The following is a 55,453-nucleotide window of genomic DNA, read 5'->3' as shown; positions in this document are numbered from 1 at the left end:
GCCCCCGAAGGCGTCGACGGGCCGCCGCTCACGGGCAGCGCACGACCTGTCCGGCGTACGAGAGGTTGCCGCCGAAGCCGAAGAGCAGGACGGGGTCGCCGGTGCTGATCTCGCCGCGTTCGACCAGCTTGGAGAGGGCCAGCGGGATGGAGGCGGCGGAGGTGTTGCCGGACTCCACGACGTCCCGGGCGACGACGGCGTTGACCGCGCCGAGCTTGGCGGCGACCGGTTCGATGATCCGCAGGTTGGCCTGGTGGAGGACGACGGCGGCAAGCTCCTCGGGGCCGATCCCGGCACGCTCGCAGACCTTGCGGGCGATGGGGGGCAGCGTGGTGGTGGCCCACCGGTAGACGCTCTGGCCCTCCTGGGCGAAGCGCGGCGGGGTGCCCTCGATGCGTACGGCGTGGCCGAGCCCGGGGACCGAGCCCCACAGGACGGGGCCGATGCCCGCGACACCGCCGCCGCTCTCCGCGCGGTCGGCGGTGACGACCGCGGCCCCGGCCCCGTCGCCGACCAGGACGCAGGTTCCCCGGTCGGCCCAGTCCGCGACCTGCGACATCTTGTCGGCGCCGATCACCACGGCGCGCTCGGCCGAGCCGGCGCGCACCGCGTGGTCGGCGGTGGCCAGGGCGTGGGTGAACCCGGCGCAGACCACGTTGAGGTCGAGGGTGGCGGGGGAGATCATGCCGAGCCGGGCGGCGACCCGGGCCGCGGTGTTCGGGGAGCGGTCGATGGCGGTGGAGGTGGCGACCACGACCAGGTCGACGGTGGCCGGTTCGACCCCCGCGGAGGCCAGCGCCTTGGCGGCGGCGTGCGCGGCGAGCTCGTCCACCGGCTCGTCGGGCCCCGCGATCCGCCGCGTGCGGATCCCCACCCTGCTGCGGATCCACGCGTCGCTGGTGTCGACCATCTCCTCCAGCTCCTCGTTGGTGAGTACGCGGGCCGGCTGGTAGTGGCCGACGGCGGCGATACGGGTGCCGATCATGGAGCGGGGTCCCCCTCGTGTCCGGATGACGAACGGATCCTCCAGTCTGGTCAGCGACTCACCGGTAGCGGGGCAGGTGATGCCACAGGATTCGGGCACGACCCTTGGAGACATCACCCACCCGCGCCGGACCCGCCCGGCGCCCGTACCCGCGCGGGTGTCAGCCGGTGAACAGCTGTGCGGCCTTCACCCCCAGCTCGTACAGGCCCCAACAGAGCGGCAGCCCCACCCAGAGCCAGGCGAAGGCGGTCAGGGCCCGGCGCCGGGGCTCCGGCGCGGCGGCGTTCTCAGCGGGTGGCGTCGTCATGGGCGGCGGCCTCCTTCGGGGCGGGCTCCGGCGCGGCGGCGGGGCTCGCGTCGGGCGGGGTGACGTGGTGGCGGGGGTGGACCGGGCGGACCAGTTCGTTGGCGATGAAGCCGACGATCAGCAGGCCGGTCATGACGGTCAGGGAGAGCCCGTACAGCTCGGGCCCGCTGTGTCCGGCGGCGGCCTGGCGGTCGGCGATCTGGTTGACGATGAGCGGGCCGAGGACGCCCGCGGTGGACCAGGCGGTGAGCAGGCGGCCGTGGATGGCGCCGACCTGGTAGGTGCCGAAGAGGTCCTTCAGGTAGGCGGGGATGGTGGCGAAGCCGCCGCCGTAGAAGGAGAGCAGCACCAGCGCGCAGAGGATGAACAGGGGCTTGGAGGCGTCCCCGAACTGCGAGATGAGCAGGTACATCAGGGCGCCGACGCCGAGGTAGAGGCGGTAGATGTTCTTCCGGCCGATCAGGTCGGAGGTGCTCGACCAGCCGATCCGCCCGGCCATGTTGGCGGCGGAGAGCAGGGCGACGAATCCGGCGGCGGCCGCGGCCGAGACGGGCGCGGGGGTGTCCGCGAAGAAGTCGGAGATCATCGGCGCGGCCTTCTCCAGGATGCCGATGCCCGCGGTGACGTTCATGCACAGGACGACCCACAGGCACCAGAACTGCGGGGTACGGACGGCCGACCGGGCCGAGACGCCGGGGCCGGTCACCGGGACCCGGACGGCCTCGCCGTCGCGCCCGCCCGCCGCCACCCGCGCGGCCGGGGTGCGGATCAGCGCGACGCCCAGGGCCATGAAGACGGCGTAGCTCAGGCCGTGGACGAGGAAGGCGAGGGCGATGCCCCGGGTGCCGCCGCCGAAGGCGTCGAGCATCGCGGCCGACCAGGGCGAGGCGATGAGGGCACCGCCGCCGAAGCCCATGATGGCGATGCCGGCGGCCATGCCGGGGCGGTCGGGGAACCACTTGATCAGGGTGGAGACGGGCGAGATGTAGCCGATGCCCAGTCCGATGCCGCCGACGAAGCCGTAGCCGAGGACGATCAGCCAGTACTGGGCGGTGGCGGCGCCGAGCGCGGAGATCAGGAAGCCGGACGAGAAGCAGACCAGCGAGACGGTCATGGCCCAGCGGGGCCCGTTGCGTTCGACGAGGGTGCCGCCGAAGGCCGCGGAGAGGCCGAGCATGACGATGGCGAGCTGGAAGGGGAGGGCGCTCTGCGTGCCGCTGAGGCCGAGCGCCGACTCCAGCGGCGGCTTGAAGACGCTCCAGGCGTACGCCTGGCCGATGGAGAGGTGGATCGAGAGCGCGGCCGGCGGGACCAGCCACCGGCTCCAGCCGGGTGGCGCGACCGGGCCGCCGCGGCGGGCGGGGGTGGGGGGAGTCGTCATGATCCGGAACCCTAGGAACCGGTTCCGGCGTTGGGAAGTGTTCGGACAAGGCCGGTCCGAACGGGTGCGTGGCCCGGCCGTCAGGCGTGTCACGCCCCCGGCCGGGTTCGGGCCGGCGGTCCTGGAGAAGAATGACACCGTGGAGGCCGGGCTCCAGGCCCCCGGCCGGGCGCCCGCACGGCCTCCGCGCAGGGCCGACCGGGCCGCCGTACGCACAGAACCAGGACCGCTCCATGGGCCGAGTCACCGAACGCCGCCGTGTCCTCCGTATCCGGGACGGTGCCGTCTCCTCCCGGGCGGACACCCTGGTCTCCGAGGAGCCCCTGGAGATCCGGCTGAACGGCAAGCCGCTGGCGATCACCATGCGCACGCCCGGCGACGACTTCGCGCTCGCCGCCGGGTTCCTGATCAGCGAGGGCGTGCTCGCCGACGCCTCGGAGCTGGCCAACATCGTGTACTGCGCGGGCGCCACCGCCGACGGCTACAACACGTACAACGTGGTGGACGTGCGGCTCGCCGACGGGGTGGCGCTGCCGGACATCTCCCTGGAGCGGAACGTCTACACCTCGTCCTCCTGCGGCCTGTGCGGCAAGGCCAGCCTGGACGCGGTCCGCACCAAAACCCGGCACCCGCTGACCGGCGACGACGGCGTCCGCCTCACTCCCGCCCTGCTCTCCACCCTGCCCGACCGGCTCCGGGAGGCCCAGCAGGTCTTCGACCGCACCGGCGGGCTGCACGCGGCGGCGCTCTTCACCCCGGACGGTGAGCTGGTGGACACCAGGGAGGACGTGGGGCGGCACAACGCGGTCGACAAGGTGGTGGGCCGCGCCCTGCAGCAGGGGCGGCTGCCGCTGCGCGACTCGGTGCTGCTGGTGTCGGGGCGCGCCTCGTTCGAGCTGGTCCAGAAGGCGGTGATGGCAGGCATCCCGATGCTGGCGGCCGTCTCCGCGCCGTCCTCCCTCGCCGTGGAGCTGGCCCGGGAGAGCGGGCTGACCCTGGTGGGGTTCCTCCGCGGGGCCTCGATGAACGTGTACGCGGGCGAGGAGCGGATCGCCCTGCCGGCCGACGCCGGCTGAGCCGCCCGTCTCAGGCGGCGCCGGGCCCGGCCACCGGCACCGGCTCCTTTGCCGCCTCGGGGTCGCGGGCGCGGCGCTTGGCGATGACCGCGCAGACCATGAGCTGCATCTGGTGGAAGAGCATCAGCGGCAGCACCGCCATCGAGGCGTGCGAGGCGAAGAGCACGGTGGCCATCGGCAGGCCCGCGGCGAGGGACTTCTTCGATCCGGCGAACTGGACGGCGATCCGGTCGGCCCGGTCGAAGCCCATCCGCGCCGCCCCGTACCAGGTGAGCGCCAGCATCACGGTGAGCAGGACGGCCTCGACGGCGAGCAGGGCGAGCAGCCGCGGCCAGGTCACCTGCTGCCAGATCCCGGCGACCACGCCCTGGCTGAAGGCGGTGTAGACGACCAGCAGGATCGACCCGCGGTCGACGAAGCCGATGATCCGCTTGTGCCGGACGAGGAAGCCGCCGATCCACCGCCGCAGGAGCTGCCCGGCGAGGAAGGGCGCGAGCAGCTGGAGGACGATCTTCACCGCGGAGTCCGCCGAGAAGCCGCCCCCGGAGGAGCCCAGCAGCACCACGGCGAGCAGCGGGGTGAGGACCATCCCGGCGAGCGAGGAGAACGACCCGGCACAGATGGCGGCCGGCACGTTGCCCTTGGCGATCGAGGTGAAGGCGATCGAGGACTGGATGGTGGAGGGGACCAGGCACAGGAAGAGGAAGCCGCCGTACAGCGCCGGGGTGAGCAGCCACGGCACCAGTCCCCTGGCGGCCAGCCCCAGCAGCGGGAAGACGACGAAGGTGCAGGCCAGCACGGTGGTGTGGAGCCGCCAGTGGCGCACCCCGTCCATCGCCTCCCGGGTGGAGAGCTTCGCGCCGTAGAGGAAGAAGAGCAGGCCGACCACGACCGTGGAGGCACCGGAGGCCACCTCGGCGGCGGCTCCCCGGGCCGGCAGCAGCGTCGCGAGGGCCACCATCCCGAGCAGCGTCAGGATGTACGGGTCGACGGGCAGCCTCAGCCGCCTGCGCGGGCGTGTCACGGGTGTCTTCCTCGGTCGGGGCCGGGTGCCGTCCACGGGCGGCGGCACGGGAGGGGCCGGTCACCTGCGCGGGGCGCGGTGCCGGAGGGTTCGGGTCCAGCATCTCCCGCCGGCCCGCGATCGGGAATCCCGTACACCGCACTGACTGTCATCACGGAGCCCGATAGCCTGCGGGTGTGTACGATCCCGCGCTGCTGCGCACCTTCCTCGCCGTGTCCCAGACGCTGAGCTTCACCCAGGCGGCGCGGCGGCTCGGCGTGCGCCAGTCCACCGTCAGCCAGCACGTGCGGCGGCTGGAGGAGCAGGTGGGGCGGGCGCTCTTCCTGCGCGACACGCACACCGTGGAGCTGACCGGCGACGGTGCGGCCATGCTCGGCTTCGCCCGCCGCATCCTGGAGGTGCAGGAGCAGGCGGCGGCCTTCTTCGGCGGGAGGCGGCTGCGCGGGCGGCTGCGGTTCGGCGCCTCGGAGGACTTCGTGCTGACCCGGCTGCCGGAGATCCTGGAGGCGTTCCGGGACGACCATCCCGAGGTGGAGCTGGAGCTGACGGTGGAGCTCTCCGGGACGCTGCACGAGCGGCTGGCGGCGGGCAAGCTCGACCTGGTCCTCGCCAAGCGGCGCCCGCAGGACCCGCCCGCGCCGCTGGTGCGCCGCGACCGGCTGGTGTGGATCGGCGCGGAGCGCCTGCGGCTCGACCCGGAGGACCCGGTGCCGCTCATCGTCTACCCGGCGCCTGGCATCTCCCGGGCCCGCGCGCTGGACGCCCTGGAGCGGCACGGCCGGCCGTGGCGGATCGCCTGCACCAGCGGCAGCCTCAACGGCCTCCTCGCCGCCGCCCGCGCCGGGCTCGGCGTGATGGCGCACGCCCGGGGACTGATCCCGCCGGGCCTGGTACGGGTCCCCGAGCGCGCCGGGCTCCCGGAGCTGGGCGAGGTGGAGTTCGTCCTCGCCCACGGCGAGGCGCCGGGCCAGGGCGACCCGGCGCCCGCGCGGGCGCTGGCCCGCGCCATCCTGGAGGGCGGCGACCGGCTGCGGGGGCCGGGCTGAGCGACGGGCCCGCACCGCGACGTACGGCACGTGCGGAGCGGGCCCGGCGAAGGTGAGCGTGACGGTCAGGGCGTACGCGCCACCGTGTCCTCCCCCGCCTCAGGCTCGGCGTCCCCGCCCTCGACGCTCTCACCCCGGTCCTTGGCCCGGACGAACCGGAGGAACGAGTTCAGCTCCCGCTTGACGACCGGCGCCAGCAGGTACAGCCCGATGATGTTGATGACCGCGAGGGTGAACAGCACCGCGTCGGCGAGGTCGATCAGGGTCTGAAGCGTGAGCAGCGACCCGGCGACCGCGAAGACGGTGTAGAGGGCCTTGAAGAGCGTCTCGCTGGCGCGGCTGCGTCCGAAGAGGTAGGTCCACGCCTTCAGGCCGTAGTACCCCCAGGTCAGCACGGTCGAGAAGGCGAAGAGCAGAACCGCGACCGTCAGGATGTACGGGAACCAGGGCAGCACCGTCTCGAAGGCGTCCGAGGTGATGGTGACGCCGCCGATGGACTCTCCGGCCCGCGCCTCGGCCCAGCTGGCCGGGTTGGCGATGACGATGGTCAGGGCCGTCATGGTGCAGATGATCACGGTGTCGATGAAGGGTTCGAGCAGGGCGACCAGGCCCTCGCTCGCGGGGTGGCGCGTCTTGGCGGCGGAGTGGGCGATCGGGGCGGAGCCGAGCCCCGCCTCGTTGGAGAAGGCCGCGCGCTTGAAGCCGACGATCAGCGCGCCCAGGATGCCGCCGGCGACGCCCTCGGGGTTGAAGGCGCCCTCGATGATCGTGCCGAAGGCGGCCGGGACGGCGGTGACGTTGACGGCGATGACCACCAGGCACGCGACCACGTAGATCGCCGCCATCGCGGGGACCAGGCGGCTGGTGACCGAGGCGATGGACCGGATACCGCCGAGCAGCACCACACCGACCAGTGCCGCGACGACGATGCCGAAGAGCAGGGCGCCCCCGGACGAGCCGATGAGCCCGTCCTCGCCGCCGGTGACGGCGGCGAGCTGGGCGTAGGACTGGTTGACCTGGAAGAGGTTGCCGCCGAAGAGGCCGAAGAAGAGGATCATCGCGGAGGCCAGCACGGCCAGCACCTTGCCGAGCTTGGCGCCGCGTGCGCCGAAGCGCTCGGCGAGCCCCTTGGGCAGGTAGTGCATGGGCCCGCCGGAGACCGTGCCGTCGGCATGCACCTCGCGGTACTTCACGCCGAGGGTCACCTCGACGAACTTGGTGGCCATGCCGAGGAGACCGCAGACGATCATCCAGAACGTGGCTCCCGGGCCGCCGATGCTCACGGCGACGGCCACACCGGCGATGTTGCCGAGGCCGACCGTTCCGGAGACCGCGGCGGTCAGCGCCTGGAAGTGGCTGACCTCGCCCGCGGAACCCTTCTCGTCGTACTTCCCGCGGACGACGCGGAGCGCCAGCCCGAACTTCCGGAACTGGACCAGGCCGAACCAGCCGCTGAAGACCAGGCCGGCGACGGCCAGCCAGGCCACGATGAGGGGGACCTCGGCCCCGTTGATGGTGACGGCGTAGAAGATGACGTCGCCGAGCCACGTCGCGATCGGCTCGAAGAAGCCGCCTACCGCGCTGTCGATCGAACGAGTGATGGAGTCGAGTGACATCTGGCTCCTCTGGGGGCGCATGGTCCACGCGATGGGGACGCGAGACATGGCGTACGGGCACGGACGGCGGGCGTCCGGTCGGTGCTCACGCCGCCCCCGGTGCCTGCCGGAGGTGGCTCACCGGCGGGCGGCAGTGGGGGCGCGCCGTCGGCGGAGTTGCGCATTGATAGCACGCACCGTCTCCTCATCGTCGTGGCGGGAATCACACCAGGAAAGGCGCTGAGGGGCATTTCGCACCCGCGGTGACTCGATCGTTATCCGGATCTGAGCATCCTTTGAGCGAACACGCCGACGCGGCACGGTCCGCCGCCGAGGACGGGCGGCTCCCCGCCGGCCGGGCCGCGGGCATGTGAAGGCCCGCCCCCGAACCCCGGTCAGGGTGACCGTCCTGCACAGATCCGGTGCAGATCGGCCCGATTCCACTTACCGGTGGGTCAGTATTCTGTCCCGCCCTTCCCCTTTGTCGCCGGATTCCCCCTGGCTGGCCAGTGCGTATGCCATGGAGTGCGGCTGTGCGCCGTCTCTCCCGCCCGGGACGCGACTGGGGTAGCGTCACCGCGCTGTCAGGGCATTCAGGTCAGGCAGGGCGTCCCCTCAGGAGCAGCGCGTGCGCGAGTTCACCTCTCCCCCGTCGGCGTCGGCCCCGCCGGTGGGCGGTCTCGCCGACGCCGTCTTCGACCATGCCGACGCCGACCCGGACCGGGTGGCACTGGCCCGCAAGGGGCCGGACGGCCACTGGCGGGACGTGACGTCGGCGCGGTTCCGCGACGAGGTGCTGGCGCTGGCGAAGGGGCTGCTGGCGGACGGCGTGCGATTCGGGGACCGGGTCGCCATCATGTGCCGCACCCGCTACGAGTGGACCCTCTTCGACTTCGCCCTGTGGACGGTCGGCGCGCAGGTGGTCCCGGTCTACCCGACCTCCTCGGCCGAGCAGGTGGCGTGGATGCTGCACGACGCGCAGGTGTCGGCGGCGATGGTCGAGCACGAGGACCACGCGATGACGATCGGTTCGGTGGTCGACCGTCTCCCCGGGCTGCGGCGGCTGTGGCAGCTGGACGCGGACACCGTGACGGCTCTGGTCAAGGCGGGCGCGGAGATCACCGACGAGACGGTCCACCGGCACCGCAGGGCCGTCACCCCCGACACCACCGCCACCCTCATCTACACCTCGGGCACCACCGGCCGGCCCAAGGGCTGCGTCATCACCCACGCCAACCTGATGTTCGAGTCGGACACCGCGATCAGCCGCTGGGAGCCGGTCTTCCACTCCCGCCCCGGCGACCAGGCGTCCACCCTGCTCTTCCTGCCGCTCGCCCACGTCTTCGGCCGTATGGTGCAGGTCGCGGCGGTCCGGGGCCGGGTCAAGCTCGGCCACCAGCCGGAGCTGAACGCGGCGGCGCTCCTGCCGGACCTGGCCGCCTTCCGGCCGACCTTCGTGCTGGCCGTCCCGTACATCTTCGAGAAGGTCTTCCACTCGGCGCGGCGCAAGGCCGAACGGGGAGGGCGCGAGGGGCCGTTCGGCAAGGCGGTGGAGGTCGCCGTGCGGTACGCGGAGGCGATGGAGGCGCGCGCCTTCGGCACCGGTCCCGGCCCGACGGCGGGGCTGCGGATGCAGCACCAGCTCTACGACAAGCTGGTCTACTCGCGGGTCCGGGACGCCCTCGGCGGCCGGGTGCGGCACGCCATGTCGGGCGGCTCGGGGATGAACCGGCGGCTCGGCCTCTTCTTCGCCGGGGCGGGCATCACCATCTACGAGGGGTACGGCCTGACCGAGTCGACCGCCGCCGCCACCGCCAACCCGCCGGAGCGGACCCGGTACGGCACGGTGGGCCTGCCGCTGCCGGGCACCACGGTGCACATCGCGGACGACGGCGAGGTGTGGCTCCACGGGGACCACGTCTTCCGCGGCTACCTCAACGCCCCGCAGGCCACCCGTACGGCACTGCGCGAGGGATGGCTCGCCACCGGGGACATCGGCCGGCTGGACGAGGACGGCTACCTGACGATCACCGGCCGCAAGAAGGAGATCCTGGTGACCTCCGGCGGCAAGAGCGTCTCGCCCGGGCCGCTGGAGGAGCGGGTCCGCGACCATCCGCTGGTCGCCCAGTGCGTCGTCGTCGGAAACGACCGGCCCTACATCGCCGCGCTGGTCACCCTGGACACCGAGGCGGTCGCGCACTGGCTGACGATGCGCGGCAAACCGCAGCTGACCCCGGCGGAGCTGGTCCGCGACCCGGATCTGGAGACGGAGGTGCGGCGCGCCGTCATCGCCGCCAACACGCTCGTCTCGCAGGCCGAGTCGATCCGCACCTTCCGCATCCTGGGCCACCAGTTCACCGAGGAACGCGGGCTGCTCACCCCGTCACTGAAGCTGAAGCGCAAGGCGATAGAGGAGTCCTACGCGGCCGAGCTGGAGGCGCTGTACCGCGCCTGACGCGGTGTCCGCACGGCGGTCGGCGCCGGTACCCCCGGCCGGTTCCGGCGCTGGTGGAAGCCGCCGGGCGGGGGAACTCGCGGGGGCGTGAACGGGTCGGCCCGCGGGAATGCGAACGGGCGGGTCATAGTTGACCATGGGAGTTCCCACCGACCACGTTAGGACCAATCGCTCGTGAGCAAGGTTCCCCCGATCATCCTGAACAACGGCGTCGAGATGCCTCAGATCGGCTTCGGCGTGTGGCAGGTACCGGACGACGAGGCGTACACCGCTGTCGGCGCGGCCCTGGAGGCGGGCTACCGCTCCATCGACACCGCCGCCGCCTACGGGAACGAGGAGGGTACCGGCAAGGCCATCGCCGAGTCCGGCGTCCCCCGCGAGGAACTCTTCGTCACCACCAAGCTGTGGAACAGCGACCACGGGTACGACGCGGCGCTGCGCGCCTTCGACTCCTCGCTGGCGAAGCTGGGCCTGGACCACGTCGACCTGTACCTGATCCACTGGCCGTTGCCGGCCAAGGGCACCGCCGCCGACACCTTCAAGGCGTTGGAGAAGCTCTACTCCGACGGCCGCGCCCGGGCCATCGGCGTCTCGAACTTCCTCCCCGAGCACCTGGAGCAGCTGATCGACGCGACCTCGGTCATCCCCGCGGTCAACCAGATCGAGCTCCACCCCCACCTCCAGCAGCGGGCCACCCGCGCCTTCCACGACGAGCAGGGCATCACCACCGAGGCGTGGTCCCCGATCGGCCAGGGCAAGGGCCTGCTGGAGGTGCCCGCGATCGTCGCCATCTCGCGCAAGCACAACGTCACCCCCGCCCAGGTGGTGCTGCGCTGGCACGTCCAGCTGGGCAACGTCGCCATCCCGAAGTCCGTGACGCCGTCGCGGATCAAGGAGAACATCGACGTCTTCAGCTTCGAGCTGGACACCGAGGACATGGCCGCGATCAGCGCGCTCAACGAGGACCGCCGGCTGGGCCCCGACCCGGCCGAGATCAACGAGGGCTGACCCCTCCGGCTCCCGCACGCACGGATGCCCCGTACCGCCGTCGCGGTGCGGGGCATCCGTGCGCCGGGGCCGTCTCACTCCTCGCGCAGGGCCAGGTGGACGGTCTGGGCGCTGAGGAGGAAGAGGTCGGGCCGGTGGTACAGCCCGGCGGCGTCGTCGGGGTCGAGCAGGCGGTCGGCCGTGGCGCGGTCGGCCGGACCCAGCTCGACGTGGTCCAGCCGCCGCTGCCACTGGGCCACCAGGTGGGCGCGGGTCTCGTAGGTCACCGGCGCGGGCAGGTCCAGGAGGAAGCTGCGGGTGGCGACGTGCCGCAGTCCGGCGGCCGCCAGCAGGGCCGCCCAGTCCTCGGTCTCCTTGACGGCCCCGGGCAGGGACTCCCGCATCCCGGCGAACCCCTCCTCCTGGGCGGCGTCCAGCCGCGACTCGATCCCGGGCCTGCCGAAGCCCAGTTCGCGCGGGAGGGTGCGCGGCGGCAGGCCGCCCTCCAGCAGGACGAGGCCGCCGCCGGGGGCCAGCGCCCGGCCGAAGGCGGCGAGGCCGGCGCGCTGGTCGCCGACGTGGTGCAGGGAGCGCCCGGCCCAGACAAGTGAGGCGGCGGGCAGGGCGTCGAGGCCGTCGGGCAGCTCGGCGCGGTGGGTGTGCAGCCGCCCCTCCAGGCCGCCGCGGCGCGCCCGGTCGGCGGCGCGCTCCAGCAGGGCGGCCTCGGCGTCCACGGCGTACACCTCGCGGTCGGGGAAGACCTCCGCGAGGAGGGCGGAGACCACACCGGGGCCGCTGCCCGCGTCGACGACCGGTCCCGGGACGCGGGCCCCGCGTTCGGCGGCCCAGTCGGCGATCTCCCGGTACAGCGGGAGGCTGACCTCAGCCTCCTGTTCCAAGACGGGCCCCATGACGGACCAGTCGAGATCCCCGTGCCCGTGGCCGCCTTCGCCGTGGCTGTGCCCGTGGCCCGCCTGCTCCTGCCGCTCACTCATGTAGTCCGCCTTCCGCTCGCTCGGTCACGGCGTCCAGCCTGGTACGGGCGGCGCTAGCGGGCCAGTCGTGTTGCCGTTCCGGCAAGCGGAGGCGGGGCGTACGGAGTCAGGCGGCGCGGAACGCCATCAGCCGGAAGACCGGCTCGGGTCGCGGGGTGTCCGGGTCGGGGAGGGCGGCGAGGCGGGCGGCGAGGGCGCTGCCGCCCTCGCGGTACATGTCGCCCGCGCGGACCCGGCGGGCCAGCTCGGCGGGGGTGCGGCCCTGGCCGTGGCCCTGGAAGAGCGCCTCGCCGCAGGGGGTGAGACCGTGCTTCTCGGCGAGGGCGGTGACGGTGGCGTGGGCGTCGGCGACCTGGTGCAGCCGGTAGGGGCCGACGAGGGTGTCGATGTCGCTGCCGACGTCGTGCGCGTCGGCCTTGTCGACGGTGGTGACGAAGACCCCGCCGGGCCGCAGCACCCGGGCCGCCTCGGCCACCACGGGGGCGGCGTCGGGCAGCAGGTGGAGCAGCCAGACGGCGGAGACCGAGTCGAAGGCGGCGGGGGTGAACGGCAGCCGGCGGCAGTCGGCGCGCAGCGCGGCGCCGGGCAGCCGTCCGGCGGCCACGGTGAGCATGCCGGGGGCGAGGTCGACGCCGACGACGCGGCGGCCCGGCTGGGCGATGCGCTCGCTGACCAGGCCGGTGCCGCAGGCGAGGTCGAGGTGGTCGCGGGCGTCGGCGGGCAGCAGGGCGTGGACCGCCTCGGCGGCGGCTCTGGCGCGGGGGACGCCGCCGCGGGTGGCGTCGTAGACAGCGGCTTCGCGTGTGTAGTCCAGCACGTCAGTGCGCTCCGTGGGCGGGGGCCAGTTGCTCGATCCGGGCCGCGAGGTCCAGGTCGAGCGCGGTGATCGCGCCGTCGGCGCTGTGGGTCTGCACGGCGAGCCGCACCGTGTTGTAGCCGAGGGTCAGGTCGGAGTGGTGGTTCAGCTCGTCCTGGACCTGCGCGATGTGGGTGGTGAGCGCGGCGGCGGCGAAGTGGGAGTCCAGGCGGTAGGTCCGGGTGATCCGGTCCTCCTCCAGGGTCCAGCCGGGGAGTTGGGCGAGCCGGTCCTCGATCTGCTGGTGCGGCAGGGGGGCGGCGGTCATGACCTGCCTCCTTCGGTACGACTGCCGGTACGACTGCGGTCGTGGTCACCCTGCCACACCGGGGGCGCTCCCCGGCTGATGCGCGCCTGGGGTTCGCCCGGGCGCGCGCCCGGCCCCCCCCCTGGCGGCCCGCCGGGCGGTCGTGCGCGGCGGGCCCGGGGCGGTTCAGCGGGTTTCGAAGGCCTGGGCGGCGGGGCCGAGCACCGGGAGCCATTCGGCGACGTCGACCCGGGCCACCAGGCCCTCGACGCGGAACGGGTCCTTCTCGGTGAGGGCGAGCACCTCGTCCTTGGAACCGGCGCGGAGGAGCAACAGCGCGCCGGCGGGCTCGTCGGCGCCGAACGGGCCGGAAACCAGGTTGACGCCCTGGTCGGAGAGGCCGCCGAGGTAGGCGCGGTGGGCCGGGCGGTGGGTGTCGCGGGCGGCGGCGGAGTCGTCGGCGTAGGTGTAGGTGACGGCGTAGATCGGCACGGAGGGTCCTTCGCGGTGCGGGGTGCGGACAGGGCGGTGCGCCGGGCCGCCGGGCCCGGCCCTCGGATCGTACGGCGGCGGGTGCGGGCGGCCGCGGGCAGGAGGGCGTGGCCCGGCCGGGTGGGACCGGCCGCCCTTCGGGGGCCCGGGCGGCGCCCTGTAGCGTGCCCCGGACCCTCGCCCGGCCGCCCGGGCCTCCACCTCTTCGAGGAGCAGCCATGCCCCGTGTCCTGACCGTCTCCGGCAGCGTCGTCGTGCCGATCGCGCCCGGGGAGGCGTACGCGCTGATCGCCGACCCGGCCGGGATGGGGCGGTGGAGCCCGGAGAACCAGGGGGCGGTGGTGCGCGGCGAGGACGGTGCGCCGTACCCGGGGATGGTCTTCGACGGGCGGAACAAGCGCGGGCTCGTGCGGTGGACGACGCGGTGCACGGTGACCGCCGCCGAGCCGGGTGAGCGGTTCGCCTTCAAGGTGCGGGCGATCGGGCTGCGCCGGCCGGTGGTGCGCGGGCCGATCGCCACCTGGGAGTACCACTTCGAGACGGCGCCGGGCGGCGGCACGCTGGTCACCGAGACGTGGACGGACGACCGGCGGCGCTGGCCGGACGCCGCGGCGTGGGTCTTCGACCACGTGGTGACCTCGGGCCACTCCTTCGCCGACTTCCAGCGGCGCAACATCGCCGCCACCCTGCGCCGCTTCGCCGAGCGCTGCGCCGCCCCGGCGTCCGGGGAGGCCGGCGCGGGGCGCTGACGGCCCGTTCCCGGGCTCGGCCGAACGCCGTCCCGCGCCGGTGCATTCGCGGGCGTGTTCGGGGCAGGCGGTCAGCACCGGGAGGTACGGACACCCCGGGCACCGGACCCGCCGTCCCCGTGCCTCACCGGTCAGGACCCGCGGGCACCGGATCGCGACCGGCACGGCCCGCGCACCGCCGACGCGCGCGCCGACCGCGCGGCCGGGGTGCCCCATCCGTTCACACCGGAGCCGAAGGGAACAGCCATGCTCACCGTCGTGATCATCGTCGCGGCCGTCGTCGTCGTGGCGGCGGCCGCCTACGCCCTGACGAGGCGTGACACCACGGGGTCCGCGCTCAAGCGGCGGTTCGGCCCCGAGTACGACCGGGCGATCGCCCGGCACAACGGCGACACCGCCGCCACCCAGCGGGAGCTGGGCGACCGCGTGAAGCGGCACGGCGCGCTCAAGGAGCGGCCGCTGCCCGCCGATTCTCTCGCCCGTTACGAGGCCGAGTGGGCCGGTGTGCAGCGCCGGTTCGTCGACTCGCCGCAGCAGGCCATGGCCGACGCGGCCACGCTGCTCGCCCGGCTCGCCCAGGAGCGCGGCTACCCGGGCCCCGAGCAGTACGACGAGCAGGTGGCGGCGCTGTCGGTGCACCACGCCCACGAGGTCGAGGGGTACCGCACGGTGCGTCTCGCGGCCCGGGGCGGCGGCGGCACGGAGGAGCTGCGCGAGGCCCTGCTGGCGGCCCGCTCGCTGTACGACGTGCTGACCGGCGGTGCCGGCCACGTCGACGGCGGCCGCCCGGCGGGCCCGGTCGAGCCGGGTGACGACCCGCAGCCGCCCGCGGCACAGGACGACATACCGGCAGCGGCCCGCCCTCGCGGGGCCGAGGCCGGCATCAGGACTACCGAGGGGAAGTGATCGGCGATGGCAGCCGAGAGTGGCAAGTGGACCGCCAAGCACGCCGCCCGCACCGGGCACGAGGAGCGCGCCCTGGGCTCCGGCTACGACGAGGAGCTCGGGTACGACCGCGACGTGGCCGGGGCCGCGCCCGGCGGCGCCCGGCACGACGAGCCGGGCCTGGCCCGGGGGCCGGTGGCGCCGGTCGACCCGGCGGCGCCCGGCACCCCGCCGCCGCCCCCGCCCGCCGCCTTCCCCCCGCCCGCCCCGGGCACCGAGCCGCCGGGCTCGGCCGGAGCCGCGGGTGCTCCCGGCGCCACCGGCGCCGGCCAGGCGACCGTGAAGCCCCAGCCGCTGGCCGGGAAGAACACCGCGGTACCGGCCCCCGGGGCGGACACCGCGCCCCGCGCGCCGCAGAGCGCCGGCGCCCCGGCCGTCCCGGTCTTCGGCGCCGGGGAGGGCGAGCGCTGGTCGGGCCGTCTCCGGGAGGCCGTGAACGGCTTCGTGGACCGGCCCCGGGACGCGGTCGCCGAGGCCGACGAGGTCTTCGCGGAGCTGGCCGGACGGGTGACCGAGGCGCTGGCCGAGCAGCGGCGGGTGCTGCGCTCCGGCTGGGAGGAGCCGGCCGTCGAGCTGGACACCGAGCGGCTGCGGGTGGCCCTCCAGTCGTACCGGGAGGCGTCGGAGCGGCTGCTGAAGCTCTGACCCGTCCCCCAAGGACGCCGGTGCCCGGGCCGGGGTGCGAACCCCCAGCCCGGGCACCGGCATGTCCGGTCCCGGGCACCGCCGCCCGGCGTGCCGCTCCCAGCACACCACCCGGTCGGCCGCGGCCCGGACGGACCGTGCCGGAAGGGCGGCGGGTCCGGGCGCTCCTACGGTCGCAGCACGGCTCGACCCAGGGAGCGCCTCAGGTGACCGGCACGACGACACCCTCCGAGCCCGACGCCGCGCCGCTACGCGCCGGCCGGTTCCTCCGGCGCGGCACCACCGCGCCCGACCCGCACAGCGAGGAGCCGACGGGCGGACGGCAGGGCGACGCCTTCCACCGGAACCGGTGGAGCCACGACAAGGCCGTCAACTCCACCCACGGCGTCAGCGGCGCCGCCTTCGCCTGGTCCACGTACTCGCCGATCCGGGTGCGCTGCACGTACGCCGAGCGGCTGGAGGAGTCGGCGGTGCCCGCCTCGTGCAGCCTCGACCACGCCGACGGGCCCGGCATGGGCGGCTTCCGCTCAGCTCAGCTTGGCGCTGTGGGTGATGGTGGTGCCCGCGAGGGCCTGGCTGACCGGGCAGTTGGCCTTGGCGTCGGCGGCGGCCGCTTCGAAGTCCTCGGCGGAGATGCCGGGGACCTCGCCCTCGACCTTCAGGTGGATGCCGGTGATGCCGGTGCCGGGCTGGAGGGTGACGTCGGCGGAGGTGGTGAGGCGGGTCGGCGGGGTGCCGGCCTTGGCCAGGCCGTTGGAGAGGGCCATCGAGAAGCAGCTGGAGTGGGCGGCGGCGATCAGCTCCTCGGGGCTGGTCCTCCCGTTGGGCTCCTCGGCGCGGGAGGGCCAGGAGACCTGCTGGGCGCCGATGCCGGAGGAGTCGAACGAGACGGTACCGCTGCCCTTGAGCAGGTCGCCTTCCCAGACGGTGTGGGCCGAACGCGTGGTGGCCATCGGTGAGTTCCCTTCGTCGCGGCGGACCGGCGGGGTGCCGGGCGCCGGGCCCATCCGATCACAACGGGGGCCGGGAAGGGGCGCGTACGCCCACGCGTCGCCCTCCTCGGCGCCGGCCGGCCGGGCGCCGGGTCAGGCGGCGGTGCCCGGCGGCGGCGGGGCGGCCCGGGTGGCGCCGGTGTCGTGGGGGACGCCCCTCCCGGGCGTATCGCCGGTCCCCTCGCCCCGGTGCCGCCCGTGCGGGGCTGCCGCGTCGAGCCAGCCGCGCAGGACGGCGTGGACCTGTTCGGCACCGGTCAGTTCGGAGCCGTCCGCCGGGGCGGGGTCGGGGAGCGAGAGCGGGGAGAGCAGGAAGGGGCGGCTCTGGTCGCCACCGAGGCCGCCGTGCGAGCCGATCTGCTCCTCGAAGGCGTGGATCTCCCCCGTCTCAGGGAAGTACGCCGAGTTGATCATGATGTCGGCGGTGTGCGGGAAACCGTCGGTGCGCCGGACCGTCTCGGCGGCGCCGGGTCCGAACGGCTCCAGCGGGCCGCCGGGCCGGTCTGCCTCGTCCAGCGGGACCTCCTGTCCGGCGCCGAGGACGACCGCGCCGTGCTCCTCACTGCGGACCAGCAGGAAGCCGATGCCGGGGTGGGCGGCGAGGGTGGTGAGCAGCGCCGGGTGGCGGCGGTCGATCTCCTCGCGGGTCATCCGGTGCGGCACGTCCGGGAAGGAGACCAGGCCGAGGTTGCCGGAGGCGAGCACCACAGGCTCCGAGCGGCGCGGCCGCACCTCGTCCTCGCGGCCCTCCTCGACGGGCCGGTGCAGCGCGGCCCGGACGGCGGCGCGGGCCTCGGCGCCGCTGGGTGTACGGCGGGCGCGGCGCGGCACGGGCAGGCCGCACCCGGCGCGGACGAGGTCACCGAGGGTCAGGCCGTACCGGGAGCGGAAGGTCTCGCCGGGGCTCTGGCCGTGGTCGGAGAGGAGGACGACGCGGTAGGGGCGCGGGGCGTGCTCGGCGACCTTCTCGATCAGGGCCAGCGAGCGGTCGAGGCGGGCGAGGACCTGGTCGGCGTCGCGGCCGGCGGGTCCCGAGTGGTGGGCCACCTCGTCGTAGGCGACGAGGTCGGCGTAGACGGCGGTGCGACCCGCCAGCATGTCGCCCACGACGGCGGCGACGACCACGTCCCGCTCGACGACGGTGGCGAAGGCGCGGACGAACGGGTACAGCCCGCCGCGGCCGACGCGCGGGGTGTCGCCTCGCAGCCGGGCGCGGGTCGACTGGCCCATCTCGCGGACCACCTCGGCGACGAAGGACATCGCGGTGCGGACGGCATTGGCCGGGTCGGAGAAGTAGGCGAAGTACCCGGCGCGGGAGCGCTGGCCGCGCTCGCGGCGGGCGGAGACCGACAGGACCAGGGCGACCTGGCCGGCGCCGCCGCTGAAGAGGTTGCCGCGGCTGGCGCCGTCGTCGGTGAGGAGCCCGCCGTCCCCGGTGCGGCGCACCGCGCGGCGCTGGAGCTCGGCGGCGGAGGCGGGCCGGTTGCTGACCATCACCTGCCGCCGGTCCTTCTCGTACCAGCGGAAGGCCGGGATGTCGTACGTGGTGCCGTGCAGGATGCCGAGCTGGCTGGCGCCGGTCTGGCTGGACCAGTCGGTGCGCCAGGGGATGAGGCGGTGGGTGGCCGGGGCGGGGCCGTGGCCGAGCCAGCGGGCGGCGGTGGGGAGCAGGCCGCGGGCGACGGCGGAGGCGAGGACGTCGTGGCCGACGCCGTCGAGCTGGAGGAAGACGGTGCCCGGGGTGGCGGGCACCGGCCGGGCGCGGCGGCGGCGCCGGTCGGAGAGGCGGTAGAGGCGGCGCCGGTAGGCGTTGTCGTCGCGGACGGCGAGGGCGGTGCCGGTGGCGGAGGCGACCGCCGACATGACGGCGGCGACCAGGACGGCGGTCTCGGGGGCCGCGGCGCCGCGGCCGTCGGGGATGAGCCGGAGGGCGAGGGTGAGCAGCGAGCCGTTGATGGCGAAGGCGAGCAGGCCCAGGACGAGGGCGGGCACCAGCAGCAGGGCGCGGACGACGAGCGGCCAGACCAGCGCGGAGAGGACGCCGAAGACGCCGGCTCCGGCGGCGGCGGTGATGCCGATCCGGGTGGCGCTGTCGCCGTCGGCGGACTGGAGGCGGAAGTCGGGCAGGATCCCGGCGAGCACCAGCATGGTGACGGTGGAGACGGCCCAGACCGCTCCCATCCGCCACAGCGCCCCCGCGAACCTCCGCCACGGCCTCTCTGCCACGCCTGCCCTCACCTCGTCCACCGCCGGGTCCCGCCCTCCGGGCCCGGTCCAGCGTTTCACACCGTCTTCGGCCGGTCCGTTCCGGTATGGGACCGGCCGGGATCAGCAGCCGTCGTATCCGGCGGTGGGCATGGAGAGACGGCGGTGGACACGGGCCTTGGAGCGGGGCCCGTACTGGGGTTCGGCGAGGTCGGCGGTGACGACGCGGGTGCCGCGGCGGGCGCAGAGCGCGATGAACTCCTCGGCACCGGTGACGGCCTGGCCCAGGACGCGCAGGCTGGGGGCGAGGAAGAGGTCGACGCGGCCCGCGTCGAAGTCGGCCCAGAGCTCGGGGTGGTCGGGGGCGAGCCGGTGCAGCAGCAGTTCGCGGGTGATGACGTGGTCGTGGGCGGCGGCCCAGCGGGCGCACATGTCCTGCTGGCTGCGGGTGTCCACGAGAAAGGGGTCCTGGTCCAGGTGTTCCAGCGGGGTGAGGCTGGCGATGGCCGCCGCCCGCGGGTGCGGCGCCTGCTCCACGGCGTCCTCCATCGCGTCCTCCCTGGCATCCGCCGCCGGGCTGCGGCCCCGGCCGGTTGGCGTCCGCCGACCCTATCCCGCCCCTCAGGGGGTGTCTGGCAAATCCCGCACGGCGCCCGAGGCGCCCGGCACGCGCCCCCAAGCTCTCGGCTTGCGCTCGAGCAGGGAGGTGCCCCCTTCGCCGCACCGGGCAGAAGCCCGAGTACGTCCGGTACGAGGACTTCCGCCCGGCACGCCGAGAGCACGCACCGGACACCACGGACACCGCACAGGATTTGTCAGACACCCCCGTAGTCTCGTAGGGAGCGGTCTTCCGGCCGCCCCCCGTCCGGGTGACGTGGGGGCGGCGGGACGCGGACGGGGTACGGAACCGCCTCCGCGGGACGGGCGCTCCGTCCCGGGGGCGGCGCGCGCGGGGCGCCGCAGGGAGGAGTACGCGGACGGTGGAGATCACCTGGTGGGGTCATGCCACCTGCACGGTCGAGGACTCGGGGGTGCGGCTGCTGACCGATCCGGTCTTCGCGCGGCGCCTGGCCCATCTGCGGCGGCGCCGGGGCGCGCCCCCGTCGGCCCGGGCGGCGGTCGCCGACGCGGTCCTCGTCTCGCACCTGCACGCGGACCACCTCCATCTGCCGTCGCTGGCCCGGCTGGCGGCGGGGACCAGGCTGCTGGTGCCGAAGGGCGCGGTCCGCGCCGTGCCGGGGCTGCGGCGGCTGGCCCGGCTGGACGTGGTGGAGGTCGGGCCCGGGGACACCGAGAAGGTCGGGCCGGTGACGGTGCGGGCGGTCCCCGCGCTGCACGACGGGCGGCGGATGCCGGTGGGACCGCGCCGCTCCCCCGCGCTGGGCTTCGTGGTGAGCGGGCAGGCGCGTACGTACTTCGCCGGGGACACCGGGCTGTTCGACTCGATGGCCGAGGAGACGGGGCCGCTGGACGTGGCACTGCTGCCGGTCGGCGGCTGGGGGCCCGGGCTCGGCCACCACCATCTCGACGCGGGCCGGGCCGCCGAGGCGCTGCGGCGGCTCTCCCCGGCGGCGGCGGTGCCGGTGCACTACGGGACGTACTGGCCGATCGGGATGGACGCGGTGCGGCCGCACGAGTTCCACTCCCCCGGCGACGAGTTCGTGCGCAAGGCGGCGGTGAGCGCGCCCGGGGTGCGGGTGCATCTGCTGGACCACGGGGAGAGCGTGCGGCCCGAGGTCGCCCGGTGACCCCGTCCGGCCTGCCCGCGCTGGTGGTGCTCGGCGCCGCCGAGGTGCCCGACGCCGCCACCCAGCAGGCGCTGGGCTATCCCTCGCTCTTCCTGCTGATCTTCCTGGGCGCGCTGGTGCCGGTGGTGCCGACCGGCGCCCTGGTCAGCGGCGCCGCCGTGGTCGCCTTCCACCAGGCGGCGCCGCTGACCCTGCTCCTGCTCTTCGCCGTCTCGGCGCTGGCCGCCTTCCTCGGGGACCTGGTGCTGTACTGGCTGGGGCAGCGGGGGATGCGCTCGCGGGGCGGTTCGCGGTGGCTGGAGACGCTGCGGCAGCGGGCGGCGCCGGACCGGCTGGAGCAGGCCCGCGCCAAGCTGGACGACCACGGCGTTGCGGTGCTGACCCTCTCCCGGCTGATCCCGGCGGGCCGCATTCCGGTGATGATGGCCTGCCTGCTGGCGCGGATGCCGCTGGGCCGGTTCGCCCGCGGTGACGGCCCGGCCTGCCTGGCGTGGACGGCGACGTACCAGCTCATCGGGATCGTCGGCGGGTCGCTCTTCGCGAAGCCGTGGGAGGGCGTGGCGGCGGCGGTGGCGCTGACCCTGCTGATCAGCGCGGCGCCCGGGGTGTGGCGGCGGCTGCGCGGGCGGACGGCGCACTCCTCGCGCTGAGGGCGTACGGGGCCGGGCGGCGGGGGTCACAGGGGCAGGGCCCGGGAGCCGCCGACGGGCAGGTCCCACAAGTCCTCGCGGGGGCGGCCGGTGCGGGCCCAGGCGGCACGGACCCGGGCGAGGGGTTCGAGGACGGGTTCGGCGGAGAGCAGGAAGGTCGCCCAGTGCATGGGGGCCATCCGGCGGGCGCCGAGGTCGGCGCAGGCGGCGACCGCCTCCTCCGGGTCGCAGTGGACGTCGCGCAGCCACCAGCGGGGGGCGTAGGCGCCGATCGGCATGAGGGTGAGGTCGATGCCGGGGTGGCGGCGGCCGATCTCGGTGAACCAGTGGCCGTAGCCGGTGTCCCCCGCGAAGTGCACCTTGCGGCCCTGCTGGTCGGTGAGGACCCAGCCGCCCCACAGGGTGCGGCAGGTGTCGAACAGGCCGCGCCGCGACCAGTGGTGGGCGGGGACGAAGTCGAACCGCACCCCGCCCACCTCCCGCCCCTGCCACCAGTCCAGTTCGTGGACGCGGGTGAAGCGGCGCCGCCGGAACCAGCGGCCGAGCCCGGCGGGGACCAGCACCGGCGTGGTGCGCGGCAGGCGGCGCAGGGTCGGGGCGTCCAGGTGGTCGTAGTGGTTGTGGCTGATGACGACGGCGTCGACCGGCGGGAGCGAGGCCCAGGGGACACCGACGGGGGTGACGCGGGGCGGGGTGCCGAGGATGCGGTGCGACCAGACGGGGTCGGTGAGGACGGTCAGCCCGCCGACCCGCAGGACCCAGCTTGCGTGCCCGGCCCAGGTGACGGCGAGGACGCCGGGTCCGGCCGGGGGCAGGGGCGCGGGTTCGCAGGGCAGCAGCGGTACGTCGCGGCGGGCCTCGGTGCCGGGGCGCAGGGCTCCGGCCTCGCGGGCGAGGCGGGCCAGGGCGCGGACGCCCGGGAGCGGGGCGGTGAGGCGGTCGCGGTAGGAGCGGCGGCGGTGGCGACCGGAGGCGGGCGGGTCCGGCAGGGCGGTGGCGGCGGGTGCCGGGACGAGGGGGCCGGCAGGCGCGGGGGCGGGGTCGCGCTGCTCGGTCATCAGGGGGCCTCCTCTGCTCCGGCGGGGGGTGGTGCGGCGAGGGCGCCGAGGACCTCGGCCACCCGGTCCAGGGCCCGCCGTACGGGGGCCGCCTGGAGCGGGTCGGGGGCGCCCGTGAGGAGCCCGGCGCGGAGCGTCTCGTCGTCGCCGAGGAGTGGGCCGGTGGAGAGCCGCACCCTCAGTCCGGCGAGGTCGTCGCCGAAGCGGTGGCCGCCGGGGGCGGGCATGCCGAGCCGGGCGGTCAGGTCGTTCTCCAGTTCCAGGGCGTCGGTGACCCCGTGGGCGGCGAGGCCGGGGGCGAGCGGCGACAGGTCGGCGTAGAGGTGGCGGCCGGCCTGGGGCGGGCGGACCAGGGCCCCGGCGGTCCGCAGCGTGGTGTGCAGGGCGGTGGCGAGGCGGCCGTGCAGGGCGACGGCGCGGGCGAGGCGGGCGGTGAGTTCGGGCGGTTCGGCCAGCGCGTGCGCGGCGGCCGCGGCGACGGGGGTGGGCAGGGCCGCGTCGAGGGCGGTGAGGATGTCGAGGCAGCGGGCCCGCAACTGGGCGCCGGTGGCGGTGTCGGGAAAGCGGACGACGGCGGCGGGCCAGCCCGGGGGGAGCCAGCCGCCGGAGAGGTCGGAGATCACGGTGACGCCGTCGGGCAGCATCTCGGCGGGGCCGACGACGGTGGTCTCCTCGGGCCGGTAGACGGTGTCCCGCCACGTCTCGTCGCTGACCACGTGCAGCCCCTCGGCGGCGGCCGCCTCCACGGCGCGGCTCATCACCTCGGGCGGCACCACGGTGCCGGTCGGGTCGTCGGCGACGGCGAGCACCAGCAGCCGCGGGTCGCCTCCCTCGGCCCTCACCCGGCGGACCGTCTCCAGCAGGGCGTACGGGTCGGGGACGCCGCCGCAGGCGGCCGGGGAGGTGACCGTGAAGGTGGGGCGGCCCAGCAGCCGGGCCTGCGGCGCCCACCAGGCCGGGCAGGGCCGGGGCAGCAGCACGTCGCCGCCGATCGCGGCGGTCAGCGCGAGGAGCAGGGCGGGTGCGCCGGGCGCGGCGGCGAGCAGGGCGGGATCGGCGGCGAGGCCGCGCCGGGCCCAGTAGCCGCGGGCGGCGTCGAGCAGGGCGGGGCCGCCGCCGGGGGGCTCGGCGTAGGGACTGGCGGCGGCGTCGGAGAGGACGGCGGCCAGTTCGGGTAGGACCGGCAGGCCCGGTTCCGGCACGGGTGGGCCGTACCGGACGGGTCCACGGCCCTCCAGGGCGCTCTCCATCCGCCGTACCTCCGCTCGACGCATTACCCCTCTCGCACTCTGCCGCGCCCGCGCCCCGCCCACCACCGGGCGCCTCCCATCCGGGGAACGGCCCCGCTCCGGCGTGATGGTTCGGGCCGGGCCCGAGGGGTACGTGACGGGCCACGGCCGCGAGGCCGTACCCGCAGAACGGACCCGTACAGAAGGGCACAGCATGCAGCGAGGCAGTGACCGGATGAGCGTCCACCGCGACGAGGGGATGAAGCACGAGCTCCGCGACTACCTGAGGTCGGGCCATCCGACCCGGTCCGAGGAGTGGCACGACGCGGAGCCGGGCGACCCGCTGGGGTCGCACCCGGACATCGCGGAGGTCCGGCACGAGCTGGGACGGCGGCTGGGCCGTACGCCCTTCCCCGCCCGCGCGCCGGAGCTGGCGCGGGTGCTGGGCGCCGGGCACTGCCCGGACGAGGTGGTGGCGCTGCTGGCGCCGCTGCCCGCCGACATGACGTACCGCAATGTGCAGGAGCTGGCGACGGCCGTGGTGGACGCCCGGGCCGCCGCCTGACGGCAGGTCCGTGAGGCCGGGCGGCCCGGCCGGGTCGCCGGACCGCCCCCCGGTCCCCTTTGCGGGGAGGGGGCGGTCCGCGCGACCCTGGAAGGGCACCCGGACGGCGGCGGGCAGGCCACCCCGGGCCGTCGGACGGGGCGGCCGGACGAGCCGGGACGAGGATTCGAAGGGCGGGAGCGCCGATGCGTGTCGCATTCCTGGTGGCGCCCGAGGGCGTGGAAGAGAGCGAACTGACCGGACCGTGGGAGGCCGTGACGGAGGCGGGCGGTGAAGCCGTGCTGGTGTCGACCTGGCCCGGAGAGATCCTCGCCTACCACCACTTGGACAAGGGGGACCGTTTCCCCGTCGACCAGGTCGTGGGCGAGGTCTCGGCGGGCATGTTCGACGCGCTGGTCCTGCCGGGCGGGGTGGCCAACCCCGACCACCTGCGCACCGACGAGGAGGCCGTGGACCTGGTGAAGGACTTCGTGGACCAGGGGCGGCCGATCGCCGCGATCTGCCACGCCCCGTGGACGCTGATCGAGGCGGACGCCGTACGCGGCCGGACGCTCACCTCGTACCCGAGCCTGGCGACGGACATCCGCAACGCCGGAGGGACCTGGGTGGACGAGGCCGTCCGGGTCGACTCGTCCGGGCCCACGACGCTGATCACCAGCCGCACCCCGCACGATCTGCCGGCCTTCACCGAGGCACTGGTGGGGGTCTTCACGACGGCGGCGGCCGCCGGACGCTGAGCCGGCGGGGCCGGCCGGAGCGGCCGGCCCCGCCGCGCGCCGGTCAGGCCTCGCGGCCCAGGCGGGCGAGGAGCCGCGTCTGCGGGTCGGCGCCCGAGGGCGGGGTGAGCGGCGGGCCGAAGACACCGCTGCCCGAGAGGTCGTCGGCGTAGGGCGCGGTCTCCCGGTCGGCGAAGGAGACGAGTTCGGCCGGGAGGTGCTCGGTCGCGCCGATGCCGCGGGCCAGGTCCCAGGCGTGGATGATCAGGTCGGTGGTCATCTGGCCGCAGTAGTGGTCGGCGCCGCTCGGCCCGTAGGAGAGCTGCACGGTGCGGTCGAGCGCGCCGGGTGCGGCGAAGGCCTCGCGGGCGCCGCGGGCGGCCGCCTCCCAGGCGCCGACCGGGTCCTCGCCGAGCAGGTCGCCGTCGAGGGCGTCGCCGACCGACTCCATGGTCTCCCCGGCGAGCAGCGGGGGTGCCCAGAGCTGTTCGGAGACCAGGTGGGCGACGAGGTCGCGAACGTTCCACTCGGTGCACGGGGTGGGGTGGTCCCACTGGTCGTCGAGGATGTCGTGGACCCGCCGGTCGAAGAGGTCCAGCGCGGCCGCGTGCCGCGCGAGGAGTTCGGAGTGGCTGGGGGTACTCGTCTCGGGGTCTGCGCCCGACGCGCCGGAGGAGGACATGGGATCCATCCTCACACCGTGGGGGCGCGTCCGCCGAGGGCGGGCGCCCGATCCGGTGATGTACGCGCCCGGTGGCGCGCGCCGGTGGGGGTGACCGGGGAGCGCGGGGGTACGCGTGCGGCATGCGTCCTGACCCTGTGAACCCCCTGCCCGCGCGACGGCGCCCGCAGGTGCCCGCCGTGTTCGCGCCGAAGCGCCCGGTCTCCCTGGCCGCCCGGCTGGTCGCTCTGGACCGCACCGTCTTCGAGGCGGTCGCGGCGCGCCGCTGGCCCGGTGCCGATCAGATGCTGCCCAAGCTCAGCCGGAGCGCCAACCACGGTCTGCTCTGGGGCGCGGTGGCCGCGGGCCTGGCCGCGACCGGCTCGCCGCGCGCCCGCCGGGCGGCGGTGCGCGGGCTGGCCTCGCTCGGGCTGGCCTCGGCGACCATCAACACGCTGGGCAAGCGGACGGTACGGCGGCAGCGGCCGGGCCTGGAGGCGGTACCGCTGATACGGCAGCTCAAGCGGCAGCCCATCACCTCCTCCTTCCCGTCGGGCCACTCGGCGTCGGCGGCGGCCTTCGCGACCGGGGTGGCGATGGAGTCCCGGGCCCTCGGCGCGGCGGTGGCCCCGCTGGCCGCGGCGGTCGCCGTCTCCCGCGTCCACACCGGCGTGCACTACCCCGGCGACGTGCTGGCCGGGGCGGCGCTGGGAGCGGGCGCGGCCTTCGCGGTGCGCGGCCTGGTGCCGACCCGGGACCAGTTGCCCTCCCCCGGCCGCCCGCTGGTGGACGTACCGGCACTCCCCCGGGGCCACGGCCTGGTCATGGTGGTGAACCAGGGCGCGGGCACCCCCGACAAGGCGCGGGCCCTGCGGGAGCTGCTGCCCGAGGCCGAGATCGTGGAGTGCCAGGGTCCGGGGCTGGTGGCGGAGCTGGAGAAGGCGGCGGGGCACGCGCTGGCGCTCGGCATCTGCGGGGGCGACGGTTCGGTCAACGCGGCGGCCGGGGTGGCGCTGCGGTACGGACTGCCGCTGGCGGTGCTGCCCGGCGGCACCCTCAACCACTTCGCCCACGACCTGGGGATGGAGGGCCCGAAGGAGCTGGGGCGGGCGGTGGAGGCGGGCGACGCGGTCGCGGTGGACGTGGGCCGTTTCCGTTCCGGGGAGCGGACCGGCTACTTCCTCAACACCTTCAGCCTGGGGGTCTACCCGGAGCTGGTCCGGGAGCGGGAGCGCTGGTCGGGCCGGGTCGGCGGGCGGCTGGCGGACGTGGTGGCGGCGGCGCGGGTGCGGCGCAGGGACCATCCGCTGGAGGCGGTGGTGGAGGGAGAGCGGCGCCCGCTGTGGCTGCTGTTCGCGGGCAACTGCACCTACCGGCGGATGGGGCTGACCGGCGGACGCAGGGCCGACCTGGCCGACGGCCTGCTGGACGTCCGCGCGGTGCACGGCGGGCGCGGGCCCGGGGTGCGGCTGGTGGCGGCGGCGCTGGCGGGTCCGCTGACGCGTTCGCCGTTCCACGCGGCGGTACGGGTGCAGCGGCTGCGGATCGGCGGGATCAGCGCGGGCACGCCGCTGGCCTTCGACGGCGAGGTGACCGACGCGGGCCCGAGTCTGGAGCTGGACAAGCTCCACGAGGGACTGCGGGTCTACCGGCCGCTGGCGCTCTGACGCCACGTCATTCCCGGCGGCGTGGGCGGCCCTCCCCGTCGACCGCATGGCGAGACGGGGGTCTCACGATGCGGCCACGCGCGTGTACGGTCACGGCACCGGGGGCCGCCGCCACGTCCACGCCGCGGGCCCCCGGACCACCGTCCGCACGCCCGCCGCGAGGAGACCGCCCGTGCCCACCGATCCCGCCGTCGTCTACACCCACGGCCACCACGAGTCCGTCCTGCGCTCCCACACCTGGCGCACCGCCGCCAACTCGGCCGGCTACCTGCTGGGGGCCTTGGAGCCGCACCACCGCGTCCTGGACGTGGGGTGCGGCCCGGGGACGATCACCGCCGACCTCGCCGCCCTGGTACCGGACGGCCACGTCACGGGGATCGACAACGCCGACGAGATCCTGGACGCGGCGCGCTCCACCGCCACCGGCCGGTCGCTGACCAACACCGCCTTCCGCACGGGTGACGCCCAGGCGCTGCCCTTCGCCGACGACTCCTTCGACGTGGTCCACGCCCACCAGGTGCTCCAGCACCTCGGTGACCCGGTGGGGGCCCTGCGCGAGATGCGCCGGGTGTGCGTGCCGGGCGGCCTGGTCGCCGTACGGGACTCCGACTACGCGGCGATGACCTGGTACCCGAGCGGCCCGGGGCTCGACGCGTGGCTGGAGCTGTACCGGTCGGTGGCGCGGGCGGGCGGCGGCGAGCCGGACGCGGGGCGGCGGCTGAAGGCGTGGGCGCGGGAGGCCGGGTTCGCCGACGTCACGGCGACCGCCTCGGCCTGGTGTTTCGCCGACGAGGCGGAGCGGGCCTGGTGGGGCGGCCTGTGGGCGGACCGGACCACGGCCTCCGGGTACGCCGGGCGGGCGGTCGCGCTCGGATACGCGGACCAGGAGCACCTGGAGCGGATCGCGGCGGCCTGGCGCGACTGGGCGGCGGCCCCCGACGGCTGGTTCGCGGTGCTCCACGGGGAGCTGCTCTGCCGCGCCTGAGCGAGGCGCCCGACCTGACGGGGCGTCACCCTCACGGGAGCTGGCCACCCCTCTCCCGTGGCGGGGGCCCCGAGAACTCTTCCCCACCATTACAGACAAATAGGGCACTGCGCTTTATATGCATCAAATAGCTTCGCCCTGGGAGTCGTTGGATCGCCCCCGTGAGCAGCGTCATAGCCGTCACGGTCCGTGGCAGCGGCCGTGGAGCGGGGCGCAGCGCCCGCCGCGTCCGGAAAGATCACGTATCTACGGAGGGTGACCGCCCCCGGAACAAAGGATCAAGAAAGCGACTTCCGGGGCGCCGGCGCTGCTTGTTCGCGGGAGTCGGGCTCGTCTACGGTCACCGTCATTCCGGATGGATCGCCGAATCCTGCCGCCGTCCGGTATCCCACATCGACCCGTCCACGGCAGGAGCGGGGGACCCAGGTAAGCCGCCGAGTCCAGGACAGCGCGCCGCGCACGTCCCGGCCCCGGCTAGGGGTGAAGCCGCGCCGATGGCGCGGCCGGGCATCTCCAGCCCGAACCCGACAGCTCACCTCGCAGGCGCCGGAGAGGAACCTTCATGCCCGCCAAGGGGAAGCACCGCCGTACCAGGACCATGCGCATAGCCCGGACGCTGGCCGTCGCCGGCTCCGGCAGCGCCGCTCTGGCCCTGCCGCTGATGGGCGCCGCCAACGCGCACGCCGCCGACCAGTCGGCGCCGGAGTCCGTCTCCGTCAAGCAGGCCGTCGCCGCCGCTCAGCAGCAGGCGCCGAAGAACGCCGCCGCCGAGGACGAGGCGAAGACCTACGAGGTCGCCGTCGGCGACTACCTGGCCAAGATCGCCGACGAGCAGGACGTCGACGGTGGCTGGGAGCAGCTCTACCAGGACAACCGCCAGGTGGTCGGCTCCGACCCGAACCTGATCCTTCCGGGCATGAAGCTCTCCGTCGACGGCACCGCCGCCGAGGCCCCGAAGTCCGCTCCGGCCCAGCCGAAGAGCGCCGCGCCGAAGCAGGCCGCCCCCAAGGCCGACACCGAGGCCTCCGCCCCGGAGAAGACCGAGACCGCGCCGAAGCCGGCCGCCCCGGCCAAGCCGCAGGCCGAGCAGGCCGAGGAGCCCGCCGCCTCCACCGGCTCCGGCTGGAACAAGCCGGTCGACGCCTCCACCTCCACGGCGTACCGCGCCTCCGGCGGTAGCTGGTCCTCCGGTTACCACACCGGTGTCGACTTCTCCGCCTCCTCGGGCACCTCCGTCAAGGCCATCGGTGAGGGCACCGTCGTCTCCGCCGGGTGGAGCGGCTCGTACGGCAACGAGGTCGTCATCCAGCACGCCGACGGCAAGTACTCCCAGTACGCCCACATGTCGTCGCTCTCGGTCTCGTCCGGCCAGACCGTCTCGGCCGGGCAGCAGATCGGCCTCTCCGGCTCGACCGGCAACTCCACCGGCCCGCACCTCCACTTCGAGGTCCGTACCGGCCCGAGCTACGGCTCGGACATCGACCCGCTGGCCTACCTGCGCGGTCACGGCGTCTCCGTCTGACGCCTCCCCCGGCACCGCCGGGTCCTCACCACCGGCCGGGGTGGTGGATCTGGTGAGGGAGTTGCCGCCCGCACCGGGCAGTCGCCGGCACACCGCTGCCGGACGCGCCGGGTGTGGCCAAGAGTTACGTGCGGGGCAGCAGGGCGGATCTGGCCCGGCTGGTGGAGCCGGCCGACGCGGGCGAGCTGCGCGGGTGGGTCGCCGAGCACCATCCGGTCGCGCGGCGCACGAGCGGTTCGAGGCGGGCGGACTGCGCGTGAAGGCCGTCCTGCTGTTCTGAGGCGAGGCGGCCGGCCGGGACGCCCGGAGGCGCTTCTCCGGCGAAGCGGGCCTTTTCCCTGAAGGGAGTTGAGGCTCCGGGGAGGGCCTGACGGTGCCGGTGGGGCATGCCATCATGAGGGCGTCGCGAGGGGCCTGGATCTTCCTCCGCCCGGCGCCGCGCGGCGAGGCCAACCGCGACCGTGCGGGCCGGAGCGTCAGGAATGGGTGAAGCGTGGAAATCCTGGGGACCACACTGCGGATCTGCGTCGAGGATCTGGAGTCCGCGGTGCCGTTCTACGAGCGGTTGGCGGGCAGCCGGGCGATGCGGCACCAGCAGGGCGGCGTCTCCGTCGCCGCTGTCGGCTGCTTCCTGCTGATGAGCGGGCCCAAGGCCGACCTGGACGTGCTGCGGAAGGTCGCCGCGACCATCGCCGTCGCCGACGTGGAGGAGACCGGCCAGGTCCTCGCCGCATCCGGTGCCGCCGTGATCGCGGGGCCGGTGGCGACCCCGGCCGGGCGCACCCTGGTCGCGATGCACCCGGACGGCTCGGTCTTCGAATACGCCGACCGGCTCGGCTCTTCCGGCTGACCACCCGTCAGTCGCCCCCGGCCCGCTCCGGGCCCTCCGGCCGCATCCGGAAGTCGTGGGCGGTGGGCAGGGGTTCGCCGCTGAGCCGGGCCCATGTCTCGCTCAGCACCTCGTCGCCCTCGCGCAGGTCGGCCACCTCGAACCCGTCGGTGAAGACGGCGAGCGCGGCCTCGCGCTCCCTTCGGCGGGCAGCAGTTGCGCCTCCAGCAGGCGGAAACGGCCCCGGGCGCGGGTCGCGGGGTGGAGCAGCCGGTACGCCTCGCGCGCCGCCGCCGGCCGCTCCGCCGCGAGCAGCGCCGGGACGGCCTCCCGGACCAGTGCGGTGATCAGCGGGGAGGGCTCGTCGGCCGGGTCCTCCCCGCCGGGCGTGCCGCGCCGCGCGAGGGCGTCGGCGAGCGCCTCGGCGCAGCGCTCGGCGGCGCGTACGAGGTGGCGCGCCGGGCCGGATCGTGGCCGCCAAGGCGTACTCCCCTCACCGGGGCGGCCCTTCGCGCCCCTGGCCGCCATGGAACCCCCTGACCGGGTGCGGAGGCCAGGGGGCGTCGGCGGCCGGGGTCAGTCGGCCTGGTCGCGCATCTCCTGGGTGAGGGCCCAGCGTTCGTGGTCGCGCCAGGCGCCGTCGATGAAGAGGAAGTCGGGCGAGAAGCCCTCGCGGCGGAATCCGGCGCGGCGGGCGAGGCTGATGGAGGGGGTGTTGCCGGGCTGGACGTTGATCTCCAGCCGGTGCAGTCCGAGGGTGTCCATGGTGTGGGCGACGACCAGCCCGAGGGCTTCGGTCATCAGGCCGCGCCCCTCGCAGCCGGTGAAGGCGCCGTAGCCGAGGGCGCCGCAGCGGAAGGCGCCGCCGACGATGTTGTTGACGGCGACGTATCCGGCGAGGGTGCCGGTGGCCCGTTCGTGGACGAGGTAGCCGGCCCGGTCCTCGTCGCCGACGAGGCGGCCCGCCCAGACGGCGTAGGAGCGGGCGTCGACCGGCGGGAAGAGCCAGGGCCGGTGCAGGTCGCGGCTGGCCCGGGCGCGCGCGGTGAACTCCGGCTCGTCGGCGAGGGTGAGGGGCCGCAAGGTGGTGCGCGGGCCCTCGGCGACGGGGGCGGGCGTCGGGCTGCCGGGGGCGGCGGGGTCCGTGGGGCCGCCCTCGGGGGCGGTCTTCCTGTTCATGCGGGATCCACTCCTGCCGTACGTCTCTCATGCCTCCCGTCAGCATCGCGGAGCCGGGCCGCTCCCGCACCACGGGGCGTCGGCGGAGCCCTGTCAGGGGGCGAGGCCGAGCCCGGGAACCAGCTCGGCGTGTGGCAGGGCGGCCACCGAGCTGCCGGGCAGGATCAGCTTGCCACGGCGGGCGCCGCTGCCGACCAGGACCCACGGAACGTCGGCCACCGCCGGGTCGATCAGCAGCGGCCAGCCGGCGGGCAGGCCGACGGGGGTGATGCCGCCGTACTCCATGCCGGTCTCGCCGACGGCGAACTCGCGGGGCGCGAAGGAGGCCTTGCGGCTGCCGAGGTGTTTGCGGACGGCGCCGTTGACGTCCACCCGGTGGCGGGAGAGGACGAGGCAGGCGGCGGGGGTGGTGTCGGCGCCGCGCCTGCCGAGGACGATCACGCAGTTGGCGGAGGCCTCCATGAGGTCGGTGCCGTAGTGCGCGACGAAGGCTGCGGTGTCGGCGATGGCCGGGTCGGTGTCGACGTGGATCAGACCGGCGGTGCCGGGCCCCGCCTCCTTGACGGCCTCGGCCACGGGAGCGGGCAGCAGGTCGAGGCGGTCGGCGGCGGGCAGGGCGTTGTCGAAGGAGCCGATGGGTGCGCGCATGCGCGGCACGGTAACAGGGTCCGCTCCCGCGTCCTCGGGCGCCCGGCGGCGTGCGCGGGGGGCCCGAGGCGGGGGCGGGCGGTCAGTCCTGGGCGAGCGGCAGGGTGAGGGTGCCGGAGTCGCCGGGGGCGTGGGTGACGGTCACCGGCTTGACGCCCCGGTTGCCGGAGTACGCGCCGTCGCTGGCGGCGACGGTCAGGCGCAGGCGGTGCCCGGCCTCGTAGCGGTGGACGATGCCGGGGAGGGTGACGGTGAAGGGGCGGGTGGCGTCGGCGACGCGGGCGGGGGCGGTGAGCCGGTGGACCAGGGTCCTGGTGCCGTCGGGCGCCACGTCGTAGAGCTTGGCGAAGAGGACGAGCTGGTCGGCGGCGTCGCCCGAGTCCTGGTTCCGCTCGGCGCGCGGGGAGACCACCTTGAGGCGGAGCTGCGGGGCTCCGACCACGTCGAGGGGTGCGGTGAGCGGGGCGGTGGTCCAGTCGAGGGCCGTTCCCTTGAGGTCGTGGGGCTTGGGGTCGGGCAGGCCGATGAGACCGGCGAGGGAGGACTCGGAGTGGCTTGTGGGAATCAGCCAGTTGCGGTACTCGCGGCTGCCGCGCACCACCTGGTCGGGCTGGTCGACGAGGGCGCCGTCCCCGGAGAGGTGCAGGGCGCGGCCGGGGGCGGGCGGCGCGTCGGCGGTGGCGTACGCCTCGGAGGCGGGGGCCCAGTCGCGGTAGTAGGCGAAGGCCGGTCCGGTGTCGGTCTCCTTGCCGAGGAGGTACCGGTCGAACCAGGCGGCGATCCGGCTGCCGGTGTAGCTGGCCTCCAGATCCGGGTCGGAGAGATCGAGTTCGCCGGAGTCGGGGTCGCGCATGCCGCCGCTGTGTCCCCAGGACTGCCAGATCATCGCGGTGTCGACGCCCTGGGCCTTGAGGGTCTCGTAGGTGGCGGTGGCCTCGTTGAGGTTGAAGAGGGTGTCGGCCTGGCCCTGGATGAGCAGGGTGGGGGCCTTGACCCGGTCGAGGTAGGAGACCGGCGAGACGCTGCGGGCGTAGGTGAGGACCTGGTCGGCCTTGTCCTTCGGCAGCTTCCCGGAGTCCAGGACGCGCTTGGTGTCGCAGGCAGGGGCGACGAAGTGCAGGCAGCCCCCGCCGCCGATGCGGGACGGGTCGAGGCTGGGGTTGAGCAGGCCCTGCGCCTCGCCGATGAGGAAGAAGCCGCCGGTCCACTGCTTCTTGTGGACGCCGGGGGTGTCGGAGGAGACGCCCTGGTGCTGGTCGGCGTTGTTGGGATTGAGGGAGTACGCCAGGTCGTTCCAGGTGATCATCGGGACGAGGGCGTCGACCCGGTCGTCCTCGGCCGCCGTGGCGAGCTGGATGGAACCGCCGTACGAGCCGCCGATCATGCCGACGCGGGGGTCGCCCTCCCCGTCGAGGGTGACGAGGTCGATGCGGGTGCCGTCGTCGGCGGCCCTCGTCCCCGCCAGGAAGTCGACGAGCGCGGAGGCGGCGCGTCCGTCGACGGCCGGGTCGTTGAGGGAGATCGGGCAGCCGCTGCGGCCGAAGCCGAGTCCCGAGTAGGCCAGCGAGACGAGACCCCGGGTGGCGAAGGTGCGGGCGGTGGCGGCGGTGGAGCCGTCGGCCTTGTCGCCGCCGAAGCCGTTGGTGGTGAGGACGGCGGGGGCCCGGTGGTCGGCGTCGACGCCCGCCGGGGTGTAGAGGTCGGCGTCGACCGCGCACCGCTTGCCACCGACGTCGACGGTGAACTTCAGTGCCGTGACGGTGGGTTCGGCCGCCGCGTCGGCGTGCGCCCCGCCGGCCGGGGCGAGCGCCGCGGCGAGGGCGAGACCGAGGGCGGCCGCGAGAGGCGGGCGGGTACGGGGAAGGGCACGGGTCACGGGGGCCTCCACACTGAGACGGTCTTACCCGCGGGTAAGCACGGGCAGCGCTCATCGTGTGTCCCCGGTCACGCCGGGGTCAACGGACGCGACCGGGGTTTGTCGTGGGAGGTTCGGTGAAGAGCCGCCCGCTCCGCCACGGGCGTTCGCGGGAACCGGCGTGACACACCGTCAGCGCGCCCGCCACTCCCCATCCTCACCCGTGCCCCCCAACGCCTCCTGTAGTCACTCCCGTTCGGCCCGGATCGTGGCGCGGGCCACGGCGAGTCCCGCGAGGAGCCGGGACTCGCCGTGCTGCGCGAGGAGTTTTCCCCGGTGCGCGGCGCCGAGAAGATCACGGGCCCGCTGTCGGGGCCGGGGCCTACGCGGCGGGCGCGGCGGCGTTCAGCTCAGCGCCGGAACCTCCAGGGTCAGCGTGCCCGCCTCGGTGTCCAGCTCGGCCGGGAGGCCGAACGGCATGGTCAGCGCCCCGTCGCCGTGCCCGAAGCCGAACTCCTCGGCGACCGGGACGCCGAGCGGCCCGAGCCGGTCGTGCAGCACGGCGCGCACCTCCTCGTACGGGCCGCATTCCTCCCAGGAGCCGAGGGCGACGCCCGCCACCCCGTCGAGCCAGCCGGCGCGCAGCAGTTGGGTGAGGATGCGGTCGAGGCGGTACGCCTCCTCGCCGATGTCCTCGATCAGCAGCAGCCCGCCGGTGGCCGAGGGGCGGGTGTACGGGACGCCGAGTTCGGCGGCGAGGAGGCTGACGCAGCCGCCGAGGGTGACGCCGCGGGCCCGGCCGGGGACCAGGACGCGGCCGGTGGCGGAGGTGAGGACGCGGACCGACTCGGGGTCGAAGAGGGTGGCGCGCAGGTGCTCCTGGGCGGCCTGGTTCTTGAGGAAGCCGACGGTCGCGGTCATGGGGGCGTGCAGCGTCGCCACGCCGAGGCGGACCGCGAACTGCTCGTGCAGGGCGGTGATGTCGCTGTAGCCGACGAAGGGCTTGGGCCGGGCGGCGCGCATCACCTCCCAGTCCAGGAGGCCGGCCATCCGCTGGCAGCCGTAGCCGCCCCGGGCGCAGAACACGGCGTCGACCGACGGGTCGCACCAGGCGGCCTGAAGGTCGGCGGCGCGGTCGGCGTCCTCGCCCGCGAGGTAGGAGAAGGCGCGGTGCCGGTCGAGCACGTGCGGGGCGACCACCGGATCCAGGCCCCAGTCGCGCAGCAGGTCGAGTCCGGACTCCAGCCGCTCCTCGGGCACCGGCCCCGCGGGGGCGACCACGGCGACCCGGGCTCCGGGGGCGAGCCGGGAGGGGCGGACGAGCGGGCGGACGGGCTGGGGCAAGGGGGACTCTCCGAGGGGGTGAGGGTGGGCCGGGCCGCCGCCCCCGGACTGGGGCGGCGGCCGGTGGCCGGGTGGCCCGGCGCTCGTCAGTGCCGGAACTCAAGCTCCGGTACGTCGGTGGCGAACCCGAACGCCTTGGCGTACAGGGCGAGTTCGGCTTCCGTGGCGCGGATGATGGTCTCGGCGCGGCGGAACCCGTGCCCCTCGCCCTCGAAGGCGAGATAGGCGTGCGGGACACCGCGCCCGGCCATCCGCTCCAGGAGGCGTCGGCTCTGCTCGGGCGGGCAGATGGGGTCCTCCAGCCCCTGGAGGAGGACGAAGGGGGCGGTGATCCGGTCCGCGTGCTCGGTGGGCGAGCGCTCGGTGTACCGCTCGGGTACCTCGGCGAGGGGGCCGACCAGCGACTCCAGGTAGTGGGACTCCATGTCGTGGGTCTCGCCGGTGGCCCACCCGGCGAGGTCGAGCACCGGGTAGATCACCACACCGCAGGCGTACACGTCGGTCCCGACGAGGGAGGAGGCGGCCGTCCAGCCGCCCGCGCTGCCGCCGCGCACGGCGAGCCGGGAGGGGTCGGCGGTGCCCTCGGCGGCCAGGGCGGTGGCGACCGCCGCGCAGTCCTGGACGTCCACCACGCCCCACTGCTCGCGCAGGCGGTTGCGGTAGGCGCGGCCGTAGCCGGTGGAGCCGCCGTAGTTGACCTCCACGACGCCGATGCCGCGGGAGGTGAAGTAGGCGACGCCCAGGTCGAGGACGAGGGGGGACTGCCCGGTGGGCCCGCCGTGCGCCCGGACGGCGTACGGCGGCAGTTCGCCCTCGGGGCCGTGGCGCTCGGGGTGGCGCGGCGGGTGGACGGTGGCGTGGATCTCCCGGCCGCCGGGGCCGGTGAAGACGCGCTCCTCGGGGTGCGGGAGGTAGGCCGGGTCGACGGCGTCGGTGTGCCGGGCGGCGACGACCCGGGCCCGGCCGGTGACGGTGTCCAGCTCCACGATCTCGGCGGCGCTGAGCGGTCCGGCGGCGATCCCGGTGACGCGGCTGCCGTGCACGTCGAGGAAGGGAGCCCAGTCGGTCCACGGCCCTGCGGCGTCGCAGATCTCCCCGGCGTCCGGGTCGAGGATGCCCAGCCGGGTGCTGCCCCGGCCGTGCACGACGGCGATCAGGCCGTTCTCCATCGGCGCGAACCAGCGCTGCCCGATCCGCCACAGGGGCCCGGCGAACTCCTCCTCGCGCGGGCAGAGGGGCTTCGCCTCGCCACTCTCCGGGTCGACGCGGTGCACGTTCCACCAGCCGGACCGGTCGGTGGCGGCGATCAGCGAGCCGTCGGGGGCCCATTCGGCCTGGGCGACGGACTCCTCCGGGCCGCCGATCAGGGTCCGGACGCCGCTGAACGGGCCCTTCGCGGTGACCTCGGCGATCTTCAGCTCGGTGCCGTCCCACGGCATGCGCGGGTGGTCCCAGGCGATCCAGACGGCGCGCTGCCCGTCCGGGGAGAGCCGGGGGCCGGTGACGAAGCGGTGCCGGTCGGTGTCGAGTTCGCGGACGGCGTCGCGGTTCTCGGCCGCGCTGCCGTCGAGCGGGACGGCGGCCGGGACGCGCCGCACGTCACCGGGGCCCTCGCCGGTGAACTCCTCCAGCACGCACCAGACCTCGCCCTCGGCCGCGTGGACCGCCGGGTCGACCCAGCGCAGCCCGCCGCCGACCGGGGAGAGCGGCGTGAGCGGGCGCGGCTCGGCGCCGGGCCGGTCCGGCTCGTAGGCGTAGAGCCGCTGGTCCCCGAAGTGGACGAAGACGACGAGGGGGCCGTCGGGTCCCGGGGCCCCGGCCCAGGGCAGTCCGCCGTACTCGATGACGCGGCTGCGGACGTTCCACGGGGCCGGGAGCACGGACTCCTCGATGCCGTCGGGACGGCGGCGCACCAGGGTGCGGCGGCCGCCCTCGGCCGGGCGGGGCGCGGTCCACCACAGGTCGTCGCCGAGGTGGGCGGCGAACTCGGGCCGGCCGTCGTGGGCGGCGGTGAGGCGGGCGTCGATGGGCGAGGGCCAGGCACCGTACGGCTCGGGCGTACTCATGAAGTCTTCCAACTCCTCGTTCGGCTGCGGCCCGCTCCGCTCCTTCGGGGGCGGGCCGGGGGTCAGGCGCTGCGCAGGAACCGGTCGAGCACCCGGACGCCGAAGTGCAGGGCCTCGACGGGCACGCGCTCGTCCACGCCGTGGAAGAGCGCCTGGTAGTCGAAGCCGGGCGGCAGCTTCAGCGGGGAGAAGCCGTAGCCGGTGATGCCGAGCCGGGAGAACTGCTTGGCGTCGGTGCCGCCGGACATGCAGTACGGCACGGCGCGTGCGCCCGGGGCGAACTCCTCGACGGCCTCGCGCATCAGGGCGAAGGTCGGCGAGTCGACGGGGGCCGTCAGCGCCGTCTCGCGGTGGTGGAACCGCCAGTCGACGTCGGGGCCGGTGAGCTGGTCGAGGGTGGCCCTGAACTCCTCCTCGCCGCCCGGGACGAACCGGCCGTCGATCAGGGCGCTGGCCTCGCCGGGGATGACGTTGACCTTGTAACCGGCGTTCAGCATCGTCGGGTTGGAGCTGTTGCGGACGGTCGCCTCGACCAGGGAGGCGGCCGGGCCGAGCTTGCCGAGGAGGACGTCGACGTCGAAGTCCTCGGCGGCCGGGTCGGCGTCGATGCCGTAGAGGGCCGCGAGTTCGGTGAGGGCGGCCTGGACCGTGGGGGTGAGGCGGAGCGGCCACGCGTGGTCGCCGATCCGGGCGACGGCGGCGGCGAGGCGGCTGACCGCGTTGGAGTGGTTGACCTTGGAGCCGTGCCCGGCGCGGCCGCGGGCGGTCAGCTCCAGCCAGCCGGTGCCCCGTTCGCCCGCGGCGATGGGGTAGATCTCGCGGCCGGTGCCGTCGTGGAAGGTGAAGGCGCCGGACTCGCTGATGCCCTCGGTGCAGCCCTCGAAGAGCGTGGCGTGGCGTTCGGCGAGGAACTCCGAGCCGTCCTCGGCGCTGGCCTCCTCGTCGGCGGTGAAGGCGATGACGATGTCGCGGCGGGGGCGTACGCCGGTGCGGGCCCAGGAGCGGGCCAGCGCGAGGATCATCGCGTCCATGTTCTTCATGTCGACCGCGCCGCGCCCCCAGACGACGCCGTCCTCGACCTCGCCGGAGAAGGGGTGCACGGTCCAGTCATCGGCCTCGGCGGGCACCACGTCGAGGTGACCGTGGACGAGGAGGGCGTCAGCGGTGGGGTCGGTGCCCGCGATACGGGCGACGACGTTGCCGCGGCCCGGGGTGCGCTCCAGGATCACCGGGTCGAGTCCGGCTCCGGCGAGCCGCTCGGCGGCGTACTCGGCGGCCGGGCGCTCCCGGCAGTCGCCGCCGCCCCGGTTGGTGGTGTCGATCCGGATCAGCTCGGAGGTGTAGGTGACGACCTCCTCCAGAACCGCGGCGTCGACGCCGGTGGTGGTCGCGGGGGCGGGCTGCTCAGCCATAGGTCTCCTCCACGGCGTTCGAGGCGACCGTGGTGACGGCCTTGAACGTCCGGATGGCTTCGTACATGGTCTCGCTGGTGTAGGCGGCGCGGAGTTCGCCCGTCAGGGCGACGCCGGGGACGACGGTGACGGCGGCGGCCAGGTGGGCGGCGTCGAACTCCAGGTCCACGGTGTGCGGTCCGGCCTGCACCGGATCGTGGCGAACGGCGAGGCGGGCCGCGTCCCGGGCGGCGACGCGGATGTCGGCGGCGGTCCGCTCGGGGGTGCGGCAGACGGCCGCGTACCGCGAGACGTGGTCCTTGACCGCGACCCGCTCGGCGTCGGGCGCGTACCCCTTGGAGTCCTCGCAGGCCACGTCGTCGCCGGTGACCAGGACGACCGGCACCCCGTACTCGGCGACGACGTGCGCGTTGAGCAGGCCCTCGCTGGCGCGGACCCCGTCGAGCCAGACGCCGGTGAGCGAGTTGGCGAGGTAGGTGTGGGCGAGGACGCCCGCCATCCCGGCGCCCGCGTGGTAGCCGACGAAGGCGATGCCGTCGACGTCGCCGTGCTGGACGCCCTCCACCATGCTGAGGCTCTTGTGGCGGCCGGTGAGCATCTGGGCGCGCGCATCGAGGCGCTCCAGGAAGAGGTTGCGCATCGTCCAGTGCGCCTCGTTGATCAGCACCTCGTCGGCGCCCCCGTCGAAGAACCCGAGGACGGCGGCCTGGACGTCGGAGGTGAACATCGACCGGCACCGCTCCCACTGGGCGTGTCCCGGCAGGACGTCGTGCGGCCAGGTCACCCCCGTGGCGCCCTCCATGTCCGCGCTGATCAGGATCTTCACGCCCGCTCCGTTCGGCTACGGGGGCGGATCTTGTTCCGCCCGGCGGGGTCACCGTACGCCTTGGGCGAGGGTGGCGGGTAGAGGGATTCGGCCGGGTCGGGCGGGGTGTTTCGGCCGGACGCGGGGACCGGGGGCGCCCCTGGTCGGAGCGGGGGCGCCCCCGCCGCGGCGGGTCCCTGGTCCGCTCAGTCCTCGTGGCCCAGGAGCAGGTCGCGTTCGGTGCGGCCGCCGCCCGCCACCTGGAGGACGGTGGCGACCGGCGGGTAGCCGGAGGCGATGACGGTGTACTCGCCGGAGGAGAGGTCGACGAAGCGGAAGGTGCCGTCGGCGGCGGTGGTCTGGGAGTCGACGACGTTGCCCCCGGCGTCGAGGAGGGTGACGCGGGCGTCCTCGACGGGCCGTCCGCCGCCCGCCCGGACGGTGCCGCGCAGCACCGCTCCCCCGGCCAGCTCGATGTCCTGGCGGGTCTCGCGGGACGCCTGGACGCTCACCGGCAGGGCGGTGGGGCGGTAGGCGTGGGCGCTGGCGGCCAGCGTGTACTCCCCGGCGACCAGTTCGGAGATGACGTAGCCGCCCTCGCGTCCGCTGCGGGTGGAGGCGACGACCTCGCCGCGTACGTCGGTCAGGGTGACCGTGGCGTCGCGGACCGGGACGCCGTCGGCGGTGAGGACGGCGCCGGCGAGGCGTCCGGCGCCGCCGAGGACCACGTCGAGCTCGACCGGGCGCTCGCCGACGGTGACGGTGACGGCCTGCGGCTGGTGCCCGCCGGCCGCCGCGATCAGCACGAAGCTGCCGCTGCCGGGGGTGGCGAGCGCGTACCGGCCGTCGCCGTCACTGGCGCCGCGCCCGATCTGGCGGCCGGTCACGTCGATCAGGGTGAGGGCGGCGCGCGGCACGGCGGTGCCGTCGGAGTGCTGGACGCTGCCGCAGACGGCGACCCCGGCGGTGTGGGCGGTCCGGGCGGCGGGGAGCTGGGGCGCGGGCGGCGCGGCGGGCGCGGGTGCGGCGTGCGGTTCGGCGGCGGGGACGGGTGCGGGCCGGGACGCGGCGTGGGACACGAGGGGGGTCTCCTTGAGGAAGAAGGCGAGCAGCAGGCCCAGGAGGAGGACCGGCACGAGGTAGAGGAAGATCCGGGGCATGGCGTCGGCGTACGCCTGGATGTACGGGTCGCGCAGGGCCGGCGCCATGGCGTGCACCGCCTGCGGGGTGATCGCCTCGGGGTCGACGGTGCCGGTCGGCGCCCCGGCGGGCAGCCGGTCGGCGAGGGCGTCGGTGAGGCGCTGGGCGAAGAGGGTGCCGAAGACGGCGGCGCCGACGCTGCCGCCGATCTGCCGGAAGTAGTTGTTGGCGCTGGTGGCGGTGCCGAGGTCGGACGGGCGGACGGAGTTCTGCACGGCGAGCACCAGCACCGGCATGATCAGGCCGATCCCGGCGCCCAGCACGGCCATCCAGATGCTGTAGTGCAGCCGGGAGGTGCCGGTCTCCAGCTGGGAGAGCAGCCACATGCCGAGCGCGGCGAGGACGCCGCCGGCCAGCGGGTACGGACGGTAGCGGCCGGTGCGGCTGATGAGCTGGCCGGAGAGGATCGAGGCGCCGACGACGCCGCCCATCATGGGGAGCATCAGCAGGCCGGACTCGGTGGCGCTGGCACCGTCGACCATCTGGAGGAAGGTCGGCAGGTAACTGGCGGCGCCGAACAGGGCGATGCCGACCACAGCGCCGATCAGCCCGGTGATGTTGAAGATCGACTCGCGGAACAGCCGCAGCGGGATGAGGGGTTCGGCCGCGTAGTGCTCGGCGACGAGGAAGAGCACCGCCGAGACGAGGGCCCCGGCGCTCAGCGCGAGGATGGTCCGCGAGCCCCAGGCGTACTCGGTCCCGCCCCAACTGGTCAGCAGGACCAGGCAGGTGGAGGCGGTGGCCAGCAGCAGGGTGCCCAGCACGTCCAGGCGGCCGCGGGTGGCGGGCTTGGGGAGCTTGAGGACGACGGCGACCACGGCGAGGGTGACGAGGCCGAAGGGGACGTTGAAGTAGAAGCACCAGCGCCACGAGAGGTGGTCGGTGAAGAAGCCGCCGAGGAGCGGGCCCGCGACCGAGGCGAGGCCGAAGGCGGCGCCGATCAGCCCCATGTAGCGGGCGCGCTCCCGGGGCGGCACGATGTCGGCGATGATCGCCTGCACGCCGATCATCAGGCCGCCCGCGCCGAGGCCCTGGAGGGCGCGGAAGGCGATGAGTTCGTCCATCGACCGGGACCAGCCGGCGAGCCCCGAGCCGACGATGAAGACGACGATCGCGAACTGGAAGACGCCCTTGCGGCCGAAGAGGTCGCCGAGCTTGCCGTAGACGGGCAGCGAGATGGTCGAGGTGAGCAGGTAGGCGGTGATGGCCCAGGACATCTTGTCGAGGCCGTGCAGCTCACCGACGATCTTCGGCAGCGCGGTGGCGACGATCATCTGCTCCAGCGCCGCGAGCAGCAGGGCCAGCATCAGGCCGACGAAGACCATGCGGACCTGGCGAGGGCTGAGCCCCGCGTCGCCGGAGGCGGGGGCCGCGGGCCCGCCTCCGGGGGGAAACGCTTCGCCGGTCTCCAGGCGCACGGTGGGCGCGTCGTCGGGGGCGTACGCCCCCACGGGCTCCGGGGCGCCGGCCGGCGCGGGGGGCCCGGCGGGTTCCTCCCCGGAGGCCGTCCTGTGCTCCAGCGTCGTCCCGCCCACGTCACTCTCCCCTCGTCGCGCCGCGCCGACTGCGCCGACAACTGGCGCCAAGTCTGCGCGCCCGCACACAAGTCGGGGCAAGAGGGGCGACACGCCCCCGGACCCGGACAGGCGGCATCCGGGCCGGTGGGAGCCTTGCGACCGGCGAGGCGGCGTCCGCGAAAACCACTCGAAACGGTGAGGTGACAGCGCGCCGGAGTCGACGCGACGGGGGCGCCGCACGCGGGCGGCGCCCCCTGCCGAGGGCCACTTGCGGCGGCGAGCGACCACGATCCAGCCCGGCAGGCGCTTGAGGCTCCCCAGGGGACGGGAGGCACGAGGGCCGCGCAAGAGCGGCCCCCGCACCGCCCCGCCCGGCCTCCCGCGGCGCGGCCTACTTCTCCAGCACGGCCGCCAGCTTGGCCAGGGTCTGGTCGTGGATGCGGGCGAGGCCCTTGGGGGCGAAGGTGCGCTCGAAGAAGCCGCCGATGCCGGTCGCGCCGTTCCAGACGGTGCGCACCTGGACGCGGGCGCCGCCCTGCCCGGCGGGGGTGACCGTCCAGGTGGTGACCATCGAGGAGTTCCGGTCGGTCTCGACCAGTTCGCCGTCGGAGGGCTCCTTGACGTCGAGCAGGCAGTCCCGCACCCGCTTGCTGGTGGCCTGGAGCTTCCAGTGGACGAGGGTGCCGTCTCCGTCGCCGCCCTCACGCACCTCGTACTCGCTGTACTGCTCGGGAAGGATCGTTCGACGGGTACCGCTGTAGTCGGCCAGCGCGTCGAAGACGTCGTCCGGCTTCGCCGCGATCGTCCGCTCCGTGGTGGCCTCGACCTGCGCCATGTCACTTCCTCCAGCACTCGGGTTACGGGTCGGACAAAGCCAACCACCCCCGCCCCGGCCGCTCAAATCCCCGCCTTCGCCACCGTGCGGCGATCATGGGAACACATGTTCTATTGTGGCGAACGACGTCAGGAGGAAGACCATGCGCTGGGAGAACCTTGCCGAGCAGCCGGTCCGCCCGGGCACCGACGCCGCGCTCTTCGGAGCCGAGGCCGTCGTGACCCGGACCATCGACACACCCGAGTTCCGAGGCATCACCTTTCACGAGATCCGCGCCCGTTCGATCGTCAACCGCGTCCCGGGCGCCTCCCGGATGCCGTTCACCTGGACGGTCAACCCCTACCGGGGGTGCAGTCACGCCTGCGTGTACTGCTTCGCCCGCAACACCCACCGCTACCTCGACCTCGACACGGGGCTCGGGTTCGACTCGCAGATCGTCGTCAAGACCAACGCGCCCGACCTGCTCCGCCGTGAGCTGGGCGGGCCCCGCTGGCAGGGTGGCCACATCGCGATGGGCACCAACGTCGACTGCTACCAGCGGGCGGAGGGCCGGTACCGGCTGATGCCCGGCATCATCGAGGCGCTGCGGGACCACGCCAACCCGTTCAGCATCCTGACCAAGGGCACGCTGATCCTCCGCGACCTGGACCTGCTCGCCGAGGCCGCCGAGGTCACCGACGTGGGCATCTCCCTCTCCGTCGGCTTCACCGACCGCGAGCTGTGGCGCACCGTCGAGCCGGGCACCCCCGCGCCCGAACGGCGCCTGGAGGTGATCCGCGCGCTGGCCGGGCGCGGCATCGACTGCGGCGTGCTGATGGCGCCGGTCATCCCCTTCCTCGGCGACCACCCGGAGCAGCTGCGGGCGACCGTCCGCGCCATCGCCGAGGCGGGCGCCTCCTCGGTCACCCCGCTCGTGCTGCACCTGCGCCCCGGCGCACGCGAGTGGTACTTCCAGTGGCTCGCCGAGCACCACCCGCACCTGGTCGGCCGGTACGAGCGGCTCTACGCGGCCGGGGCGTACGCCCCGCACAGCTACCAGCGCCGGATCACCGGCCAGGTCCACGAGCTGGCCCGCGAGTACGGCATCGGCCCGGCGCGCTCCGGCGCGGCCCGCCGCATCCGGCCCGAACGAGAGCCCGCTCCGGCGCAGGACGAGCCGGAGCAGCTGACGCTGCTCTGAGGCGGAGCCCCCCAGGGAGGGCGGCTCCCCGGGGCGCGCGCCCCACCGGTGCGCTGCGATCCGCCGCGGCGGCCACGCCGACTGTCGGACGAATGGGCCACCCGGGGGCGGAGTCTCCGGGACGATGCGCCGGGGGCCGCAGGGTGCGGTGCCCGACTCCGCACCCTGGAGGCTCAGTGAACAGACGTGCCCTGGCCCTGTGCGGCGCCGCCGTGTCGGTCGCCGCGCTCGTCCCGGCGGCTCCGTCGGCGGCGGCGCCCGCGGCGCCGGCCGCACCGCCCGCGATCCGCTGGAGCGACTGCGCGACCAAGGCCCATCCGACGCTCCAGTGCGGCACGGTCGAGGTCCCGCTGGACCACGCACGGCCGGACGGCCGCCGGATCACCCTGGCGCTCAGCCGCGTCCCGCACACCGCGCCGACCTCGCAGGGCCCGCTGCTGGTCAATCCGGGCGGCCCCGGCGGCAGCGGCCTGAGCCTCGCCGGCCACGTGGCCACGGCGCTGCCGGAGGAGGTGGCGGGCCAGTACGACGTGATCGGCTTCGACCCGCGCGGGGTGGGCCGCAGCCGGCCGGCGCTCGACTGCCGCCCCGGCCACTTCGCCGCCGTGCGCCCCGCGAGCCTGCCGCTGACCCGGGCCGGCGAGCGCGCCAACACCGACCGCGCCGCCGCCTTCGCGGCCGCCTGCGGCGAGCGCCACGGCGACCTGCTGCCCCACCTGGACACCCGCAGCGCCGCCCGCGACCTCGATGTGATCCGCGCCGCCCTCGGCGCCCCGCGCATCAGCTATCTCGGCTACTCGTACGGCACCTACCTCGGCGCCGTCTACGCCAAGCTCTTCCCCGAGCGGGTACGGCGCCTCGCGCTGGACTCGGCGGTCGACCCGGACGGCGTCTGGTACACCAACAACCTCGCCCAGGACTACGCCTTCGAGGACCGCCACCGGGCCTTCCTCGCCTGGGTCGCCCGGCACGACGCGGTCTACGGCCTGGGCACCGATCCGGCCGTGGTCGAGGGCGCCTGGTCGCGGATGCTGTCGGCGGTCGCCGCCGACCCGGCCGCGGGGACGGTCGGCGCCGCCGAACTGGAGGACACCTTCCTGCCCGGCGGCTACTACGACGGCTACTGGCCCCGGCTGGCCACCGCCTTCGCCGCGTACGCCAAGGACGGGGAGAGCGCGCCGCTGGTCGCCGCCTACCGCGCGCTGGCCGAGGGCGACGCCTCCGGCGACAACGGCTACAGCGTCTACACCGCCGTGCAGTGCCGGGACGCCGGGTGGCCCCGCAGGTGGAGCCAGTGGCGGGCGGACGCCTGGCGGGTGCACGCGAAGGCGCCCTTCCTGGCCTGGAACAACACCTGGTACAATGCGCCGTGCGCGAGCTGGCCCGTCCCGGCGCTCGCCCCGCCGGACGTCACCAACGCCGCGATCCCCCCGGCGCTGATCCTCCAGGCGACGGGGGACGCGGCCACGCCGTACGAGGGCGCCGTCTCGCTCCACCGCAAGCTGCGCGGCTCGTCGCTGGTGGTCGAGGAGGGCGGCGGGAACCACGGTGTGACGCTGGGCGGCAACGACTGCCTCGACCAGCACCTGGCCCGCTACCTCGCCGACGGCACCGTGCCGAGCGGCTCCGGCACCGGTGAGGCGGACGCGACCTGCGCACCGCTGCCCGAGCCGAGGCCCGCCGTCGTGAAGGCCACCACCCGGGCGGTGCCGGAGCGGAGCGACGGCCAGGCGCTGCACGGCCTGCTCCCCCGCCACGGCTGACCCGGCGGGACCCGCGGCGCCCCGCTCAGCGCGGCAGCCGTTCCAGCGCGCCCCGGGCGACGATCGCCAGCCCGGGGCGCGCCAGCGCCGCCCGCAGCACGGGGCGTGCGCAGGGGTCGCCCAGCTCCCCGAGCCCGTCGGCGCAGGCGAGGGCGACGGCCTGGTAGCGGTCGCCGGGGGCGAGTCGGCGCTCCAGCACGGCGATGAGGGCGGGCACCGCCTCGGGGGCGCGGAGCGCCACCAGCAGGCGTACCGGGTGGAGGGCGTAGGCGACGCGGAGTTCGTTGGTGGCGAGGGCGGCGGCGGCCCGGGCCGTCCTCGGATCGCCGAGTTCGGCGAGGGCGTGGGCCGCGCTCGCGCACCGCCCGGGTTCGCGGTGGTTGAGCAGCAGCACCAGCGTCTCGAAGGCCCGCCGGTCCCCCGCCGTGCCCAGCCGGAAGGCGGCCAGCTCCCTGGCCCACAACGGCTCCTGGGGCGCGGTCAGCACGGTGTTCAGCTCCTCGTCACCGGCGGCCGCGAGCCATTCCACCCGGGGGTCCTCCCCGGCCTCCTTCGACGCCCGCGCCAGCAGGCCCCGCCACACATCCTGGTCCATTCCCCGACCCTAGGCCCGGACCCGCACCGGTATCCGGGGAATGTCCGAATCCGGTGGTTCCCGGTCGGGCGCCGGGCACCCCGCCGGGCCGGGCGGACGATTCCATAAGCTGACCGCATGACCAGGGAGACCCGCACACTGCCGGCCCACGCGCCCGGCGCGGTGGAGACGCCCTTCGTCATCCAGGGGTACGAGGAGGTCGTCCCGCACGACACCGCGTGGAACGACCACTCCCATCCCTTCCACGAACTGCTGTGGAACGAGCGGGGCGCCTCATCGGCGATCGTGGGGTCCCGGATCTGGACCATCACCCCCGCGGTGGGCCTGTGGATGCCGGCGGGCACCCTGCACGGCGGGGCGGCGGCGGCCGGGATCTGCCTGCGCGCCAGCTTCTTCGGCTTCCGCACCACCTCGTCCATCTCGGACACGCCGGTGGCGGTCGAGATCACCCCGCTGCTGCGGCTGCTGCTGGAACGGCTCGGCGAACCCGGGCTGCCGCCCGCCTCCCGGGCGGCCACCGAGACACTGGTGCTGGACGTCCTCACCCCCGCCCCCCGCGAACTGCTGGTACGCCTGCCCGCCTCCGCCCTGCTGCGTCCGATCGCCGACGCCGTACGCGAGGACCCGGGCGACCGGCGGACGCTGACCGACTGGGCGGCCGCGCTCGGCGTCAGCCCGCGCACCCTCACGCGGGCGTTCACCACCGAGACGGGCACCAGTTTCGCGCGCTGGGTCGCGGCGGTCCGCGCCCAGCACGCCATCGGGCTGCTGACCCGGGGCTGGGAGGTGGAGGCCGTGGCCGAGCAGGTCGGCTACCGCTCGTCGAGCGCCTTCGGCGCCGCCTTCCGCCGGGCGACCGGGCTCACCCCCGGCACGTTCCGGCCCGGTTGAGCCGTACCCGGACCCGGCGACCCGGCTGACGTGAGGCGCACGCACGTCTGCTCGCGCGCCCGGCCCGCAGCACCGCCACCCTCCCTGTGAGCCCCACGGCACTTCGCATGTCCCGATCGCTACAGCGGCTGTCTCATCCGGTTGATTGCGACACTCGACCCGCCTCTCATAAAGTGCCAAGGCAAGGCTTACCTAAGTCGCTTGTGCAAGCGCGGTGCGCCTTCCGCGACGGTGCCCCCTGCCCGGACGCGCGAGAGGCGCCACCCCCGACACCCGAAAGCTGGGCACGCACCCATGTCCTCACACCGCCTTCGCCTGGTCGCAGCGGCCGCCGCCCTGCTCACCCTCTCCGCCTGCGGCAGCGGCGCCGACACCGAGAGTGCCGACACCGCGGAAAGCAAGGACCAGAAGGGCAGTTCGAGCAGCTTCCCGCTGACCGTCGAGCACGCCCTGGGCAAGACCACCATCCCCGCCGAGCCGAAGCGCGTCGCCACGGTGAACTGGGCCAACCACGAGGTGCCGCTCGCCCTCGGCGTCGTCCCGGTCGGCATGGCGGCGGCCAACTTCGGTGACGACGACGGCAACGGGGTGCTGCCCTGGGTCGAGGAGAAGCTGGACGAGCTGAAGGCGGACACCCCGGTCCTGTTCGACGAGACCGACGGCATCGACTTCGAGGCGGTGGCCGACACCCGGCCCGACGTGATCCTCGCCGCGTACTCCGGGCTCACCCGCAAGGACTACGACACCCTCAGCAAGATCGCACCGGTGGTCGCCTATCCGGACGCCCCCTGGGCCACGCCGTGGCGCGAGATCATCCGCACCAACAGCGAGGCGATCGGCATGGCCGGCGAGGGCGAGAAGCTGATCGAGGAGCTGGACGGCGAGATAGCCGCGACCGCCGCCAAGTACCCGCAGCTCAAGGGCAAGACGGCGATGTTCATGACGCACGTCGACCCCAACGACGTCAGCGAGATCGGCTTCTACACGACGCACGACACCCGCACGCAGTTCTTCCTCGACCTCGGCATGAAGACCCCCGGCAGCATCGAGAAGGCGTCCCAGGGCACCAAGAAGTTCGCCCTGACGCAGAGCGCCGAGCAGATCGACGCCTTCGACGACGTCGACATCGTCACCGGGTACGGCGACGAGAAGGGCGAGCTGCTCACCTCGGTCCGCAAGGACCCGGTGCTCTCCAAGATGCCCGCCATCGAGCGGGGTTCGGCCTACCTGCTGCCCGGCAGCTCCTCGCCGCTGGCCACCGCCGCCAACCCGACGCCGCTGTCGATCTCCTACGTGCTGGACGACTACGCCGCCGCGCTGGCCAAGGCCGCGGACAAGGTCAAGTGACGACGCTCGCCACCCGGCGCGCGCCGGACGCCGTGATCCGGCGTCCGGCGGGCGTCCGCACGCTCTGGCTCGTCGCCGCCCTGCTCGTCCTGGCGGCGGTCATGGCGGCCTCCATCGCGTACGGGTCGCGGGACGTGCCCTGGCCGGACGTGCGGGCGGGGCTCGGCGGCGCGGACGCGACGCTGGGTCAGGCGGCCGCCGCCAAGCGGATCCCGCGCACCCTGCTGGCCGTGGTGATCGGTGCCGCACTCGCGCTCTCCGGCGCCGTGATGCAGGGCGTGACCCGCAACCCGCTGGCCGACCCGGGCATCCTCGGCGTCAACATGGGCGCCTCGCTCGCCGTGGTGACCGGCGTCGCGTTCTTCGGGCTCACCTCCCCGACCTCCTACATCTGGGTGGCGATCGCGGGCGCCGCCGCCTCGGCGCTCTTCGTCTACACGGTCGGCACGCTCGGCCGCGGCGGCGCCACCCCGCTGAAGCTCGCGCTGGCCGGGGCAGCCACGTCCGCGGCGTTCGCCTCGCTGGTCAGCGCGGTGATCCTGCCGCGCAACGACATCGCGGGCAGCTTCCGGCTCTGGCAGATCGGTGGCGTCGGCGGCGCCTCGTACGACCGGATCGGGCAGGTGCTGCCGTTCCTGCTGGCGGGTTTCGCCCTCTGCCTGCTGTCGGCGCGCGCCCTCAACTCGCTCGCCCTCGGCGACGAGCTGGCGGCGGGGCTCGGCGAACGCGTGGCGCTGGTGCGGGCGGTGGCCGCGCTCGGTGCCGTCCTGCTGTGCGGGGCGGCGACCGCGGTCGCCGGGCCGATCGCCTTCGTCGGCCTGCTGGTGCCGCACACCTGCCGGCTACTGGTCGGCGTCGACCACCGCTGGCTGCTCCCGCTCTCCATGCTGCTGGGCGCGGTGCTGCTCACCGTCGGCGACGTGGTAGGCCGGGTCGTGGCCCGGCCCGCCGAGATCGACGTGGGCATCGTGACGGCGCTGATCGGAGCACCCTTCTTCATCTACATCGTCCGCCGACAGAAGGTGCGTGCCCTGTGAGCGCCCCCGTCCTCACCCGGCCCGGCGCCGAACCGGCCCCTGCCGCCGTCGCGGCCGCCGCCCGGCGACGCGTCCGGGGCGCCTCCCGCCGCCGCCTGGTCGTGCTGGTGCTGGCCGCCCTCGTGGTGGCGGCCTTCGCCACCACGCTGGTGGCGGGACGCACCTACTACCCGCCGGGCGACGTGCTGCGGGTGATCCTCGGCGAGCAGGTGCCGGGCGCCTCGTTCACCGTCGGCGAGCTGCGGCTGCCGCGCGCGGTCCTCGCCGTGGTGGCCGGGTTCAGCTTCGGCCTGGCGGGCGTCACCTTCCAGACCATGCTGCGCAACCCGCTGGCCAGCCCGGACATCATCGGCATCAGCTCCGGCGCGAGCGCGGCCGCCGCCCTCGCCATCGTCACCCTCTCCCTCGGCGAGGTGCAGGTGTCGGTGGTCGCCATCGCCGCCGGCCTCGGCGTCGCCCTGCTGGTGTACTCCCTGGCGTTCAAGGGCGGCGTCGCCGGGACGCGGCTCATCCTGATCGGCATCGGCATGTCCGCGATGCTCGACAGCATCACCTCGTACGTGCTCTCCCAGGCGGCCGAGTGGGACCTCCAGGAGGCGATGCGCTGGCTCACCGGCAGCCTCAACGGCGCGACCTGGGAGGAGGTCGTCCCGGCCGCCGTCGCCGCCGTCGTCCTCACCCCGCTGCTGCTCGGCCAGAGCCGCAACCTCTCCGCGCTGCAACTCGGCGACGACACCGCCTCCGCCCTCGGTGTCCGCGTCGAACGCACCCGGATCACGGTGATCGTCGCCGCCGTCGGGCTGATCGCCTTCGCGACGGCGGCTGCCGGACCGATCGCCTTCGTGGCGTTCCTCTCCGGGCCCATCGCCGCCCGGATCGTGGGGGCGGGCGGCTCGCTGCTCGTCCCGGCCGGCCTCGTCGGCGCCCTGCTGGTCCTCGTCGCCGACTTCTGCGGCCAGTTCGCCTTCGGCGAGCGCTACCCGGTCGGCATCGTCACCGGCGTGCTCGGCGCCCCCTACCTCGTCTACCTGATCGTCCGCACCAACCGGGCGGGAGGCTCGCTGTGACCACCGACCACTCACTGACCGCCGAAGGGCTCACCCTCGGCTACGCCGACCGGGTCGTCATCGACTCCCTCGACCTGGTCGTGCCGCCGGGCCGGATCACGGTGATCGTCGGCGCCAACGCCTGCGGCAAGTCGACGCTGCTGCGGTCGATGTCCCGGCTGCTGGCGCCCCGTCAGGGCCGCGTCGTGCTGGACGGGCGGGAGGTGCACCGCTTCCCCGCCAAGGAACTGGCCCGCACCCTCGGCCTGTTGCCGCAGTCGCCGCTGGCGCCCGAGGGCATCACCGTCTCGGACCTGGTCGGCCGCGGCCGCCACCCGCACCAGGGCGTCTTCTCCCGCTGGAGCGCGCAGGACGACGCGGCGGTGGCCTCGGCCCTGGAGGCGACGCAGACGGAGGAGCTGGCCGACCGCGCGGTGGACGAACTCTCCGGCGGGCAGCGCCAGCGCGTCTGGATCGCCATGGCGCTGGCCCAGCAGACCGACCTGCTCCTGCTGGACGAGCCCACCACCTTCCTCGACGTGAGCCACCAGATCGAGGTGCTGGACCTGCTGACCGACCTGAACGCCTCGCGCGGCACCACCGTCGTCATGGTCCTGCACGACCTCAACCTGGCGGCCCGGTACGCGGACCACCTCATCGCCCTCGCCGAGGGCCGGCTGCACGCCCACGGCACCCCGGCCGAGGTGCTGACCGAGGAGACCGTCCGCGTCGTCTTCGGCCTGGAGAGCCGCATCATCGAGGACCCCGTCTCCGGCCGCCCCCTGATGCTCCCGATCGGCCGCCACCACGCCGGGGGCGCCTCCGGCGCGGCAGAGGAACCCGTACCGGCTCAGGCGGCGGGCCGCTGAACCGCCGGGTGTGCGGGCCCCGGACGCGGCCCGCACACCCGGCCGCAGGGACGACAAGGGACTGGCGCGCTCGTTACCCACTGGTTAAGCTCAGAGGAGCGCGGGCCGGACACCCGCGCGTGAGCCCTCGCGGTGGCCTGGTGACGCAGCCACCGCCCACGGGGACCCGCCGGTCGGTCCGGCAGCAGTACGTACGACGGCGTGGCCCGGGACAGGCCCGCCGCCCTCCCCTCACCGGGTGCGCCAGGCGCCCCGGCCGTCGTCACCCCTCATCCCAGGAGTCCTCGATGGACCGTCCTTCCCTGTCCCCTTCCTCGTCGCCGTCCCCGTCCTCCCAGCCCTCCTCGTCCTCCCCCGCCTCCGCCCTGCGCACCGTCGCCGTGGTCGGCCTCGGCACCATGGGGACGGGCATCGCCGAGGTGCTGGCCCGTGCCGGGCGCGAGGTCGTCGGCATCGACGTCAGCGAGGCGCAGGCGGCCCTCGCCGTGACCGCGGTGGAGAGCTCCACCGCCCGGGCCGTCGCCAAGGAGCGCATGACCGAGGGCGAGCGGAGCGACGCGCTCGCCCGGTTCCGCGTCTTCACCGACCTCCAGGCGGCGGCCGACGCCGACCTGGTCATCGAGGTCGTCCCGGAGTCGTACGAGATCAAGCAGCAGCTCTTCCGGGACCTGGACGCGGTGGTCCGCCCCGACGCGATCCTCGCCACCGGCACCAACGCCCTGTCGGTGACCCGACTCGCGGCCGAGTCGCGGTGCCCGGAGCGGGTGCTGGGGCTGCACTTCTTCAACCCGGCCCCGGCGATGAAGCTGGTCGAGGTGGTCTCCTCGGTGCTGACCTCCCCGGACGCGGTGGAGCGGGTCACCGAACTCGCCCTGGAACTGGGCAAGGAGCCGGTGGCCGTCGGCGACCGGCCGGGCTTCGTCGCGGACGGCCTGCTCTTCGGCTACCTCAACCAGGCCGCCGCGATGTACGAGGCCAAGTACGCCTCCCGGGAGGACATCGACGCGGCCATGCGGCTGGGCTGCGGCCTGCCGATGGGTCCGCTGGCCCTGCTCGACCTGATCGGCGTGGACACCGCCCGTACCGTGCTGGACGCGATGTACGCCGAGTCCCGCGACCGGCTGCACGCCCCGGCGCCGGTCCTCCGCCAGCTCAGCGAGGCCGGACTGACCGGCCGCAAGGCGGGCCGCGGCTTCTACACGTACGAGCGGCCCGGTTCGGCGACCGTCGTGCGGGACGCCCTGACGCCGCTCTCCGGCGAGGCGGGGACGGCCCAGGGCCGCCCGGTCGGCTCGGTGGGCGTGGCCGGGTCCGGGACGATGGCCTCGGGGATCGCGGAGGTCTTCGCCAAGGCCGGTTACCCGGTGGTGCTCGCCGCCCGCAGTAAGGAGAAGGCGGCGAAGGCCAAGGCGAGGATCGCCAAGTCGCTGGGCCGCTCGGTCGACCGGGGCCGGACGACCGCCGAGGCGGCCGCCGCGACGCTGGAGCTGATCACCCCGGCGGGTTCGCTGGACGCCTTCGCCGAGGTCGACCTGGCCGTGGAGGCGGTCGCCGAGGACCTGGAGGTGAAGCGGCAGCTCTTCACCACGCTGGACAAGGTCTGCAAGGCCGGTGCGGTGCTCGCCACGACCACCTCCTCGCTGCCGGTGGTGGCCTGCGCGACGGCCACCGGCCGTCCCGAGGACGTCATCGGGATGCACTTCTTCAACCCGGCCCCGGCGATGAAGCTGGTCGAGGTGGTGCGGACCGTGCTGACCGGTGACCACGTGCACGCCACCGTCCGCGAGGTCTGCGCCAGGATCCGCAAGCACCCGGTGGACTGCGGCGACCGGGCCGGTTTCATCGTGAACGCGCTCCTCTTCCCGTACCTGAACAACGCGGTGAAGATGGTGCAGGAGCACTACGCGACGCTGGACGACATCGACGCCGCGATGAAGCTCGGCGGCGGCTACCCGATGGGGCCGTTCGAACTCCTCGACGTGGTCGGGCTGGACGTCTCGCTCGCCATCGAGCAGGTGCTGCACCGCGAGTTCCGCGACCCGGGCCTGGCCCCCGCCCCGCTCCTCGAACACCTGGTGGCCGCGGGCTGCCTCGGCCGCAAGACGGGCCGGGGTTTCCGCGAACATGCCCGCCGCTGAGCCGGCAGGTCAGTGGGGCGGGCTGCTCGGGCCGCCCGCCCGGGAGCGGGGCGCGTGGAGCGCCCCGCTCCCGGGCGGGGCGCGGGCCGACGCGCCGATGGAGTACGTTCAGGGCATGGCCCAGCCCGCTGACTCCGCACGACGGACCACCCGAACCGCCAGCCCCGCCGAAGTCCCGGAGAGCGCCGCCGGGAGCCGCGCGGCGGCGCAGCGCCTGAAGATGCGGCGCGAACTGTCGGCGGCGGCGATGGAGCTCTTCGCCACCAAGGGGTACGAGGCGACGACGGTCGACGAGATCGCCGCCGCCGCCGGGGTGGCCCGCCGGACGTTCTTCCGCCACTTCCGCTCCAAGGAAGAGGCGATCTTCGCGGACCACGACGACACGCTGATCCGCGCGGAGGCGGTGCTGAACGCCGCTCCCCCGCACGAGCACCCGCTGGACACGGTCTGCCGCGGTATCAAGGAAGTCATGAAGATGTACGCGGGCCATCCGGAGATCTCGGTGGCCCGCTACAAGCTCACCCGGGAGGTGCCGACCCTGCGGGAGGCGGAGATCGCCTCGGTGGCCCGGTACGAGCGGTTGTTCACGCGGTATCTGCTGGGCCATTTCGACGAGCACGCCCACATGGACGGCAGTGACGACCCGCTGCTCGCCGAGGTGGCGGCCTCGGCGGTGGTGACCGCCCACAACCACGTGCTGCGGCGCTGGCTGCGGGCGGACGGCAAGGGCGACGTGGAGACCCAGCTCGACCACGCCTTCGGCATCGTCCGCAACACCTTCGGCAGCGGCATAGGGGCCGGCCGCAAGGGCGCGGGCGCCGAGCAGGCCGACCAGGCCCCGGCGGCCACCACCACCCGGCAGGACGAGGTGCTGGTGACGGTGGCGCGGACGGACGCCCCGCTCGACGAGGTGATGCGGACGATCCGCGAGGCGCTCCAGCAGCCGGAGCGGTGAGCGAGGCCCCCCTGAGAGGGGCCGACGGAGGCGAGCCCGGTGGGCCGCGGCACTCGATGCCGCCGGCCCCCGGGCGCGGGGGCGGGCGGGGGGGCGCCCGCCCGCCCAAAGTGGGGGGCGCCCCCGGCCGCCCGGGGGTACCACCAAGCCCCCAACAGG

At 74.9% G+C, this 55,453-nt stretch carries 52 protein-coding genes and 1 riboswitch; of the genes, 24 read left to right on the top strand and 28 right to left on the bottom strand.

The window, feature by feature from the left end:
* Nucleotides 1-28: 28 nt before the first annotated feature.
* The 3 genes from ACFWMZ_RS16090 to ACFWMZ_RS16080 form a co-directional block, all read right to left on the bottom strand.
* Nucleotides 29-985, bottom strand: a complete 957-nt coding sequence (locus tag ACFWMZ_RS16090) for a beta-ketoacyl-ACP synthase III (RefSeq protein ID WP_383179959.1) — start codon at nt 983-985, stop codon at nt 29-31.
* A 160-nt stretch (nt 986-1,145) separates the two neighbouring features.
* On the bottom strand, nt 1,146-1,292 hold the full coding sequence (locus tag ACFWMZ_RS16085; protein ID WP_383179956.1) for a hypothetical protein: 147 nt from the start codon (nt 1,290-1,292) through the stop codon (nt 1,146-1,148).
* Nucleotides 1,273-2,673 carry an OFA family MFS transporter gene (locus ACFWMZ_RS16080; RefSeq protein ID WP_383179953.1) on the bottom strand — a complete coding sequence of 467 codons (1,401 nt, stop codon included), beginning with the start codon at nt 2,671-2,673 and terminating at the stop codon, nt 1,273-1,275. The genes ACFWMZ_RS16085 and ACFWMZ_RS16080 overlap by 20 nt, the downstream gene beginning before the upstream one ends.
* A gap of 233 nt (nt 2,674-2,906) precedes the next feature.
* Here ACFWMZ_RS16080 and fdhD point away from each other — a divergent pair, with 233 nt between their 5' ends.
* The gene (gene fdhD, locus ACFWMZ_RS16075; RefSeq protein ID WP_383202072.1) at nt 2,907-3,749 is read left to right on the top strand and encodes a formate dehydrogenase accessory sulfurtransferase FdhD; all 843 of its coding nucleotides are present in this window, start codon (nt 2,907-2,909) and stop codon (nt 3,747-3,749) included.
* Nucleotides 3,750-3,759: 10 nt separating this feature from the next.
* Here the strand turns inward: fdhD and ACFWMZ_RS16070 are convergent, their stop codons facing one another.
* Complete coding sequence (locus ACFWMZ_RS16070) at nt 3,760-4,773, bottom strand: bile acid:sodium symporter family protein (RefSeq protein WP_383179947.1); 1,014 nt, start codon at nt 4,771-4,773, stop codon at nt 3,760-3,762.
* 176 nt (nt 4,774-4,949) lie between these two features.
* On the opposite strand from ACFWMZ_RS16070, the gene ACFWMZ_RS16065 reads away from it, so the two are divergent.
* Nucleotides 4,950-5,819 (top strand): LysR substrate-binding domain-containing protein, encoded by an 870-nt coding sequence (locus ACFWMZ_RS16065; RefSeq protein WP_383179945.1) that lies wholly within the window; start codon nt 4,950-4,952, stop codon nt 5,817-5,819.
* A gap of 65 nt (nt 5,820-5,884) precedes the next feature.
* Here ACFWMZ_RS16065 and ACFWMZ_RS16060 read toward each other — a convergent pair whose 3' ends face one another.
* The gene (locus ACFWMZ_RS16060) at nt 5,885-7,435 is read right to left on the bottom strand and encodes an alanine/glycine:cation symporter family protein (protein ID WP_383179943.1); all 1,551 of its coding nucleotides are present in this window, start codon (nt 7,433-7,435) and stop codon (nt 5,885-5,887) included.
* Nucleotides 7,436-8,042: 607 nt separating this feature from the next.
* Between ACFWMZ_RS16060 and ACFWMZ_RS16055 the strand changes: the two genes are divergently transcribed.
* Together ACFWMZ_RS16055 and ACFWMZ_RS16050 are read left to right on the top strand one after the other, a co-directional pair.
* Nucleotides 8,043-9,869, top strand: a complete 1,827-nt coding sequence (locus ACFWMZ_RS16055; RefSeq protein ID WP_383179940.1) for an AMP-dependent synthetase/ligase — start codon at nt 8,043-8,045, stop codon at nt 9,867-9,869.
* 174 nt (nt 9,870-10,043) lie between these two features.
* Nucleotides 10,044-10,877: an aldo/keto reductase gene (locus ACFWMZ_RS16050; RefSeq protein WP_383179937.1), complete on the top strand. Its 834-nt coding sequence runs from the start codon at nt 10,044-10,046 to the stop codon at nt 10,875-10,877.
* A gap of 74 nt (nt 10,878-10,951) precedes the next feature.
* Here the strand turns inward: ACFWMZ_RS16050 and ACFWMZ_RS16045 are convergent, their stop codons facing one another.
* From ACFWMZ_RS16045 to ACFWMZ_RS16030, 4 genes are all read right to left on the bottom strand, one after another.
* The gene (locus ACFWMZ_RS16045) at nt 10,952-11,851 is read right to left on the bottom strand and encodes a class I SAM-dependent methyltransferase (protein ID WP_383179934.1); all 900 of its coding nucleotides are present in this window, start codon (nt 11,849-11,851) and stop codon (nt 10,952-10,954) included.
* Between the two features lie 106 nt (nt 11,852-11,957).
* On the bottom strand, nt 11,958-12,668 hold the full coding sequence (locus ACFWMZ_RS16040; protein ID WP_383179931.1) for a class I SAM-dependent methyltransferase: 711 nt from the start codon (nt 12,666-12,668) through the stop codon (nt 11,958-11,960).
* A 1-nt stretch (nt 12,669) separates the two neighbouring features.
* Nucleotides 12,670-12,975, bottom strand: a complete 306-nt coding sequence (locus ACFWMZ_RS16035) for a 4a-hydroxytetrahydrobiopterin dehydratase (RefSeq protein ID WP_383179928.1) — start codon at nt 12,973-12,975, stop codon at nt 12,670-12,672.
* Nucleotides 12,976-13,140: 165 nt separating this feature from the next.
* A complete protein-coding gene (locus ACFWMZ_RS16030) occupies nt 13,141-13,446 on the bottom strand; it encodes a YciI family protein (protein WP_383179925.1) in 306 nt (101 codons plus the stop codon).
* Between the two features lie 218 nt (nt 13,447-13,664).
* Here ACFWMZ_RS16030 and ACFWMZ_RS16025 point away from each other — a divergent pair, with 218 nt between their 5' ends.
* The 3 genes from ACFWMZ_RS16025 to ACFWMZ_RS16015 all read left to right on the top strand — a co-directional run bounded on the left by ACFWMZ_RS16025 (nt 13,665) and on the right by ACFWMZ_RS16015 (nt 15,785).
* Nucleotides 13,665-14,195 (top strand): SRPBCC family protein, encoded by a 531-nt coding sequence (locus ACFWMZ_RS16025; RefSeq protein ID WP_383202069.1) that lies wholly within the window; start codon nt 13,665-13,667, stop codon nt 14,193-14,195.
* A 246-nt stretch (nt 14,196-14,441) separates the two neighbouring features.
* Nucleotides 14,442-15,101: a hypothetical protein gene (locus ACFWMZ_RS16020; protein WP_383202066.1), complete on the top strand. Its 660-nt coding sequence runs from the start codon at nt 14,442-14,444 to the stop codon at nt 15,099-15,101.
* A gap of 6 nt (nt 15,102-15,107) precedes the next feature.
* Complete coding sequence (locus ACFWMZ_RS16015) at nt 15,108-15,785, top strand: hypothetical protein (RefSeq protein WP_383202063.1); 678 nt, start codon at nt 15,108-15,110, stop codon at nt 15,783-15,785.
* A 202-nt stretch (nt 15,786-15,987) separates the two neighbouring features.
* On the opposite strand, the gene ACFWMZ_RS16010 is transcribed toward ACFWMZ_RS16015, so the two are convergent.
* From ACFWMZ_RS16010 to ACFWMZ_RS15995, 4 genes are all read right to left on the bottom strand, one after another.
* Nucleotides 15,988-16,299: a hypothetical protein gene (locus ACFWMZ_RS16010; RefSeq protein WP_383202060.1), complete on the bottom strand. Its 312-nt coding sequence runs from the start codon at nt 16,297-16,299 to the stop codon at nt 15,988-15,990.
* Nucleotides 16,300-16,312: 13 nt separating this feature from the next.
* Entirely contained in the window at nt 16,313-16,738 is a 426-nt protein-coding gene (locus ACFWMZ_RS16005) for an OsmC family peroxiredoxin (RefSeq protein ID WP_383202057.1), read from the bottom strand.
* Nucleotides 16,739-16,870: 132 nt separating this feature from the next.
* Nucleotides 16,871-18,958, bottom strand: a complete 2,088-nt coding sequence (locus ACFWMZ_RS16000; protein WP_383180048.1) for a phage holin family protein — start codon at nt 18,956-18,958, stop codon at nt 16,871-16,873.
* Between the two features lie 147 nt (nt 18,959-19,105).
* Nucleotides 19,106-19,531 (bottom strand): hypothetical protein, encoded by a 426-nt coding sequence (locus ACFWMZ_RS15995; protein ID WP_383179908.1) that lies wholly within the window; start codon nt 19,529-19,531, stop codon nt 19,106-19,108.
* A 431-nt stretch (nt 19,532-19,962) separates the two neighbouring features.
* Between ACFWMZ_RS15995 and ACFWMZ_RS15990 the strand changes: the two genes are divergently transcribed.
* Nucleotides 19,963-20,730 carry an MBL fold metallo-hydrolase gene (locus tag ACFWMZ_RS15990; protein WP_383179906.1) on the top strand — a complete coding sequence of 256 codons (768 nt, stop codon included), beginning with the start codon at nt 19,963-19,965 and terminating at the stop codon, nt 20,728-20,730.
* Complete coding sequence (locus tag ACFWMZ_RS15985; RefSeq protein WP_383179903.1) at nt 20,727-21,380, top strand: DedA family protein; 654 nt, start codon at nt 20,727-20,729, stop codon at nt 21,378-21,380. Before ACFWMZ_RS15990 ends, ACFWMZ_RS15985 begins: the two co-directional genes overlap by 4 nt.
* A gap of 26 nt (nt 21,381-21,406) precedes the next feature.
* Here the strand turns inward: ACFWMZ_RS15985 and ACFWMZ_RS15980 are convergent, their stop codons facing one another.
* Complete coding sequence (locus tag ACFWMZ_RS15980; protein WP_383202055.1) at nt 21,407-22,438, bottom strand: MBL fold metallo-hydrolase; 1,032 nt, start codon at nt 22,436-22,438, stop codon at nt 21,407-21,409.
* Nucleotides 22,438-23,688: an aminotransferase class I/II-fold pyridoxal phosphate-dependent enzyme gene (locus tag ACFWMZ_RS15975; RefSeq protein ID WP_383202051.1), complete on the bottom strand. Its 1,251-nt coding sequence runs from the start codon at nt 23,686-23,688 to the stop codon at nt 22,438-22,440. The genes ACFWMZ_RS15980 and ACFWMZ_RS15975 overlap by 1 nt, the downstream gene beginning before the upstream one ends.
* A 193-nt stretch (nt 23,689-23,881) precedes the next feature.
* Here ACFWMZ_RS15975 and ACFWMZ_RS15970 point away from each other — a divergent pair, with 193 nt between their 5' ends.
* The gene (locus ACFWMZ_RS15970) at nt 23,882-24,232 is read left to right on the top strand and encodes a DUF2795 domain-containing protein (protein WP_383202048.1); all 351 of its coding nucleotides are present in this window, start codon (nt 23,882-23,884) and stop codon (nt 24,230-24,232) included.
* 185 nt (nt 24,233-24,417) lie between these two features.
* Nucleotides 24,418-24,969 carry a type 1 glutamine amidotransferase domain-containing protein gene (locus tag ACFWMZ_RS15965; RefSeq protein ID WP_383202045.1) on the top strand — a complete coding sequence of 184 codons (552 nt, stop codon included), beginning with the start codon at nt 24,418-24,420 and terminating at the stop codon, nt 24,967-24,969.
* A gap of 43 nt (nt 24,970-25,012) precedes the next feature.
* Here ACFWMZ_RS15965 and ACFWMZ_RS15960 read toward each other — a convergent pair whose 3' ends face one another.
* Nucleotides 25,013-25,630 carry a TIGR03086 family metal-binding protein gene (locus tag ACFWMZ_RS15960; protein WP_383180045.1) on the bottom strand — a complete coding sequence of 206 codons (618 nt, stop codon included), beginning with the start codon at nt 25,628-25,630 and terminating at the stop codon, nt 25,013-25,015.
* 122 nt (nt 25,631-25,752) lie between these two features.
* Here ACFWMZ_RS15960 and ACFWMZ_RS15955 point away from each other — a divergent pair, with 122 nt between their 5' ends.
* From ACFWMZ_RS15955 to ACFWMZ_RS15940, 4 genes are all read left to right on the top strand, one after another.
* The gene (locus ACFWMZ_RS15955) at nt 25,753-27,276 is read left to right on the top strand and encodes a bifunctional phosphatase PAP2/diacylglycerol kinase family protein (RefSeq protein WP_383202042.1); all 1,524 of its coding nucleotides are present in this window, start codon (nt 25,753-25,755) and stop codon (nt 27,274-27,276) included.
* A gap of 172 nt (nt 27,277-27,448) precedes the next feature.
* A complete protein-coding gene (locus ACFWMZ_RS15950; RefSeq protein WP_383202039.1) occupies nt 27,449-28,261 on the top strand; it encodes a methyltransferase domain-containing protein in 813 nt (270 codons plus the stop codon).
* 384 nt (nt 28,262-28,645) lie between these two features.
* Nucleotides 28,646-28,822, top strand: a riboswitch (cyclic di-AMP (ydaO/yuaA leader).
* Between the two features lies 1 nt (nt 28,823).
* Nucleotides 28,824-29,783, top strand: a complete 960-nt coding sequence (locus tag ACFWMZ_RS15945; RefSeq protein ID WP_383179883.1) for a peptidoglycan DD-metalloendopeptidase family protein — start codon at nt 28,824-28,826, stop codon at nt 29,781-29,783.
* A gap of 493 nt (nt 29,784-30,276) precedes the next feature.
* Nucleotides 30,277-30,633 carry a VOC family protein gene (locus ACFWMZ_RS15940; protein WP_383183498.1) on the top strand — a complete coding sequence of 119 codons (357 nt, stop codon included), beginning with the start codon at nt 30,277-30,279 and terminating at the stop codon, nt 30,631-30,633.
* 7 nt (nt 30,634-30,640) lie between these two features.
* Here the strand turns inward: ACFWMZ_RS15940 and ACFWMZ_RS15935 are convergent, their stop codons facing one another.
* From ACFWMZ_RS15935 to ACFWMZ_RS15885, 11 genes are all read right to left on the bottom strand, one after another.
* A complete protein-coding gene (locus ACFWMZ_RS15935) occupies nt 30,641-30,769 on the bottom strand; it encodes a hypothetical protein (RefSeq protein WP_383202036.1) in 129 nt (42 codons plus the stop codon).
* Nucleotides 30,736-31,140, bottom strand: coding sequence for a hypothetical protein (locus tag ACFWMZ_RS15930; RefSeq protein WP_383202034.1), 405 nt, complete (start codon nt 31,138-31,140; stop codon nt 30,736-30,738). The genes ACFWMZ_RS15935 and ACFWMZ_RS15930 overlap by 34 nt, the downstream gene beginning before the upstream one ends.
* Nucleotides 31,141-31,188: 48 nt before the next feature.
* Entirely contained in the window at nt 31,189-31,791 is a 603-nt protein-coding gene (locus ACFWMZ_RS15925; protein WP_383183502.1) for a GNAT family N-acetyltransferase, read from the bottom strand.
* Nucleotides 31,792-31,884: 93 nt separating this feature from the next.
* Nucleotides 31,885-32,439 carry a YbaK/EbsC family protein gene (locus ACFWMZ_RS15920; protein WP_383183504.1) on the bottom strand — a complete coding sequence of 185 codons (555 nt, stop codon included), beginning with the start codon at nt 32,437-32,439 and terminating at the stop codon, nt 31,885-31,887.
* Between the two features lie 82 nt (nt 32,440-32,521).
* Nucleotides 32,522-34,315 carry a CocE/NonD family hydrolase gene (locus tag ACFWMZ_RS15915; protein WP_383202031.1) on the bottom strand — a complete coding sequence of 598 codons (1,794 nt, stop codon included), beginning with the start codon at nt 34,313-34,315 and terminating at the stop codon, nt 32,522-32,524.
* Between the two features lie 384 nt (nt 34,316-34,699).
* Complete coding sequence (locus tag ACFWMZ_RS15910; protein WP_383183508.1) at nt 34,700-35,638, bottom strand: LD-carboxypeptidase; 939 nt, start codon at nt 35,636-35,638, stop codon at nt 34,700-34,702.
* 86 nt (nt 35,639-35,724) lie between these two features.
* The gene (locus ACFWMZ_RS15905; protein WP_383183510.1) at nt 35,725-37,704 is read right to left on the bottom strand and encodes a prolyl oligopeptidase family serine peptidase; all 1,980 of its coding nucleotides are present in this window, start codon (nt 37,702-37,704) and stop codon (nt 35,725-35,727) included.
* Between the two features lie 62 nt (nt 37,705-37,766).
* Nucleotides 37,767-39,116: a M20/M25/M40 family metallo-hydrolase gene (locus tag ACFWMZ_RS15900; protein WP_383202028.1), complete on the bottom strand. Its 1,350-nt coding sequence runs from the start codon at nt 39,114-39,116 to the stop codon at nt 37,767-37,769.
* Entirely contained in the window at nt 39,109-39,942 is an 834-nt protein-coding gene (locus ACFWMZ_RS15895) for a M55 family metallopeptidase (RefSeq protein ID WP_383183514.1), read from the bottom strand. The genes ACFWMZ_RS15900 and ACFWMZ_RS15895 overlap by 8 nt, the downstream gene beginning before the upstream one ends.
* Before the next feature lie 185 nt (nt 39,943-40,127).
* Nucleotides 40,128-42,656: an MFS transporter gene (locus ACFWMZ_RS15890; RefSeq protein WP_383202025.1), complete on the bottom strand. Its 2,529-nt coding sequence runs from the start codon at nt 42,654-42,656 to the stop codon at nt 40,128-40,130.
* A gap of 373 nt (nt 42,657-43,029) precedes the next feature.
* A complete protein-coding gene (locus ACFWMZ_RS15885; protein WP_383183518.1) occupies nt 43,030-43,473 on the bottom strand; it encodes an SRPBCC family protein in 444 nt (147 codons plus the stop codon).
* 142 nt (nt 43,474-43,615) lie between these two features.
* On the opposite strand from ACFWMZ_RS15885, the gene ACFWMZ_RS15880 reads away from it, so the two are divergent.
* Entirely contained in the window at nt 43,616-44,653 is a 1,038-nt protein-coding gene (locus ACFWMZ_RS15880; RefSeq protein WP_383183520.1) for an Rv2578c family radical SAM protein, read from the top strand.
* A gap of 176 nt (nt 44,654-44,829) precedes the next feature.
* Complete coding sequence (locus ACFWMZ_RS15875; protein WP_383183522.1) at nt 44,830-46,416, top strand: alpha/beta hydrolase; 1,587 nt, start codon at nt 44,830-44,832, stop codon at nt 46,414-46,416.
* A gap of 25 nt (nt 46,417-46,441) precedes the next feature.
* Here the strand turns inward: ACFWMZ_RS15875 and ACFWMZ_RS15870 are convergent, their stop codons facing one another.
* Complete coding sequence (locus tag ACFWMZ_RS15870) at nt 46,442-47,011, bottom strand: HEAT repeat domain-containing protein (RefSeq protein WP_383202023.1); 570 nt, start codon at nt 47,009-47,011, stop codon at nt 46,442-46,444.
* Between the two features lie 117 nt (nt 47,012-47,128).
* Between ACFWMZ_RS15870 and ACFWMZ_RS15865 the strand changes: the two genes are divergently transcribed.
* From ACFWMZ_RS15865 to ACFWMZ_RS15835, 7 genes are all read left to right on the top strand, one after another.
* Nucleotides 47,129-47,902 (top strand): AraC family transcriptional regulator, encoded by a 774-nt coding sequence (locus ACFWMZ_RS15865; RefSeq protein WP_383183526.1) that lies wholly within the window; start codon nt 47,129-47,131, stop codon nt 47,900-47,902.
* 294 nt (nt 47,903-48,196) lie between these two features.
* Nucleotides 48,197-49,249 (top strand): iron-siderophore ABC transporter substrate-binding protein, encoded by a 1,053-nt coding sequence (locus tag ACFWMZ_RS15860; protein ID WP_383183528.1) that lies wholly within the window; start codon nt 48,197-48,199, stop codon nt 49,247-49,249.
* The gene (locus ACFWMZ_RS15855) at nt 49,246-50,286 is read left to right on the top strand and encodes a FecCD family ABC transporter permease (protein WP_383202021.1); all 1,041 of its coding nucleotides are present in this window, start codon (nt 49,246-49,248) and stop codon (nt 50,284-50,286) included. The genes ACFWMZ_RS15860 and ACFWMZ_RS15855 overlap by 4 nt, the downstream gene beginning before the upstream one ends.
* Nucleotides 50,283-51,353, top strand: coding sequence for a FecCD family ABC transporter permease (locus tag ACFWMZ_RS15850; protein WP_383202018.1), 1,071 nt, complete (start codon nt 50,283-50,285; stop codon nt 51,351-51,353). The genes ACFWMZ_RS15855 and ACFWMZ_RS15850 overlap by 4 nt, the downstream gene beginning before the upstream one ends.
* Nucleotides 51,350-52,201 carry an ABC transporter ATP-binding protein gene (locus ACFWMZ_RS15845; protein ID WP_383183534.1) on the top strand — a complete coding sequence of 284 codons (852 nt, stop codon included), beginning with the start codon at nt 51,350-51,352 and terminating at the stop codon, nt 52,199-52,201. Before ACFWMZ_RS15850 ends, ACFWMZ_RS15845 begins: the two co-directional genes overlap by 4 nt.
* Before the next feature lie 287 nt (nt 52,202-52,488).
* Nucleotides 52,489-54,339: a 3-hydroxyacyl-CoA dehydrogenase family protein gene (locus tag ACFWMZ_RS15840; RefSeq protein ID WP_383202015.1), complete on the top strand. Its 1,851-nt coding sequence runs from the start codon at nt 52,489-52,491 to the stop codon at nt 54,337-54,339.
* A 97-nt stretch (nt 54,340-54,436) separates the two neighbouring features.
* Nucleotides 54,437-55,294, top strand: coding sequence for a TetR family transcriptional regulator (locus tag ACFWMZ_RS15835; protein ID WP_383202113.1), 858 nt, complete (start codon nt 54,437-54,439; stop codon nt 55,292-55,294).
* The last annotated feature ends 159 nt before the right edge of the window (nt 55,295-55,453 follow it).

It is taken from the genome of Streptomyces sp. NPDC058373, from assembly GCF_042723275.1.
In the GTDB taxonomy this organism is placed as follows: Bacteria; Actinomycetota; Actinomycetes; order Streptomycetales; family Streptomycetaceae; genus Streptomyces.
This window is presented reverse-complemented; position numbering and strand designations above follow the sequence as displayed.

What these genes read in the sequence shown, in the direction of transcription:
- ACFWMZ_RS16090 (WP_383179959.1), bottom strand. Translation starts at nt 985, where the DNA reads ATGATCGGCACCCGTATCGCCGCCGTCGGCCACTACCAGCCGGCCCGC.
- ACFWMZ_RS16085 (WP_383179956.1), bottom strand. Translation starts at nt 1,292, where the DNA reads ATGACGACGCCACCCGCTGAGAACGCCGCCGCGCCGGAGCCCCGGCGC.
- ACFWMZ_RS16080 (WP_383179953.1), bottom strand. Translation starts at nt 2,673, where the DNA reads ATGACGACTCCCCCCACCCCCGCCCGCCGCGGCGGCCCGGTCGCGCCA.
- fdhD (WP_383202072.1), top strand. Translation starts at nt 2,907, where the DNA reads ATGGGCCGAGTCACCGAACGCCGCCGTGTCCTCCGTATCCGGGACGGT.
- ACFWMZ_RS16060 (WP_383179943.1), bottom strand. Translation starts at nt 7,435, where the DNA reads ATGTCACTCGACTCCATCACTCGTTCGATCGACAGCGCGGTAGGCGGC.
- ACFWMZ_RS16045 (WP_383179934.1), bottom strand. Translation starts at nt 11,851, where the DNA reads ATGAGTGAGCGGCAGGAGCAGGCGGGCCACGGGCACAGCCACGGCGAA.
- ACFWMZ_RS16035 (WP_383179928.1), bottom strand. Translation starts at nt 12,975, where the DNA reads ATGACCGCCGCCCCCCTGCCGCACCAGCAGATCGAGGACCGGCTCGCC.
- ACFWMZ_RS16025 (WP_383202069.1), top strand. Translation starts at nt 13,665, where the DNA reads ATGCCCCGTGTCCTGACCGTCTCCGGCAGCGTCGTCGTGCCGATCGCG.
- ACFWMZ_RS16020 (WP_383202066.1), top strand. Translation starts at nt 14,442, where the DNA reads ATGCTCACCGTCGTGATCATCGTCGCGGCCGTCGTCGTCGTGGCGGCG.
- ACFWMZ_RS16015 (WP_383202063.1), top strand. Translation starts at nt 15,108, where the DNA reads ATGGCAGCCGAGAGTGGCAAGTGGACCGCCAAGCACGCCGCCCGCACC.
- ACFWMZ_RS16010 (WP_383202060.1), bottom strand. Translation starts at nt 16,299, where the DNA reads ATGCCGGGCCCGTCGGCGTGGTCGAGGCTGCACGAGGCGGGCACCGCC.
- ACFWMZ_RS16005 (WP_383202057.1), bottom strand. Translation starts at nt 16,738, where the DNA reads ATGGCCACCACGCGTTCGGCCCACACCGTCTGGGAAGGCGACCTGCTC.
- ACFWMZ_RS16000 (WP_383180048.1), bottom strand. Translation starts at nt 18,958, where the DNA reads ATGGGAGCGGTCTGGGCCGTCTCCACCGTCACCATGCTGGTGCTCGCC.
- ACFWMZ_RS15995 (WP_383179908.1), bottom strand. Translation starts at nt 19,531, where the DNA reads ATGGAGGACGCCGTGGAGCAGGCGCCGCACCCGCGGGCGGCGGCCATC.
- ACFWMZ_RS15980 (WP_383202055.1), bottom strand. Translation starts at nt 22,438, where the DNA reads ATGACCGAGCAGCGCGACCCCGCCCCCGCGCCTGCCGGCCCCCTCGTC.
- ACFWMZ_RS15975 (WP_383202051.1), bottom strand. Translation starts at nt 23,688, where the DNA reads ATGGAGAGCGCCCTGGAGGGCCGTGGACCCGTCCGGTACGGCCCACCC.
- ACFWMZ_RS15970 (WP_383202048.1), top strand. Translation starts at nt 23,882, where the DNA reads ATGCAGCGAGGCAGTGACCGGATGAGCGTCCACCGCGACGAGGGGATG.
- ACFWMZ_RS15965 (WP_383202045.1), top strand. Translation starts at nt 24,418, where the DNA reads ATGCGTGTCGCATTCCTGGTGGCGCCCGAGGGCGTGGAAGAGAGCGAA.
- ACFWMZ_RS15960 (WP_383180045.1), bottom strand. Translation starts at nt 25,630, where the DNA reads ATGTCCTCCTCCGGCGCGTCGGGCGCAGACCCCGAGACGAGTACCCCC.
- ACFWMZ_RS15955 (WP_383202042.1), top strand. Translation starts at nt 25,753, where the DNA reads ATGCGTCCTGACCCTGTGAACCCCCTGCCCGCGCGACGGCGCCCGCAG.
- ACFWMZ_RS15945 (WP_383179883.1), top strand. Translation starts at nt 28,824, where the DNA reads ATGCCCGCCAAGGGGAAGCACCGCCGTACCAGGACCATGCGCATAGCC.
- ACFWMZ_RS15930 (WP_383202034.1), bottom strand. Translation starts at nt 31,140, where the DNA reads ATGGCGGCCAGGGGCGCGAAGGGCCGCCCCGGTGAGGGGAGTACGCCT.
- ACFWMZ_RS15925 (WP_383183502.1), bottom strand. Translation starts at nt 31,791, where the DNA reads ATGAACAGGAAGACCGCCCCCGAGGGCGGCCCCACGGACCCCGCCGCC.
- ACFWMZ_RS15920 (WP_383183504.1), bottom strand. Translation starts at nt 32,439, where the DNA reads ATGCGCGCACCCATCGGCTCCTTCGACAACGCCCTGCCCGCCGCCGAC.
- ACFWMZ_RS15905 (WP_383183510.1), bottom strand. Translation starts at nt 37,704, where the DNA reads ATGAGTACGCCCGAGCCGTACGGTGCCTGGCCCTCGCCCATCGACGCC.
- ACFWMZ_RS15900 (WP_383202028.1), bottom strand. Translation starts at nt 39,116, where the DNA reads ATGGCTGAGCAGCCCGCCCCCGCGACCACCACCGGCGTCGACGCCGCG.
- ACFWMZ_RS15885 (WP_383183518.1), bottom strand. Translation starts at nt 43,473, where the DNA reads ATGGCGCAGGTCGAGGCCACCACGGAGCGGACGATCGCGGCGAAGCCG.
- ACFWMZ_RS15880 (WP_383183520.1), top strand. Translation starts at nt 43,616, where the DNA reads ATGCGCTGGGAGAACCTTGCCGAGCAGCCGGTCCGCCCGGGCACCGAC.
- ACFWMZ_RS15870 (WP_383202023.1), bottom strand. Translation starts at nt 47,011, where the DNA reads ATGGACCAGGATGTGTGGCGGGGCCTGCTGGCGCGGGCGTCGAAGGAG.
- ACFWMZ_RS15865 (WP_383183526.1), top strand. Translation starts at nt 47,129, where the DNA reads ATGACCAGGGAGACCCGCACACTGCCGGCCCACGCGCCCGGCGCGGTG.
- ACFWMZ_RS15860 (WP_383183528.1), top strand. Translation starts at nt 48,197, where the DNA reads ATGTCCTCACACCGCCTTCGCCTGGTCGCAGCGGCCGCCGCCCTGCTC.
- ACFWMZ_RS15840 (WP_383202015.1), top strand. Translation starts at nt 52,489, where the DNA reads ATGGACCGTCCTTCCCTGTCCCCTTCCTCGTCGCCGTCCCCGTCCTCC.
- ACFWMZ_RS15835 (WP_383202113.1), top strand. Translation starts at nt 54,437, where the DNA reads ATGGAGTACGTTCAGGGCATGGCCCAGCCCGCTGACTCCGCACGACGG.